The sequence below is a fragment of the Mesorhizobium onobrychidis genome (assembly GCF_024707545.1).
GTDB classification, from domain to species: Bacteria; Pseudomonadota; Alphaproteobacteria; order Rhizobiales; family Rhizobiaceae; genus Mesorhizobium; species Mesorhizobium onobrychidis.
Genome location: NZ_CP062229.1, coordinates 509819 through 565234 on the forward strand (window position 1 = coordinate 509819; position 55416 = coordinate 565234).

Annotated in this window: 55 protein-coding genes and 1 pseudogene (1 of these 56 running past the window's edge); 19 read left to right on the top strand and 37 right to left on the bottom strand. The window is 63.4% G+C overall.

Going from position 1 to position 55416, the window contains the following annotated elements; translation table 11 throughout:
• The first annotated feature begins 44 nt into the window (after positions 1 to 44).
• Positions 45 to 1319: a DNA recombination protein RmuC gene (locus IHQ72_RS02430; protein WP_258120984.1), complete on the top strand. Its 1275-nt coding sequence runs from the start codon at positions 45 to 47 to the stop codon at positions 1317 to 1319.
• A 4-nt stretch (positions 1320 to 1323) separates the two neighbouring features.
• Here IHQ72_RS02430 and IHQ72_RS02435 read toward each other — a convergent pair whose 3' ends face one another.
• Together IHQ72_RS02435 and IHQ72_RS02440 are read right to left on the bottom strand one after the other, a co-directional pair.
• Positions 1324 to 1728 carry a GFA family protein gene (locus IHQ72_RS02435; RefSeq protein ID WP_258120985.1) on the bottom strand — a complete coding sequence of 135 codons (405 nt, stop codon included), beginning with the start codon at positions 1726 to 1728 and terminating at the stop codon, positions 1324 to 1326.
• A gap of 101 nt (positions 1729 to 1829) precedes the next feature.
• The gene (locus IHQ72_RS02440; RefSeq protein ID WP_258120986.1) at positions 1830 to 2660 is read right to left on the bottom strand and encodes a transglutaminase-like domain-containing protein; all 831 of its coding nucleotides are present in this window, start codon (positions 2658 to 2660) and stop codon (positions 1830 to 1832) included.
• On the opposite strand from IHQ72_RS02440, the gene IHQ72_RS02445 reads away from it, so the two are divergent.
• Together IHQ72_RS02445 and sugE are read left to right on the top strand one after the other, a co-directional pair.
• The gene (locus IHQ72_RS02445; RefSeq protein WP_258124086.1) at positions 2590 to 3000 is read left to right on the top strand and encodes a hypothetical protein; all 411 of its coding nucleotides are present in this window, start codon (positions 2590 to 2592) and stop codon (positions 2998 to 3000) included. The two genes, IHQ72_RS02440 and IHQ72_RS02445, sit on opposite strands and share 71 nt — an antisense overlap.
• Positions 3001 to 3188: 188 nt before the next feature.
• The gene (gene sugE / locus IHQ72_RS02450) at positions 3189 to 3503 is read left to right on the top strand and encodes a quaternary ammonium compound efflux SMR transporter SugE (RefSeq protein ID WP_258120988.1); all 315 of its coding nucleotides are present in this window, start codon (positions 3189 to 3191) and stop codon (positions 3501 to 3503) included.
• Positions 3504 to 3694: 191 nt separating this feature from the next.
• Here sugE and IHQ72_RS02455 read toward each other — a convergent pair whose 3' ends face one another.
• Positions 3695 to 4123, bottom strand: a complete 429-nt coding sequence (locus IHQ72_RS02455; protein ID WP_023801556.1) for a DUF6481 family protein — start codon at positions 4121 to 4123, stop codon at positions 3695 to 3697.
• Between the two features lie 231 nt (positions 4124 to 4354).
• Between IHQ72_RS02455 and IHQ72_RS02460 the strand changes: the two genes are divergently transcribed.
• The 3 genes and pseudogenes from IHQ72_RS02460 to IHQ72_RS02470 all read left to right on the top strand — a co-directional run bounded on the left by IHQ72_RS02460 (position 4355) and on the right by IHQ72_RS02470 (position 7954).
• Positions 4355 to 5416 (top strand): LLM class flavin-dependent oxidoreductase, encoded by a 1062-nt coding sequence (locus IHQ72_RS02460; RefSeq protein WP_258123708.1) that lies wholly within the window; start codon positions 4355 to 4357, stop codon positions 5414 to 5416.
• A gap of 216 nt (positions 5417 to 5632) precedes the next feature.
• Positions 5633 to 6797: pseudogene (locus IHQ72_RS02465) on the top strand (AI-2E family transporter).
• 155 nt (positions 6798 to 6952) lie between these two features.
• Positions 6953 to 7954, top strand: a complete 1002-nt coding sequence (locus tag IHQ72_RS02470) for an LLM class flavin-dependent oxidoreductase (protein WP_258120990.1) — start codon at positions 6953 to 6955, stop codon at positions 7952 to 7954.
• A 27-nt stretch (positions 7955 to 7981) separates the two neighbouring features.
• On the opposite strand, the gene IHQ72_RS02475 is transcribed toward IHQ72_RS02470, so the two are convergent.
• Positions 7982 to 9013, bottom strand: coding sequence for a LacI family DNA-binding transcriptional regulator (locus tag IHQ72_RS02475; protein ID WP_258120991.1), 1032 nt, complete (start codon positions 9011 to 9013; stop codon positions 7982 to 7984).
• A gap of 219 nt (positions 9014 to 9232) precedes the next feature.
• Between IHQ72_RS02475 and IHQ72_RS02480 the strand changes: the two genes are divergently transcribed.
• From IHQ72_RS02480 to IHQ72_RS02490, 3 genes are read left to right on the top strand one after another with little or no spacing between them, the layout of a single operon-like run.
• A complete protein-coding gene (locus tag IHQ72_RS02480) occupies positions 9233 to 10819 on the top strand; it encodes a sugar ABC transporter ATP-binding protein (protein WP_258120992.1) in 1587 nt (528 codons plus the stop codon).
• Positions 10816 to 12144: an ABC transporter permease gene (locus tag IHQ72_RS02485; protein ID WP_258120993.1), complete on the top strand. Its 1329-nt coding sequence runs from the start codon at positions 10816 to 10818 to the stop codon at positions 12142 to 12144. The genes IHQ72_RS02480 and IHQ72_RS02485 overlap by 4 nt, the downstream gene beginning before the upstream one ends.
• Positions 12141 to 13109 (top strand): substrate-binding domain-containing protein, encoded by a 969-nt coding sequence (locus tag IHQ72_RS02490; RefSeq protein ID WP_258120994.1) that lies wholly within the window; start codon positions 12141 to 12143, stop codon positions 13107 to 13109. Before IHQ72_RS02485 ends, IHQ72_RS02490 begins: the two co-directional genes overlap by 4 nt.
• A 69-nt stretch (positions 13110 to 13178) precedes the next feature.
• Here the strand turns inward: IHQ72_RS02490 and IHQ72_RS02495 are convergent, their stop codons facing one another.
• The 6 genes from IHQ72_RS02495 to IHQ72_RS02520 form a co-directional block, all read right to left on the bottom strand.
• Positions 13179 to 13640 (bottom strand): MarR family winged helix-turn-helix transcriptional regulator, encoded by a 462-nt coding sequence (locus IHQ72_RS02495; RefSeq protein WP_258120996.1) that lies wholly within the window; start codon positions 13638 to 13640, stop codon positions 13179 to 13181.
• Positions 13637 to 14221, bottom strand: a complete 585-nt coding sequence (locus tag IHQ72_RS02500) for an amino acid synthesis family protein (protein WP_258120997.1) — start codon at positions 14219 to 14221, stop codon at positions 13637 to 13639. Before IHQ72_RS02500 ends, IHQ72_RS02495 begins: the two co-directional genes overlap by 4 nt.
• Positions 14214 to 15095 carry a UPF0280 family protein gene (locus tag IHQ72_RS02505; protein WP_258120998.1) on the bottom strand — a complete coding sequence of 294 codons (882 nt, stop codon included), beginning with the start codon at positions 15093 to 15095 and terminating at the stop codon, positions 14214 to 14216. Before IHQ72_RS02505 ends, IHQ72_RS02500 begins: the two co-directional genes overlap by 8 nt.
• The gene (locus IHQ72_RS02510) at positions 15095 to 16636 is read right to left on the bottom strand and encodes a 6-hydroxynicotinate reductase (RefSeq protein ID WP_258120999.1); all 1542 of its coding nucleotides are present in this window, start codon (positions 16634 to 16636) and stop codon (positions 15095 to 15097) included. Before IHQ72_RS02510 ends, IHQ72_RS02505 begins: the two co-directional genes overlap by 1 nt.
• Positions 16633 to 19407: a molybdopterin-dependent oxidoreductase gene (locus IHQ72_RS02515; RefSeq protein WP_258121000.1), complete on the bottom strand. Its 2775-nt coding sequence runs from the start codon at positions 19405 to 19407 to the stop codon at positions 16633 to 16635. Before IHQ72_RS02515 ends, IHQ72_RS02510 begins: the two co-directional genes overlap by 4 nt.
• Before the next feature lie 101 nt (positions 19408 to 19508).
• The gene (locus IHQ72_RS02520) at positions 19509 to 20372 is read right to left on the bottom strand and encodes an FAD binding domain-containing protein (RefSeq protein WP_258121001.1); all 864 of its coding nucleotides are present in this window, start codon (positions 20370 to 20372) and stop codon (positions 19509 to 19511) included.
• Between the two features lie 332 nt (positions 20373 to 20704).
• Between IHQ72_RS02520 and pncA the strand changes: the two genes are divergently transcribed.
• Positions 20705 to 21304 carry a bifunctional nicotinamidase/pyrazinamidase gene (pncA, locus tag IHQ72_RS02525; protein WP_123146144.1) on the top strand — a complete coding sequence of 200 codons (600 nt, stop codon included), beginning with the start codon at positions 20705 to 20707 and terminating at the stop codon, positions 21302 to 21304.
• A gap of 77 nt (positions 21305 to 21381) precedes the next feature.
• A complete protein-coding gene (locus IHQ72_RS02530) occupies positions 21382 to 22776 on the top strand; it encodes a sodium:proton antiporter (protein WP_258121002.1) in 1395 nt (464 codons plus the stop codon).
• On the opposite strand, the gene IHQ72_RS02535 is transcribed toward IHQ72_RS02530, so the two are convergent.
• The 8 genes from IHQ72_RS02535 to gcvA (IHQ72_RS02570) all read right to left on the bottom strand — a co-directional run bounded on the left by IHQ72_RS02535 (position 22777) and on the right by gcvA (IHQ72_RS02570) (position 31626).
• Complete coding sequence (locus IHQ72_RS02535; RefSeq protein ID WP_258121003.1) at positions 22777 to 23496, bottom strand: ABC transporter ATP-binding protein; 720 nt, start codon at positions 23494 to 23496, stop codon at positions 22777 to 22779.
• Positions 23493 to 24218: an ABC transporter ATP-binding protein gene (locus IHQ72_RS02540; RefSeq protein ID WP_258121004.1), complete on the bottom strand. Its 726-nt coding sequence runs from the start codon at positions 24216 to 24218 to the stop codon at positions 23493 to 23495. The genes IHQ72_RS02535 and IHQ72_RS02540 overlap by 4 nt, the downstream gene beginning before the upstream one ends.
• Complete coding sequence (locus tag IHQ72_RS02545; protein ID WP_258121005.1) at positions 24215 to 25177, bottom strand: branched-chain amino acid ABC transporter permease; 963 nt, start codon at positions 25175 to 25177, stop codon at positions 24215 to 24217. Before IHQ72_RS02545 ends, IHQ72_RS02540 begins: the two co-directional genes overlap by 4 nt.
• A complete protein-coding gene (locus IHQ72_RS02550) occupies positions 25174 to 26055 on the bottom strand; it encodes a branched-chain amino acid ABC transporter permease (protein WP_258121006.1) in 882 nt (293 codons plus the stop codon). Before IHQ72_RS02550 ends, IHQ72_RS02545 begins: the two co-directional genes overlap by 4 nt.
• A gap of 217 nt (positions 26056 to 26272) precedes the next feature.
• Positions 26273 to 27577 (bottom strand): ABC transporter substrate-binding protein, encoded by a 1305-nt coding sequence (locus IHQ72_RS02555; RefSeq protein ID WP_258121007.1) that lies wholly within the window; start codon positions 27575 to 27577, stop codon positions 26273 to 26275.
• A gap of 167 nt (positions 27578 to 27744) precedes the next feature.
• Positions 27745 to 29142, bottom strand: a complete 1398-nt coding sequence (locus IHQ72_RS02560; protein WP_258121008.1) for a hypothetical protein — start codon at positions 29140 to 29142, stop codon at positions 27745 to 27747.
• A gap of 66 nt (positions 29143 to 29208) precedes the next feature.
• The gene (gene pncB, locus IHQ72_RS02565) at positions 29209 to 30513 is read right to left on the bottom strand and encodes a nicotinate phosphoribosyltransferase (RefSeq protein WP_258121009.1); all 1305 of its coding nucleotides are present in this window, start codon (positions 30511 to 30513) and stop codon (positions 29209 to 29211) included.
• Between the two features lie 138 nt (positions 30514 to 30651).
• Positions 30652 to 31626 carry a transcriptional regulator GcvA gene (gene gcvA, locus IHQ72_RS02570; protein ID WP_258121010.1) on the bottom strand — a complete coding sequence of 325 codons (975 nt, stop codon included), beginning with the start codon at positions 31624 to 31626 and terminating at the stop codon, positions 30652 to 30654.
• A gap of 233 nt (positions 31627 to 31859) precedes the next feature.
• Here gcvA (IHQ72_RS02570) and speB point away from each other — a divergent pair, with 233 nt between their 5' ends.
• The 5 genes from speB to IHQ72_RS02595 all read left to right on the top strand — a co-directional run bounded on the left by speB (position 31860) and on the right by IHQ72_RS02595 (position 35704).
• Entirely contained in the window at positions 31860 to 32906 is a 1047-nt protein-coding gene (gene speB / locus IHQ72_RS02575; protein ID WP_258121011.1) for an agmatinase, read from the top strand.
• A gap of 104 nt (positions 32907 to 33010) precedes the next feature.
• Positions 33011 to 33814, top strand: a complete 804-nt coding sequence (locus tag IHQ72_RS02580) for a transporter substrate-binding domain-containing protein (RefSeq protein ID WP_258121012.1) — start codon at positions 33011 to 33013, stop codon at positions 33812 to 33814.
• A gap of 21 nt (positions 33815 to 33835) precedes the next feature.
• Positions 33836 to 34504: an amino acid ABC transporter permease gene (locus tag IHQ72_RS02585; RefSeq protein ID WP_065011639.1), complete on the top strand. Its 669-nt coding sequence runs from the start codon at positions 33836 to 33838 to the stop codon at positions 34502 to 34504.
• Positions 34501 to 35148, top strand: a complete 648-nt coding sequence (locus tag IHQ72_RS02590; RefSeq protein ID WP_258121014.1) for an amino acid ABC transporter permease — start codon at positions 34501 to 34503, stop codon at positions 35146 to 35148. The genes IHQ72_RS02585 and IHQ72_RS02590 overlap by 4 nt, the downstream gene beginning before the upstream one ends.
• 190 nt (positions 35149 to 35338) lie before the next feature.
• Positions 35339 to 35704 carry a hypothetical protein gene (locus tag IHQ72_RS02595; protein WP_246805391.1) on the top strand — a complete coding sequence of 122 codons (366 nt, stop codon included), beginning with the start codon at positions 35339 to 35341 and terminating at the stop codon, positions 35702 to 35704.
• A 40-nt stretch (positions 35705 to 35744) separates the two neighbouring features.
• Here the strand turns inward: IHQ72_RS02595 and IHQ72_RS02600 are convergent, their stop codons facing one another.
• Positions 35745 to 37148 carry an MATE family efflux transporter gene (locus IHQ72_RS02600; RefSeq protein WP_258121015.1) on the bottom strand — a complete coding sequence of 468 codons (1404 nt, stop codon included), beginning with the start codon at positions 37146 to 37148 and terminating at the stop codon, positions 35745 to 35747.
• A 301-nt stretch (positions 37149 to 37449) separates the two neighbouring features.
• On the opposite strand from IHQ72_RS02600, the gene IHQ72_RS02605 reads away from it, so the two are divergent.
• Complete coding sequence (locus tag IHQ72_RS02605) at positions 37450 to 38028, top strand: histidine phosphatase family protein (RefSeq protein WP_258123709.1); 579 nt, start codon at positions 37450 to 37452, stop codon at positions 38026 to 38028.
• A 20-nt stretch (positions 38029 to 38048) separates the two neighbouring features.
• On the opposite strand, the gene IHQ72_RS02610 is transcribed toward IHQ72_RS02605, so the two are convergent.
• From IHQ72_RS02610 to gcvA (IHQ72_RS02650), 9 genes are all read right to left on the bottom strand, one after another.
• Entirely contained in the window at positions 38049 to 39635 is a 1587-nt protein-coding gene (locus IHQ72_RS02610; RefSeq protein ID WP_258121016.1) for an FGGY-family carbohydrate kinase, read from the bottom strand.
• A complete protein-coding gene (locus IHQ72_RS02615; RefSeq protein WP_258121017.1) occupies positions 39632 to 40315 on the bottom strand; it encodes an HAD-IA family hydrolase in 684 nt (227 codons plus the stop codon). Before IHQ72_RS02615 ends, IHQ72_RS02610 begins: the two co-directional genes overlap by 4 nt.
• A gap of 43 nt (positions 40316 to 40358) precedes the next feature.
• Positions 40359 to 41837, bottom strand: coding sequence for a mannitol dehydrogenase family protein (locus IHQ72_RS02620; RefSeq protein WP_258121018.1), 1479 nt, complete (start codon positions 41835 to 41837; stop codon positions 40359 to 40361).
• Positions 41838 to 41908: 71 nt separating this feature from the next.
• Positions 41909 to 42679, bottom strand: a complete 771-nt coding sequence (locus tag IHQ72_RS02625) for an L-iditol 2-dehydrogenase (RefSeq protein ID WP_258121019.1) — start codon at positions 42677 to 42679, stop codon at positions 41909 to 41911.
• On the bottom strand, positions 42676 to 43680 hold the full coding sequence (locus tag IHQ72_RS02630; RefSeq protein ID WP_258121020.1) for an ABC transporter ATP-binding protein: 1005 nt from the start codon (positions 43678 to 43680) through the stop codon (positions 42676 to 42678). Before IHQ72_RS02630 ends, IHQ72_RS02625 begins: the two co-directional genes overlap by 4 nt.
• A gap of 50 nt (positions 43681 to 43730) precedes the next feature.
• The gene (locus IHQ72_RS02635; protein ID WP_258121021.1) at positions 43731 to 44555 is read right to left on the bottom strand and encodes a carbohydrate ABC transporter permease; all 825 of its coding nucleotides are present in this window, start codon (positions 44553 to 44555) and stop codon (positions 43731 to 43733) included.
• Between the two features lie 11 nt (positions 44556 to 44566).
• Positions 44567 to 45439 carry a carbohydrate ABC transporter permease gene (locus IHQ72_RS02640; RefSeq protein WP_258121022.1) on the bottom strand — a complete coding sequence of 291 codons (873 nt, stop codon included), beginning with the start codon at positions 45437 to 45439 and terminating at the stop codon, positions 44567 to 44569.
• Positions 45440 to 45559: 120 nt separating this feature from the next.
• Entirely contained in the window at positions 45560 to 46870 is a 1311-nt protein-coding gene (locus IHQ72_RS02645) for an ABC transporter substrate-binding protein (protein ID WP_258121023.1), read from the bottom strand.
• Between the two features lie 225 nt (positions 46871 to 47095).
• A complete protein-coding gene (gcvA, locus tag IHQ72_RS02650) occupies positions 47096 to 48004 on the bottom strand; it encodes a transcriptional regulator GcvA (RefSeq protein ID WP_258121024.1) in 909 nt (302 codons plus the stop codon).
• A 215-nt stretch (positions 48005 to 48219) separates the two neighbouring features.
• Between gcvA (IHQ72_RS02650) and IHQ72_RS02655 the strand changes: the two genes are divergently transcribed.
• Entirely contained in the window at positions 48220 to 48405 is a 186-nt protein-coding gene (locus tag IHQ72_RS02655; protein ID WP_258121025.1) for a hypothetical protein, read from the top strand.
• 21 nt (positions 48406 to 48426) lie between these two features.
• Here the strand turns inward: IHQ72_RS02655 and IHQ72_RS02660 are convergent, their stop codons facing one another.
• Complete coding sequence (locus tag IHQ72_RS02660; protein ID WP_258121026.1) at positions 48427 to 49383, bottom strand: sugar-binding transcriptional regulator; 957 nt, start codon at positions 49381 to 49383, stop codon at positions 48427 to 48429.
• A gap of 260 nt (positions 49384 to 49643) precedes the next feature.
• On the opposite strand from IHQ72_RS02660, the gene IHQ72_RS02665 reads away from it, so the two are divergent.
• Entirely contained in the window at positions 49644 to 50282 is a 639-nt protein-coding gene (locus tag IHQ72_RS02665; RefSeq protein WP_258121027.1) for an HAD family hydrolase, read from the top strand.
• 51 nt (positions 50283 to 50333) lie between these two features.
• Here the strand turns inward: IHQ72_RS02665 and IHQ72_RS02670 are convergent, their stop codons facing one another.
• The 8 genes from IHQ72_RS02670 to ureC form a co-directional block, all read right to left on the bottom strand.
• Positions 50334 to 51101, bottom strand: coding sequence for a class II aldolase and adducin N-terminal domain-containing protein (locus IHQ72_RS02670; RefSeq protein ID WP_258121028.1), 768 nt, complete (start codon positions 51099 to 51101; stop codon positions 50334 to 50336).
• Between the two features lie 85 nt (positions 51102 to 51186).
• The gene (ureG, locus tag IHQ72_RS02675; RefSeq protein WP_258121029.1) at positions 51187 to 51828 is read right to left on the bottom strand and encodes an urease accessory protein UreG; all 642 of its coding nucleotides are present in this window, start codon (positions 51826 to 51828) and stop codon (positions 51187 to 51189) included.
• Complete coding sequence (locus IHQ72_RS02680; protein ID WP_258121030.1) at positions 51825 to 52265, bottom strand: DUF3995 domain-containing protein; 441 nt, start codon at positions 52263 to 52265, stop codon at positions 51825 to 51827. Before IHQ72_RS02680 ends, ureG begins: the two co-directional genes overlap by 4 nt.
• Positions 52262 to 52933 (bottom strand): urease accessory protein UreF, encoded by a 672-nt coding sequence (locus IHQ72_RS02685; RefSeq protein ID WP_258121031.1) that lies wholly within the window; start codon positions 52931 to 52933, stop codon positions 52262 to 52264. Before IHQ72_RS02685 ends, IHQ72_RS02680 begins: the two co-directional genes overlap by 4 nt.
• Positions 52926 to 53504 (bottom strand): urease accessory protein UreE, encoded by a 579-nt coding sequence (locus tag IHQ72_RS02690; RefSeq protein WP_258121032.1) that lies wholly within the window; start codon positions 53502 to 53504, stop codon positions 52926 to 52928. The genes IHQ72_RS02685 and IHQ72_RS02690 overlap by 8 nt, the downstream gene beginning before the upstream one ends.
• 151 nt (positions 53505 to 53655) lie before the next feature.
• Positions 53656 to 54249 (bottom strand): hypothetical protein, encoded by a 594-nt coding sequence (locus IHQ72_RS02695; RefSeq protein WP_258121033.1) that lies wholly within the window; start codon positions 54247 to 54249, stop codon positions 53656 to 53658.
• A 41-nt stretch (positions 54250 to 54290) separates the two neighbouring features.
• Positions 54291 to 54779 (bottom strand): DUF29 domain-containing protein, encoded by a 489-nt coding sequence (locus IHQ72_RS02700; protein WP_258121034.1) that lies wholly within the window; start codon positions 54777 to 54779, stop codon positions 54291 to 54293.
• Positions 54780 to 54887: 108 nt separating this feature from the next.
• On the bottom strand, positions 54888 to 55416 hold the end of the coding sequence (ureC, locus tag IHQ72_RS02705) for an urease subunit alpha (protein ID WP_374120327.1). 1184 nt of this gene lie beyond the right edge of the window; only the last 529 of its 1713 coding nucleotides appear in the window; its start codon lies beyond the right edge, outside the window; the stop codon is at positions 54888 to 54890.

A 55416-nucleotide genomic window follows, 5' to 3' on the forward strand; every position in this document is an offset into this window, starting at 1 on the left:
GTTTTGATCTGTGCCGTCAGTCCGAATCATCTATGCTGTCCCATATGAACGACTTGACCACCATCCTGTCCGAACCGGTCGCCCGCTTCGGCGCCACCACGATCACGCTCGGCCACGCACTGGCATTCGGCGCGATCCTGTTCATGGGCCTGTTCGTGACGCTGGTCGTCGCGCTCTGGCGGTCGGCCAAGGCGCGTGCGGTGGCTGCCGCGGAAGCCGCCGACCACGCCCGCGACGCCGAGGCGCGGATGGCCGGCATCTTGGCAAGCCAGGCCGAGATGCAGGGCCGCATGGGCGCCATCGCCGAAGTGTTCGGGGCGCGGCAGGCCGAACTCACGCAGTCGATCGGCCAACGCCTCGACGCGATGACCGGCCGTCTCGGCCAGACTATGACCGAGCAGACAAAATCGACGCATGACAGCCTCGCCAAACTGCAGGAGCGGCTGGCGGTCATCGATACCGCGCAGGGCAACATCCAGTCGCTCGCCGGCCAGGTCGTTCAGCTTCAGGCGATCCTCTCCAACAAGCAGACGCGCGGCGCCTTCGGCCAGTCGCGCATGGAGGCGATCGTAGCCGACGGCCTGCCCCACGGTGCCTACGAATTCCAGGCGACCTTGTCGAACGGCAGCCGGCCCGACTGCCTGGTGAAGATGCCGAACGGCGCGCCCGCACTTGCCATAGACGCCAAGTTTCCGCTGGAAGCCTGGAACGCCATCCGTGCCGCCGAAGGTGTCGATTTGCAGAAGGTCGCCGCACAAGCGTTTCGGCGCGACATCGAGGTGCATGTCCGCGATATTTCCGAAAAATATCTGATCCAAGGCGAGACGCAGGATACCGCCTTCATGTTCGTGCCGTCGGAATCGGTGTTCGCCGAGATCCACGAGAATTTCGAGGGGATTGTCCACAAGGCGCACCGCGCCCGCATCGTCATCGTCTCGCCGTCGCTGCTGATGCTGTCGATCCAGGTCATCCAGGCGATCCTCAAGGACGCCCGCATGCGCGAGCAGGCGCATTTGATCCAGGGCGAAGTCATCCGGCTGATGGAGGATGTCTCGCGCCTCGACGAGCGGGTGCGCAAGCTGCAGAGCCATTTCGGCCAGTCGGCCAAGGATATCGACGATATCCTCGTCTCGACGTCGAAGGTGACCAAGCGCGGCCAGAAGATCGAGGCGCTGGAATTCGGCGCGCAGCCGACGGAGGGCGACGCCGGATCGGTCGAGACGACACATGGGGCCGGCGCGAAGGTCGAAGCGGGTGCGCGCGTCGCCGACTCCAAGACCGGTCAGCTGAGACTAAGGGTCGTCGAAGGCGACGACTGAGAGGCTACTGCCCCTCGACGATCGTCGTGCCTTCGAACTCCGGCAGCCAGTGCAGCGCCGAGCGGTGCCAGATCTGTTTTCTCGGGATCAGTTGTTCGCGCTGCCGCGCCGTGCCGACCCTGATGCCGTAGACTTTCGGCCCGTCGCCAACCGACGTGGCATAGAGATGCGAACCGCACTCGCCGCAAAAAGCCTGGGCGCGCCTGGCGCCGCTCGATGCGGTCTTGATGTAGATCTTCGGCGTGCCCTTGGTGATCCGGTAGTGGTCCTCCGGCGCCGGCACGGTCACCCGAAACGCCGTTCCGGTCAGCTGCTGACAATCGATGCAGTGACAAATACTGGTCTTGTCCGGATCGACTTCCGCCTCGTAGGTGATAGCGCCGCAATGGCACCCGCCGTCGATTTTCATCTTCGCTCCTCCCTTCCAGCCCGCGCCTCTATGCGTTCGAGCTTAGCGGCGCACCGGTCGAAGCTCCACAGGCATTCACAACGCGCGAAGCATCCGGCGGTTCAATACTGCTGCGCCGACGCCTGTTCGATAACCTCTTCCGTCCAGACCTTAAAGCCGGCCAGCGTGCCCGGTCCGAAAATATGGGTGAGCGGCACATCGGCTGCGTCGCGGCCGGAGGCGATCAGGATACGGCCGATGCGCGGCGCATTGTTGCGCGGATCGAAGGCATGCCAGCGGCCGCCGAGATAGACCTCCATCCAGGCGGCGAAATCCATGTCCGACCACGGTTTCGGCAGGCCGATGTCGCTGATGTAGCCGGTGCAGTAGCGCGTCGGGATGTTCAAGGCGCGGCAGAAGGCGACGGCGAGATGGGCGAAGTCGCGGCAGACGCCGCTTTGCTCACGATAGGCCTCGGCCGCGGTGCGCGTCGGCCGCGCATTGCCGTAATTGAAGATGATGTGGTTGTGGACGAAATCGCAGACCGCCTGCACGCGTGGAATGCCGAGCGGTGTGTGGCCGAACAGCCGCCATGCCTCGCTCGCCAGCACGTCGCTCTCGCAATAGCGGCTCGGCAGCAGGAACAGCAATGTCTCCGACGGCAGGTCGCGCACCTCGTGCTGCCACGCCATCAGGTCGCCCATCTCGAAGGTGCCGGGATCGCGGATCACCGCGTCCGTGCCGAAGGTAAAGCGCCCGGGCGGGGCGACAAGACGGTTGCACCAGTTGCCGAAACTGTCGCGGTAGCTCTCGATCGGCACCGGTGGGTTCGAGGTCAGGAAATCCGGCCGCTCGAGATCGGACGCGCGGGAATAGTGAACGTTGAGCATCGCGATCAGCGGCGTTTCCTGCGGAAAGTCGAAGCTCATCTCGCAGCCGATATGGATTCGCATTGTCGTCCTGACCGGCCTGCCGGATCATCACCCGGCGAAGGCACGGGCTGTTGCTGCAGTGCAAAAAAAGATCATCGCACGGACCAACGCGGTTTACGAGCGAATTAGAAACCGGTTGACGGCCGCCGGCTGGCGCCGGCGCCAGATTATGCCTCTTGCGGTCGGGCGTTTCTCTTGGTTCATTTCGCTTTACCACAATCGGAGGAAACGAATCATGGCTAAAGGTGCGATGAAGGCGGGCAAAGAAGCCCGCAAGCCGAAGAAGGACGCGAAGAAACCCGCCCCTGCCCCGACCCTGAAAGCGCCGCCCGTTAAGGCGATCAAACTCAAGGACAGGTAGGCCTCGGCGTTTCGGCGCAAGGTCATGACCGGCGGCACTTCAGGGCCAATCGACATTGAGCGATTGGTCCTGAAATGCCGTCGGCGCTGCTATTGATTGGGCCCCGAAATTTCTATAGCAATGCAGCGAAGACGACTTCGCGCTTTCAGAAAAGACCGGGACGACCCGCAATCCAATGGAGCGTTCCGATGTCGTGGATTCTTCTCTTCTTCGCTGGCCTGTTCGAGATCGGCTGGGCGATCGGCCTCAAACACACTGACGGTTTTTCAAAGCCGCTGCCGACGGTCCTGACGGTTGTCTCGATGGTCGTCAGTCTCGCCTTGCTCGGACTGGCGCTGAAGAACCTGCCGGTCGGCACGGCCTATGCGGTGTGGACCGGCATCGGCACCGTCGGCACGGCGCTGCTTGGCATCTGGCTGCTCGGCGAGCCTGCGACCGCGATCAGGCTGGCCTGCATCGCACTCATCGTCTGCGGCATCATGGGATTGAAACTTGCGGCCTAAAGCGCGTCGCGTTCGGACGGATTCAAGCGACGCGCTTTAAACTCTTGTTTTTATGCATGTCGTTATCGCAAAACCGCTGCGCACTTTTGCGCGACATGCATTAGTTTTGCTGCAAGGCCGCAGCACAAACGCGTTCAGGGCCGTTGCAAGGCGGCCCTGAATTTGATTGGTGAAATCGCGCTGTAGGAGCGCTAGCGAGCGGAAAAGCCCGGAGGCGTCCTGCCGGTGCGCTGCTTGCGCGCCGCGTAGCGCGCGTCGCGCTTGGCCTTGCGCTCGGCCTCGTCGGCAAGCAAACGAGCGATGCGCTCGTTCTCTTCGGCTTCCCGGATCTTCGCTTCCGCCTGCGCCGCTTCTTCCGCAGCAATACGCGCTGCTTCGGCAGCAGCTTCGCGCTCGGCCTTTTCGGCAGCTTCGCGCGCCAGCTTTTCCTGCTTCAGCCTGGCCTTTTCGGCCTCGCGTATCGCACGAGCTTCGAGGATTGCCTTGCGTTCGGCCTGTCGTGCCAGCACCGCTGGATCGTCTGCTGCCGGCTTTGCCTTGAAGCGCTCGAGAAGCGCCTTCTTTGCCTCGTTTGCGGCATTGCGCCGCTCGAAAACGTCTTTTTCCCTATAGATAGCCAAGTCCACTTCCCTGGAGTCAATTTGCGAGGCTTACATACGCGTGAAAACCCAGAGTTCAAGCGCCAAAACGGTATGCCAGCCATGAAATTCTGAGCTGTTGCAGCCGGGAGACGCCTTTTCGGCTGAATTCGGCTGAAACGGACATGCATTGTTCACCATCCGGCCCTCTGGCGGCGCGGCGAACTGGTCGCTAACTCTAGCGCGAGAAACAAAACGCCAGGATGACAGATGATGGAACTCGGTCTCTATACCTTCGCGGACGTCAGCCCGGAACCGGGCCTAGGCGCCATCGGTGCGCATGAGCGGCTGCGCAACCTGATCGAGGAGATCGAACTGGCCGACCAGGTCGGCCTCGACGTGTTTGGGCTGGGCGAGCATCACCGTCCCGATTATGCGGCTTCAGCGCCGGTTGTAGCCCTGGCCGCGGCGGCCGAACGCACCAGGCGCATAAAGCTGACCAGCGCGGTCACCGTGCTTTCCTCCGACGATCCGGTTCGTGTCTTCCAGCAGTTTGCGACCCTTGACCTTCTATCCAGCGGCCGGGCCGAGATCATGGCTGGACGCGGCTCGTTCATCGAATCCTTTCCGCTGTTCGGCTACAATCTCGAAGACTATGACGAGCTCTTTGCCGAAAAGCTCGACCTGCTGCTTGCCATTCGCGATCATGTCAAGGTGACCTGGTCGGGCAGGCTGCGCGCTCCGATCAACGATCGCGGCGTCTACCCCCGCCCGTTCCAGGACAGATTGCCGATCTGGATCGCGATTGGCGGCACGCCGCAATCCGCCGCGCGGGCCGGCGCGCTCGGCCTGCCGCTGGCGCTGGCCATCATCGGCGGCGAGCCGGTGCGGTTCGCGCCGCTGTTCGATATTTATAGGGAAGCGGCCAAACGGGCGGGCAACGATCCGGCTGATCTGGCCACCAGCCTCAACGTCCACGGCTTCATCGCCGAGACCACCGACCAGGCGGCTGACGATTTTTATGGGCCGCAGGCCGAGGTGATGAACCGCATCGGCCGCGAGCGCGGCTGGGGTCCGACGTCGAGAGCACATTTCGACCAGTCGCGCGGCCCGAGCGGCGCGCTGTTCGTCGGCAATCCAGAACAGGTGGCCGAAAAGATCGTTGCCCAGCACAGGATATTCGGCAACGACCGCTTCCTGCTGCAAATGGCGATCGGCACCATGGCGCACGCCAAAATCATGAAGGCGATCGAACTCTACGGCACCACGGTGGCGCCGATCGTGCGCAAGGAAACGGTGAAGGCCATCCCTGCCGTGGCCGCGCCGGCCGCCTGATTCGCCGGCAAGATCGTAGGGCTAAGGTCATCGTCAGCGCCGGCTAACGCATCGGCCCGCAAATTGGACTCGATTTTCGGGCCGATGCGTAGATTCAAAGCGTTAGAGCGTACTTGTGCGTCCAAGTGGACGCACGTCGCTCTAACGGAACCTTGAAGCCGCAAAGGCGTTTCCGCCAACAGCGTACACCAATCGCAGTGTGCCGCCGAGGCCAGAATGAAAGCCGAACCCGCCGCTTCGGGCGCTGCCGATAGCCCGGATTCGCGCGTCGAGGGGCGTGCGGACATGCATCTGATGCGTTCGCTGCTCCTTGGCATCTTCATCTTGATGACGATCTACGCGCTCTCCTTCGCTCGTGCCTTCTTCATGCCGGTCATTCTGGCTTTCCTGCTGGCGCTGACGCTGACGCCGATCGTCCGTTTCCTGCGCAAACACGGCATGCCCGATGTGATATCGGCGACACTGCTGGTGGTGCTGTCGGTCAGCATCCTTGCCGTGACCGGCTATCTGCTCAGCGGTCCGGTCATCGACCTCATCAACAACACTTCGGTGATCGGCCAGCAGCTGACCGAACGTCTCGCGCAACTGCGGCGTCCTTTCGAAAGGATCATGGAGATTTCGCGGCAGATAGAGGGACTGACGCAGACATCCCAGGAGCCGGGCGTTCAGAGGGTTGCCATGGCGCAATCCGGCCTTCTGTCGCAAGCTGCCAGCAATTTGCTGTCGGCGGGCACCAGCCTCATCATCGTCTTCGTCCTGTCGCTGTTCCTGCTCGCCTCCGGCACGATGTTCTATGAGAAGATCGTCGAATCCTTCCCCAGTCTCAGCGAAAAGAAGCGGGCACTGCGCGTCGTCTATGGCGTCGAACGTGAAATCTCGCACTACCTGCTTACCGTCGCCGTCATCAACACATGCTTGGGCGTGGTCATCGGACTCGGCCTCTGGGCACTCGGCGTGCCCAACCCGCAGGTCTGGGGCGCAGCAGCGGCTCTGCTTCAATTTCCTGCCCTATATCGGGGCGCTGATTACGATCACGCTTGTCACGATCATCGCGCTGATTAGCTTCGACAGCATCTCCTACGCGCTGCTGGCGCCAGCCTTTGTGCTGTTGTGCGATACCGTCGAAGGCCAATTCGTGACGCCGACGGTGGTCGGCCGGCGCCTAGAGATCAACGCCGTGTCGATCCTCATCGCCATTGCCTTCTGGTCCTGGCTGTGGGGTTTCGTCGGCGCGCTGATGGCGGTGCCGCTGCTGGTCGTCATCAAGGTGTTCTGCGATCATTTCGACGGCCTCAGCCATGTCGGCAATTTCCTGGCGGCGCAGCATGCAGCGGTTGAGGACGAAGAGATTTCCGACACCGAGAAAGCGGCGGGCGCATGATCCGGGAACCGGAGTAAGTTCCAGAAGGGATCCTCGAATTCAAAATGCCAGGACGTCCTTGCGCCTGCCTGGACGCGCGGCGTCTGTTCAATTTTTTGAATTTGCGGCCGTAGCGGTCGCTTCCTACATCCCTCCCGTCCACAGGATTCCCGCCCATGACCGCTCTTTCCGTTCTCGACCTGTCGCCGATCGTCGAAGGCAGCAACGCTTCGCAATCACTCGCCAATTCGCTCGATCTTGCCCGCCATGCCGAGCGGCTGGGCTACAAGCGCTACTGGCTGGCCGAGCATCACAACATGCCGGGCATCGCCAGCGCCGCCACCTCCGTCGTCATTGCCCATGTCGCCGGCGGTACCAGGACGATACGCGTCGGCGCCGGCGGCATCATGCTGCCTAACCATTCGCCGCTGGTCATCGCCGAGCAGTTCGGGACGCTGGCGGCATTGCATCCCGGCCGCATCGACCTCGGCCTCGGCCGGGCGCCGGGCACGGACATGGGCACGGCCCGCGCACTGCGCCGCAACCTCGAGGCCGGCGCCGACAGTTTCCCGCAGGATGTCGTCGAGCTGATGGGCTATTTCCGGCCGGCCGAAGACGGTCAGCGCATCCGCGCCGTGCCCGGCGAGGGCGAGCAGGTGCCGATCTGGATTCTGGGCTCGAGCCTCTATGGCGCACAGCTCGCAGCCATGCTCGGCCTGCCCTACGCCTTCGCCTCGCATTTCGCACCGGCCGAACTCGACCACGCACTGGAGATCTATCACTCGCGCTTCCAGCCGTCGAAACAGCTCGACAAGCCCTATGTCATGCTCGGTCTCAACGTGTTCGCGGCGCCCTCCGACGCCGAGGCGCGGCTGTTGTTCACTTCGTTGCAGCAGGCCTTCGTCAATCTGCGCACCGGCCGACCCGGCCGACTGCCGCCGCCGGTCGAGGGATATGAGCGCGACCTCGACCCGATGGCCAAAACCATGCTTGGCCAGGCGCTGTCCTGCGCCGTCGTCGGCGCCCCGGAAACGGTCAGGCAAGGCATCGAGGCGTTCGTGCAGCGCACCGGCGCCGACGAGCTGATGGTCACCGCGCAGATTTTCGACCACGCAGCGCGGGTGCGATCGTTCGAGATCCTGGCCGACGTCCACAAATCGCTGTCGGAAGCGGCCTGATGGTCTTTCCGAGACTGCGAAGGCGCGTCACGCGCTGATGCTCTGTGCGATCGCCCCCAAGGGCGCCCCGAGTGGCCGGCATGAACTGCGGATCATCAGGCGTCCCTTGAGCGCCAGCTTGCGCGGCGGCGCGTCCCTGTTTCCGGCGAGCCGGTCGAGCAGCAGATTGGCCGCCTGCTCGCCGATCGCCTTGACCGGTTGTGCGACCGTAGTCAGTTGCGGCTGGAACACGTCCGACCATGGAAAATCGTCGAAGCAGGCGACCGAAATATCCTCGGGGCAGGACAGCCCGATATCGCGGATCGCCTTCATGGTGCCGATCACCATCGGGTTGTTGGCCGAGAAGATCGCGCTCGGGCGGTCGTGCAGCGAAAGCAGCTGCATCGTCGCGTTGTAGCCGTCGACCTCGTGGAAATTGCCGAAGCGGACGAGCTCATTCTCAAACGGCAGACCGGCGGCCTGGAGTGCCTCGCGATACCCTGTCATGCGGTCATGCATGGGCGAGATGTCGAACGAGCCGGAGATGTAGCCGATCCGCCGGTGGCCGAGATCGATCAGATAGCTGATGGCGTCGAACACCGCGCGCTGGTTGTCGAGAACGACGGTGTCGGTATCGACGCCTTCGCAAACGCGGTCGAGCAGCACCACCGGCACGTTGGCGTCGTCGACAATTCTCTTCAGGATCGCGCCGTCGCCAACGCGCGCGACGATCAGCCCGTCGACCATCCGGTCGAGCAGCAGCCTGATCTGGTCATCCTGCGTGTTCAGATCCTCGTCCGTGCAGCACAGCATAACCGCATAGCCGGCGCGGTCGAATGCCTGCTGGATAACCGAAACGACATCGGTAAAGAACGGATTGGTGATGTGGGGAACGGTAAGCCCGATGGTGCGGGTCGTACCCATCTTCAGGCTGCGGGCAATCGCGTTGCGCTTATAGCCGATGTCGCGGATCGCCTGTTCGATGCGCTGGCTGAGCTCGGGACTGACGGTCGCGGTGCCGTTGATCAGCGCCGAGACGGTGGCGACCGAAACACGCGCCACTTCAGCCACGTGCAGCATGGTCGGGGCCGTGGACTTTCGCTGCTTTTTTCGCCCTGACGCCATCATTTTCGAAACGTTTCACCGCCCTCTGGCTGCAATACCTACGGAATCTCGCAGATTTGCGCAAGAATTGAAATGCGTCAATTCCGTCTCACCAGATACCGGCTTGACATGATCGAAACGTTTAGATTAGCGTTTGGGACATTCGACGACGACGGAAGGGAGGCCGTTCTTGTCATGGAGCCTGGCAATTCCAGCACGTCCGGAGATGTTGCAGCTGCCGCCGACCCGGCCGTCGTTCTGAGCGCCGAGCACATCTCCAAGACCTTCGGCGGCATCGCCGCACTTGTCGATGTCGGCTTCGACCTGCGGCGCGGCGAGGTCCATGCGCTGATGGGGGAAAACGGCGCCGGCAAGTCGACGCTGATGAAAATCCTCTCCGGCATCTATACGGATTACGACGGAACGGTGAACGTCGATGCCCATCCGGTCCGTTTCGCCGGGGTCCGCGACGCCGAGCATGCCGGCATCGCCATCATCCACCAGGAGCTCAATCTCGTCCCCGAGCTCAGCGTTGCGGATAATATCTTTCTGGGGCGCGAGAAGCTGATCGCCGGACTTATCGTCGACCGCAAGGCAAGCAGCCATGCCGCCGGCGCGCTGCTGCAGAGGCTCGGTATCGAGCTCAACCCGGAAGCGCGGGTCGGCAGCTTGCGCGTCGGCGAGCAGCAGCTGGTCGAGATCGCCAAGGCACTGTCGATGTCGGCGCGCATCCTGATCATGGACGAGCCGACTTCCGCGCTTTCGCCGGCCGAATGCCAAAGGCTGTTTCGGATCATCCGCCAGCTCGCCGACAACGGGGTGGCGATCGTCTACATCTCCCACCGCATCGACGAGGTCATGCATCTGGCCGGCCGGGTCACCGTGTTTCGCGATGGACGCCACGTGCTGACCGAGGCGATGGCAAAGCTCGACGAAAACACCATCATTTCGGCGATGGTCGGGCGAAACCTGCTTGCCTCTTCCCAGGAAGAGCGTGGCCCCAGCGGCAAGGTCGTCCTCTCCGTAAGCGGCCTATCGCTGTCGAAACCAGACCGCCACGGCTGGCGCACCGCGCTCGACGGCGTCGGCTTCGATCTTGCCGCCGGGGAAATTCTGGGGATAGGCGGACTGCTGGGCTCGGGACGCACCGAAATCCTGGAGACCATCTTCGGCTCCAGCGGCGGACGTGCCGGCGGCGAAATCCGGCTCGACGGCGAGCCGGTGGAAATCCGTTCGCCGCGCGACGCCCGCCGGCTCGGCATCGCCATGGTGACAGAGGACCGCAAGACGCAAGGCCTGCATCTTCAGGCCTCGATCACCGACAATGTGGCGCTGCCTCTGGTCGGCGCGCTGGCACGGTTCGGCCTTCGCTCGCTGGCCGGCGAGCAAGGCTTGGCGCGGCACGCCGTCAAAGCGCTAGGCATTCGCTGCGGGACCATCGAGCAGCCGGCCGGCACACTGTCCGGCGGCAACCAGCAGAAGGTCGTCATCGGCAAGTGGCTGGCGACGCGGCCACGGGTGCTGTTGCTGGACGAGCCGACACGCGGCATCGATGTCGGCGCCAAGCGCGAGATTTACGATCTCATCTTCAAGCTGGCGCGAGACGGGCTCGCCATCGCCGTCATCAGCTCGGAATTGCCGGAGCTGCTGCATCTTTCCGACCGCATCCTGGTCATGGCCGATGGTCGCCAGACGGGGACCCTCTCGCGCGGGCAAGCCAGCGAGGAGGCTATCATGCGGCTTGCGGCGCCGCGCCGGACCATGACGAGACCCGCAGCATGAGCATCTTGAACATCCTGTCCCGGACGAAGCTCTATTGGGGCCTGATCGCCATCTTCCTGATCGGCGTGCTGGGCTCGCCGATCAGCTCCAAGGGCAACAACATCTTCCTGTCCTACGGCAATCTGCTCGATGTCCTGCGCCAGGTGTCGACCACCGGCCTGATCGCCACCGGCATGACCGCGGTGATCATCACTGGCGGCATCGACCTTTCCGTCGGCTCGCTGATGGCGATCTGCACCGTGGTCTGCGCCATGCTGCTGACGGTTCCGGGTGTCACGCCGGCGGTGGTGCTGGGGGTGCCAACAGTTGCCGTAGTCGCCCTTTGCCTCGGCATCCTGGTCACCCGTTTCATTTTCCTGAACATCGAAAAATCCCGCGCCGGCTCCCAGGCCACGCACGACATCAGGCTGGATAGTGTTCGTGGACTGGTCACGCCCGGTATTGTCGGAGTGGTCCTCTGCTCCCTCGTGCTGTGGTTCCTGCTGCCGCAGGTAGGCTCAAAATTCGGCGTGCTCGGCGTGTTGCTGGTGGCGCCTTGCGTCGGACTGCTGTTCGGCGCGCTCAACGGCTTCATCATCGTTGCCGGGCGGCTGCAGCCCTTCATCGTCACGCTGGCGATGATGGTGACGGCGCTCGGCATCGCCCGGCTGACGGCCGGCCAGAACAATGCGGTGCTGCCGGTCTACACCGGCTCGAACGCCACCGCGGATTTCGAGATCCTGCGCTCGCTGGTCTTCGGCGTGATCCCTATGCCGGGCCTGTTCTTCCTCGGAGCGATCCTGATCTACGGCGCCGTGCTGCGCTTCACGCCGTTCGGCCGCTATGTCTACGCCATCGGCGGCAATGAAGAGGCGGCACGGCTGTCCGGCATCGCCGCCGGCCGCGTCAAGATTGCGACCTACGCCGTATCCGGACTGCTGGCCGGCGTGGCGGCAGTGCTTTATGTTGCGCAATACAGGCAAGGCAAGCCGGATGCCGGCGCCGGACTGGAGCTCGATGCCATCGCCGCCGTGGTCATCGGCGGCACCAGCCTGATGGGCGGACGCGGCAGCCTCATCGGCACATTCTGCGGCGTGCTGATCTTCGGACTGCTCTCGAATATCCTGCAATTGCACAACATCAATTCGAACCTTCAGCTCGTACTGAAGGGGATGATCATCATCGGCACCGTGCTCGTCCAGGAGCGCAATGCCGTTGATTTTCTCTTCTATCTGCGCCTGGTATTTGCGCCTCTCTGGGGCGGGCAGGCGCACAAGGAAACGACCGCAGCAAAGCGGCCGTCAAAAGAGACCCCGTCTCTAAATCTTGGAGGAAACAAGAAATGAAACGACGTGAATTGTTGAAGCTCGCCGCTGTCACCGCGGCACTGCTGACCACGACCGCGCTTTTGGCCAGCGGCAACGCCTACGCGCAGGACAAGAAGTGGAAGATCGGCTTCTCGCAGGTGACGACCATCGAGCCCTGGCGCGCCCAGTTCAACAAGGACATTCTGGCTGAGGCCGCCAAGCATCCGGAAGTCGAGCTGATCGTCACCGACGGCGAGGACAAGACGGAAAAGCAGGTCGCCGATGTCGAAAACCTGATCCGCCAGGAAGTCGACGCGCTGCTGGTGTCACCGAAGGAATCCGCTGGGTTGACCGGCGTCGTGCAGCAGGCGATCGACGCCAAGATCCCGGTCTTCGTGCTCGACCGCAACGTCGAGACCAAGGACTACACGCAGTTCGTCGGCGGCGACAACAAGCTGATCGGCCGGGCTGCCGGTGAATACGCCGTCGAATTGCTCGGCGGCAAGGGCAAGGCCGCCGGCAATGTCGTCGAGATCTGGGGCGGCATGGGCACCCAGCCAGCACATGACCGCCATGACGGCTTCCATGAATTCACCGGCAAGGAGCCGGGCATCAAATATCTGCTCGACCAGCAGTCGGGCGACTGGAAACAGGACCAGGCCTACAACATCATGGCCACGGCACTGCGCAACAACGAGAAGATCGACCTCGTCTACGGTCATAACGACCCGATGGCATACGGCGCGTATCTTGCCGCCAAGGATGCCGGACGCGAGAAGGACATCAAGTTCATCGGCATCGATGGCCTGCCCAATGAAGGCGTGACGCTGGTCAACAATGGTGAACTGACGGCGACCTTCACCTATGTGACGCCCGGCGCCGAAGGACTGCGGCAGGCGATCAAGTTCCTGAACGGCGAGAAGGTCGAAAAGACCATCACTCTGCCGACGGAGAAGATTACCAAGGAAAATGCCGCTCAGATCCTGAAGGACAACGGGCTCTGAGTTGAGACTTCCCTGCCGGGCGGACATCGCCCGGCAGGGAAAAAATTCAAGCTTCGACAGGCAAACCGCTCAGGCCAGCTTGGCCAAAAGCCTCATGAAGGTGGCGGCCTCCTTGGCCGAAAGCGGCGCCAGCGTTTCCTGAGTGATGTCGCGGGCGATCGGGATCAGCCGCTCGATGGCATCGCGGCCTTCAGCGGTCAGATTGACCAGCAGGCGCCTTTTGTCGACCTCATGCTTGGAAAGCTCGACCAGGCCGCGCGCCTTGAGCCGGTCGATGACACCTTTCACCGTCGCCGCATCCATGGCGATCAGGCTGCCAAGCTGGTTCTGCGAGGTCTCGCCGACGTCGTGCAATTTGGCCAGGGCGGCAAATTGCGGCGGTGTCAGGTCGGCGATATGCGCCGCGAAGATCGAGACATGGCGCTGGTGCGCCTTGCGCAGAATGAAGCCGACCTGCTCCTGCAAGCGGTAATCGTTTTCGTCAGGCTCTTCGGCCTCGACGAGCTTGAGCAGATTGTCCTCGCCGCTCACCGCAGCCCGTCCCAAGCCTTGATGTCTTTCGCCGCGAGGCCGCCCATACGGTCGTGCACGCGCGGGCCGCAGGTCATGGCGAGGCAGAACAGTATCTCGTCGGGACGAGGCCCGTCGCTGATGCCGACCTCCATGGCGTCGAAATGGCTGCGCACATAGGCGGCGTTGATGTGACCGAGCGGCACGTCGAGCCGCGAGCCGAAGGCGCCGACCTTCTTTGCCGATGGCACGATCGCCTTGGCGTCGCCGAGCCGCTCGCGCATGGCATAGCCGCCAGGCACATGCCACAGCGCGCCATGCTCCAGCTCGCCGGCGATACCGACGATGGCGCCCTTGCCGTAGCCGTCGATCTGCTTCACGTCGCCGCCCAATGCGGCGATCAGCTTGTCGGAGAGCAGCAGCCCCAGCGGCTTCAGATCGTCCATGGCGCTCTGCAGCTCCTCCACGTAGCGGCCGGCGAACGGGTTGTTCACCACCGCCATGGCGGCGGCACGGCGGCGCGGCACCTTCGCCACCGGCCCGCCCTCGTGAAATATCTCTTCGGTCAGCACGACAACCTTGCGGATCGCAAACTCAGGCATGGGCAATTTCCTTACTTGATTTCTCGTTGGGCGCAGTGAGCGCCATGGGACCGGCGATCCGTGCCTGACCGGCAAGGAAAAGCGCTGAAGCGGCAATCAGGCCGTGTCGCCGAAAATCTTCGGCGACGGCGATCCCGCTGTCCAGCGCGGCGGCTATTTCGCTGGCAGAAAGCGCGCCGACGGCTTGGGTGACCAGGCGAGCGCCAAGGTCGCTGTCGGGCGCCAGATCGCACGCCGGCACGCGCTCGATGGCAGAATGACCGGGCAGGTCGACGGCGTTGGCGATCAGGGTCGCCGCGGCGTCGGCTTCAGCACCCGTCCGCGCCAGCACGGTGACGGCGTCGGCGATGCCGAGCGAAAAGGAACGGCCGCGCCAGCCGCTTGTCGCGACGCCGCGGATCCCGTCTTCGGCACGGATCGTGATCCGGTCTGCGAGTCCATGGCCCGTACCGGCAATGGCTACGGTCATGGACCGGCCGTTGCCGAGATGGATCGCGCTGTCGCCGCCATTATTGACGTAGGCGCGATCGAGCCGGCGGCCGGCCAGCAGCGCACCAAGCATTTCGTCGGCTACCGAACCGGCGACCGCAGCCATCGGCGTGATGAATTGTTTCGCCAGCGGAACAACCGCCGCTTCCATGCGTCGCGCCGTCGGGCCAGCGAAAGCACGTGGTCGCGACGAGGCCGGGCGGCGCAGTTCTGGCAGTTCGTCGACGAGCTCCTGCAGGATTGTTTGAAACCGCGCCACCGCCTGGCCATAGGCGGCGCGGCACTCGTCCGCATCGCCAAATGCCTCGATGATCAGGTCGATCGGGCCATGATTGAGATGCAGCCGCCTGCCGGCCTCAAGCCAATGTACCTGCGGGCCGTTCATCACCCGGCCCCGGTGCCCGCTGCGCGCCGCAACTGCGCCAGCGGCGGCCACGGATTGCTGGCCGGCGCGCCCGTGCCATGACGCGGATTGAGGTACTCGCCGCCTTTGGCAAGGATATCCTCGACGCTGCGGATCTCGGCTTCGTAGCCGCCGAGCCTGACATAGTCGTCGCGGCGCAGGGTGAATTCGATCGGCGCCACCAGCGCCGGCGTCGGCACATAGCCGAAGGCGTTCTCCGGCACGCGGGTGACGTCGACCATCAGCGTGATGCCGCCGCCCGGCCAGACATAGACCGGCGCGCCGCCAACGGTCACATAGGTCGTCAGGCCCTGCACCGAGCGGGTCAGATTGACCGGGTTCTCGGTGACGCCGGCACGCAGCGAACCGCCGGCGCCGCCGACGAACAGCACGGTGCACAGCGCCGGTTCACAATTGTCCTCGATCAGGCCGACGGACTTCTGCAGCCGCTCCGGGAACGGTTTTTGCACCGGCTTCAATTCGTCGTCGAGCTCGTAATAGGCGAACTGCTCGCCGGTGGTCGAGACCATCAGCAGCGACAGGCCGGGACGCGAGCCTTTCTTCGCATTCCACTCGCCCAGGATCGACAGCGGGTCGGAAATGCTGGTGCCGCCCCAGCCAAGGCCCGGCTCGGAGACCTTGAAATAGCGGCCCGGCGTCGAACGGCGGCCGATGATTTTTATCCCCGTATCCTGCCAGCCGAGCACCTTGCCCGCCTGATGCTCGGAGACGACGCCGGTGATGTGGTCGTCGACCACCACCACCTCGTCGACCAGGCCGCGCCACTGGGTGGCGAACATGCCGATGGTGGCCGAGCCGCAGCCGACGCGCATACGATGTTCGAGCTTGCCGTCGATGACCGGCGGCTTGCCGGCTTCGACGATGACCGCAGCACCGCCGTCGATGGTGAGTTCGACCGGCTTGCGGTTGCACAGATTGAGCATCGCATCGCAGGTGGCACGACCTTCGGCTTTCGAACCGCCGGTCAGATGGTGCACGCCGCCCAGCGACAGCATCTGCGAGCCGTATTCGCCTGTCGTGACATGGCCGATCGCCTCACCCGCCGCGCGGACCGTCGCCGTTTCGGGGCCGATATGACGGTCGGTATCGATCTTCACCTTGACGCCGCAGTAGGAGAAGATGCCCTCGGTGACGACGGTGACGAGATCGACGCCTTCGACCTCCTGGCTGACAATGAACGGGGCCGGCTTGTAGTCGGGATAGGTGGTGCCGGCGCCGATCGCGGTGACGAAGCGGCGGCCGGTGTTGACCAGTTCGCCGTCCCAGGCCTCGCCTTCGGCGACAAACGGCACGACCGCGCCACCGGTCTCGGCCGCATGGTCGAGGATGGTCAGCGGATCCACCCGCACGATCCTGCCGCCGACATTGCCGTAGCGATCACAGGCGCCGGTGCGGCCGTCGGCGATGTAGCACATCACCGGGCAGGCATCGCAGCGGATCTTTTCCGCCACCTGCTTCTCGCCGGGATCATGCGTCTCAAAGCGTTCGGCAAGCTCGCTCATCGGCATGCCTCCTTGTCGCGGATCGCGGCACGGATGCGGCTCGGCGTCGCCGGAATTTTGGTGACCAGGACACCGGTGGCATGACGGATGGCATTGAGGATCGCCGGTGACGTCGGGATCAGCACATGCTCGCCCAAGCCCTTGGCGCCAAAGGGCCCTTCCGGATCCGGAACTTCGATCAGGATGGTCTCGATCGGCGGTACGTCGCCGATGGTCGGGATAAGATAGTCGTGCAAATTCTCGGTGCGGCCGGGGATGTACTCTTCCATCAATGCCATGCCGATGCCTTGCGCGATGCCGCCCTCGATCTGGCCTTCGGCGAGCAGAGGGTTGATCGCCTTGCCGACATCATGCGCGGCGGTGATCTTGATCAGCTTCACCGTACCGAGCTTGAGGTCGACCTCCAACTCGGCAATCTGCGCGCCGTAGCCATAGACGGCATAGGGCTTGCCCTGGCCCTTGGCGTCGAGCGGCAGCGTCGGCGGATCATAGCTTTCCTCGGCGCGGAAGACGAAACCGTCGGCATCGGCCTTCAGCGTGGACAAATCGATATGCCGTGTCGCTTCGCCCTCGCGGATGATCAGGCTTGTGCCATCCAGAGCGATCGCCGCCTTCTCCGACACATTGGCAAAACGCAGCATGGTTTCGCGCAAGGCGCGGCCGGCCTTTTCGGCGGCCTTGCCGGTCACGAAGGTCTGGCGCGAAGCCGATGTCTTGCCGGCGTCCGGCGTGATCGCCGTGTCAGCGCTTTTCAGCCGGAATTTTTCCAGCGGCAGGCCGAGGGCGTCGGCGCAGATCTGGGCGATGACCGTGTTCGAGCCTTGCCCGATATCGACGGCACCCTGATGCAGGACGACATCGCCAGAGGCGGAGATGCCGACCCTGATGGTCGACGGATTTGGCAGCGAGGTGTTGCCGCAGCCGTACCAGCAGGAGGCGACGCCGACGCCACGTTTTTTTGTGCTGCTGCCGGCGTTGAACAACTCGGCATCGACAAGCGCACGCGCCCAATGCGACCGCAGCGCTTCGAGGCACTCGGCGATGCCGACGCCCGCTTCCAATCTCTGACCAGTAACCGTTTCGGAGCCGTTACGAAGGCAGTTTTTCAAGCGAAAGTCGAGCCGATCCAGCCGAAGCTTTTCGGCCAGCTCGTCATAGAGCGTCTCCTGCATGATCGTCGCCTGCGGCACGCCGAAACCGCGGAACGCGCCGGAGATCGGGCCATTTGTGTGGATGGCGCGGCCTTCGGCACGATAGTTCGGCGTGGCATAGGGACCGGAGGCGTGCACCGGCACGCGGTTGGCGACGGTCGGACCCCAGCTTGCATAGGCGCCGGTGTTGAAATCGCCTGCAAAGACCATACCGGTGACGCGGCCATCGGCATCGGCGCCGATGGTCGCCTTCATCTCGGCGGGATGACGCTTGGTGGTCGAGATCATCGATTCATTGCGGGTGTAGACGAGTGCCGCCGGCCGCCCGGTTTTCATCGCGACCAGACCGATCAGCGGCTGCAACGAAACGTCGAGCTTGGAGCCAAAACCGCCGCCGGTGGCGGTCGGCACGATACGCACCTTGTCGACGGCAAGGCCAAGCACTTTTGCGGTGTCGTCGCGGTCCATGTAGGGCGCCTGCGTGCAGGCGACGACGACGAGCGTGTCGCCGTCCATATAGGCATAGCCGGCTTCCGGCTCGATATAGGCGTGCTCGACATAGGATGTGTCGATGGCGCCCGAAACGATGAAGGCAGCGCCGGCAAGGGCGGCCTCCGGGTCACCGCGCTCGACAAAGCCGGTGGTGAGCAGGTTTGCCGGTCGGTTCTCGTGGATCAGTTGCACGCCGCCGGCCTGCGCCTCGCAAGGCTGCAGAAGGTGCGGCAACTCGGTCCAACGAACAGGAAAATCCGAAAGATCGAGATCGAGGATGGCCTCGCGCTCGCCGGCAACCAGCGCCACCGCCTCGCCGCGAAAGCGCGAAAAACCTTCAGCCAGCGCCGGCTGGTCGGCAAAAGGCGCAATGACGCCGAAGCAGTTCTTTCCCGGAATGTCGGCAGCGGTGAAGACGCCGACGATGCCGGGATGGACTTTCACCCAGGCGTCGAGATCGCCGAAGGCGAAGCGGGCGTGATAATGCGGCGAGCGAACCACCAGCACCGCCAGCGCATCGAGTGGGAAGGAATCGCCGCCGAATTTTTCGCCGCCAGTGACTTTCGGCAGGCCGTCGAGCCTGATCGGAGAGGAACCGACGGCGTGGCCGGCCTGCGGCATGCGATGGTCAAGGCCATTGGCATGGCGCGACGCATCCATCACCGCCGCAACGATCTTTCGATAGCCGGTGCAGCGGCAGAGGACGCCGCCCAGCGCATCCTGGGTTTCGGCCTCGGTTGGGTTGGGCGTCCTTTCCAGAAGTGCGGTTGCCGCGACCAGCAGGCCGGGTGTGCAGATGCCACACTGCGCTGCGCCATGATCGAGGAACGACGCCTGCAGCGCCGACAATCTGCCGTTGGCGAGACCCTCGACGGTCGTCACCACGGTGCCAGCGGCAGAAGCCGCTGACATGAGGCAGGCGCAGACCGGTTCGCCATCGACGAGCACGGTGCAGGCGCCGCAGTCGCCGGCGTCGCAGCCGACTTTGGTGCCGGTCAGGTGCAATTCGTCGCGCAGCACCGAAGAGAGACGGCGAACCGGCGGTACGCAGACAGAAACGGCGACGCCGTTGACCTCGAAGGCGATGTCAGCGCGCTCCATGCTCATGCCAGGCTGAGCCATGCTCATGCCAGGCTGAGCCATGCTCATGCCAGGCTGAGCCATGCTCATGCCAGGCTGAGCCATGCTCATGCCAGGCTGAGCTTTGGTCATGCCAGGCGGAGCTTTGCTCATGCGGCCACCGCCTTGTCATTCGACGCGTGACCCGCGGCACCGAGCACGGCGCGGGCGACGATCTCGCGCGCGGCGTCCAGCCGGTATTCGGCGCTGCCGCGCACATCGCCGATCGGCGACAACTCGTCCATCGGTGCAGACTGGATCGCAGTGGCGAGGGCGTGGTCAACCGGGAGGCCGCGCAAGGCTGCTTCGACGCCCGAGAGACGCTTGGCGACAACCGAACAGGAGCCGACGGCGACGGCAGCGTTGCCGACGATGCCATCCTCAATGGTCAAGCGGGCCGCCGCCATGGCTATCGAAATGACGAGATAGCGACGCGCGCCGAGCTTCACGAAAGCTGACGTGCCGGTGGCCGCGTTTTTCGGCACGCGGATGGCGGTCACCATTTCGCCCGGCTGCAGTTCCGTGCGGCGGTTTCCCAGGATGAATTTTTCCAGCGGCAGATGGCGGACCATCGCAACCGTGCGCAGTTCGACCTCGGCGTCGAGGACGAGCAGCGCCGGCACGCCGTCGGCGGCCGGAGAGGCATTGCAGAGATTGCCGGCGATGGAGGCGACGTTCTGGATCTGCACGGAGCCGACTTCTCGCGCCGCCTGCTTCAGCGCATCGAAAGCCGCCGGCAGCGGATGACGGATAAGATCGGTCCAGGTCGTGCGCGCACCGATGATCCAATGGTCCTCGGTCTGGGCGATACCACGCAGCGCCGCCAGACCGTTGATGTCGAGGACATTTTCATGGAAAGGCGTGGCTCCTTGCGTCGGATAGAAATCGGTGCCGCCGGCAAGGATGCGCCACGGAGCCTCGCCAAGCAAAGCGAGCGCCTCGTCTATGGTGGTGGGTTTCGCGTAACGGATCACGCTTTGCCTTCCCAGAAAAATGGGCCTCCTCGAGAGGGGCTTCCCAACAGAACCTGCCGGCGTCCGAGCCGGTCAAATTCATTCGTATGCAAATGATATCAAGCCGGCAGGAATTGTCAAAGCCAGAGTTTCGAGCCGCTATCCGCATCGGCACGGCGGCACGCATTTGTTATGCCATTGGAGGTTGACGCAGCCGGCCATCTGGTCAAATTTCTGCATCCGGTCGCGTCAGCGGCATTTTTTCGGTGGAGCCTGGGTTCGGACACCGGATTCCACGTTTCGGCCGACTTCCGGTTCGGGTCATGCCTCCGGGACAAACAAGAGGAGGCTCCATGGCCGACGAAGCGCTTGTCATCATCGATCTGCAGAACGATTTCTGCCCGGGCGGCGCGCTGGCGGTGGCCGGCGGCGACGAGATCGTGCCTCTGGTCAACGACCTGATCCGGCGGACCGAACATGTCGTGCTGACGCAGGACTGGCATCCCGCCGGCCATTCGAGCTTTGCCTCCAGTCATCCCGGCAAGCAGCCGTTCGAAACGATTGACATGCCTTACGGCCAGCAGACGCTGTGGCCGGACCACTGCATCCAGGGCAGCCTGGGTTCGGATTTCCATTCGGGCCTTGCCTGGACCAAGGCCGAACTGGTGATCCGCAAGGGCTTCCGCCCGGAGATCGACAGCTATTCGGCTTTCTTCGAAAACGACCATGCGACGCCGACTGGCCTTGCCGGCTATCTCCAGGAGCGCGGCATCGACACGCTGACCCTGGTCGGCCTGGCGACCGATTATTGCGTCGCCTTCTCGGCGCTCGACGCGGTCAAGCACGGCTTTCACACAACAGTGCGGCTCGACGCCTGCCGCGGCATCGACCTCAATGGCTCCGTCGAGACGATGCTGAACCGAATGCGTGATGCCGGCGTGACGCTGGCTTGAACATCACCAATCGCATTCGACACAATTCCAGAGGGGGCATTATGGGGTTTGCGGCGGCTTTGACGGCGGGCGCTGTGATGGCAGTCGCAACGTTGTCTCCGGGAATGGCGCTTGCAGCCGAGGCCCACGAGCTGCCGGGCGAAACAATGTCGCTGTGGTGGGCGCTGCCCTTTGCCGGCCTGCTTCTGTCGATCGCCACGGGGCCATTGCTCTTCCACCATCTCTGGGAGCATCACTACGGCAAGATCACCCTCTTCTGGGCCGCGCTTGTGGTCGTGCCGCTGGCGGTTGCGTTCGGCATGGCTTCGGCCACAGAAGCGGTATTGCATGCGCTGCTCACCGAATACATGTCGTTCATCATTCTTCTGTTTGCGCTGTTCACCATTTCGGGCGGTATCCTCGTCGCCGGCAACATCCATGGCACGCCGCTGGTGAACGCCGGACTGCTGCTGATCGGGGCGTTGCTCGCCTCGGTCATTGGGACGACCGGCGCCTCGATGATCCTGATCCGGCCGATCCTGCGCGCCAACGACAACCGGCCGTTCAACGCCCATGTCGTCATCTTCTTCATTTTCCTGGTGTCCAACATCGGCGGCTCGCTGACGCCGCTCGGCGACCCGCCGCTGTTCGTCGGCTTCCTGCGCGGCGTCGATTTCTTCTGGACCACCACCAACCTCTATCAGGAGACACTGTTCGTCGGCAGCTTGGTGCTGGCCGTCTTCCTGGCCATGGACATCATCCTGCATCACCGCGAGGCCGGCGCGCCGAAGATCAAGGATCCGACACCGGACACGACGGTGCGCATCCGAGGCCTGCCAAACGTCCCGCTGCTGGCCGGGGTGATCGGCGCGATCCTGCTTTCCGCGACCTGGAAGCCAGGCGTGGCTTTCTCTGTCCAGGGCGTGAGCCTTGAATTGCAGAACCTCGTGCGCGACGCCATCATCCTGGCGCTTGCCTTCCTTTCGCTCGGCGTCTCGCGCAAGAGCCACAGGCAGGCGAACAACTTCCACTGGGAGCCGATCGCCGAGGTGGCGAAACTGTTCGCCGGCATCTTCATCTGCATCGTGCCGGTCATCGCCATTCTCAGGGCGGGCCCCGACGGCGCGCTGGCACCGCTGGTCTCGCTTGTCACCTCGCCCACGGGCGAGCCCAACGAGCTTGCCTATTTCTGGCTGGCCGGGGCGCTGTCATCCTTCCTCGACAATGCGCCGACCTATCTGGTGTTCTTCGAGCTCGCCGGCGGCGATCCGCAGCATCTGATGACCACCTTCGCCTCGACGCTGGCAGCGATCTCAGCGGGCGCAGTGTTCATGGGCGCCAACACCTATATCGGCAATGCACCGAACTTCATGGTTTACGCCATTGCCAGACATCGCGGCGTGAAGATGCCGGGCTTCTTCGGCTACATGGCATGGTCGGGCGCGGTGCTGATCCCGATATTCCTGATCGCGGGTTTTCTGTTCTTTCGCTGATCAGCCAACGCCGACATAGCGGCGGACCGCCGACGGATCGGCGCGGAGCTCCTCGACATCGACGGTCTCGCGGTTGCGGCCGTTCTCGATGAACGAGACCCGGTCGGCGACGGACAGCACGGCATCGACCCGCTGCTCGACCAGGATCGTCGAGACGCCAAGGTCGCGCAGTTTCGACACCGTCTCACGGATCCTGGCGATCATCGACGGCATCAACCCTTCGGTCGGCTCATCGAGCAGAAGCACCTGCGGTTCGAGGCACAGTGCCCGTGCCATGGCCAGCATCTGCTGCTCGCCGCCCGACAGCGTCCCGGAGCGCTGCCTGAGCCGCTGGCGCAGCAGCGGGAAAAGGTCGAGCACGTTTTCGCGCGTTGCTTTGCCCTTGCCGCGCGCCATCAGGCCGATCTCGATGTTTTCCGCCACCGTCATCTCGGCGAACAGCCGCCGGCCCTGTGGCACATAGGCGACGCCGGCCTTCGGCACATCGTGCGCCGGCAGGCCGGTCAGCTCCTTGCCGTCGAGCCTGATCGAGCCGGCGCGTGAGGGAACGAGGCCCATGACCGCCTTCAGCGTCGTCGTCTTGCCGGCGCCGTTGCGGCCGAACAGGCAAAGCACCTCGCCCTTGTTCAACACGAGGTCGAGGCCGTAGAGCACCTGGACCTCGCCGTAGAAGCAGTCGAGCCCGGAGATGGTCAGTGCTTCAGACCGTGTTTCAGTCATGGGGCGGTCCCCAGGTAGGCGTCCTGCACTTCGGCATTGGCACGGACCTGCTCGGGCGTGCCTTCGGCCAGGATCTTGCCGGCGTTGAAGACGGTGATGCGGTCGGCAAGCTGCATGACCACCGGCATGTTGTGTTCGATCAGAAGCACAGTGGCGCTTTTGGCGATCTCGCGCACCAGCCCGATGAAATTGTCGATCTCGCTGTCGGCCAGCCCCTGCGTCGGCTCGTCGAGGATCAGCAGGCGCGGTTTTAGCGCCAACCCCATCGCCACTTCGAGCAGGCGCTGATGGCCATAGGACAATTGCCCGGCCGGCATGTGGGCGCGGTCGGCAAGGCCGGTGCGCTCAAGCGCCGCCATGACGCCGACATGCACGGCACCTTTCGAGCGGCCATCGGTCAGCGTGCGCTGCACCGGCAGCGCGACGTTGTCGTAGGCGGTGAGATTGGCAAAGACGCTGGTGATCTGGAAGGTGTAGGCGACGCCAAGGCGGACCCTGGCGTAGGCCGGCAGGTTGGTAATGTCGGCGCCGTCGAAGACGATCATGCCCGACGACGGCTGGATGCGGCCGCTGACCAGACTGACGAAGGTGGTCTTGCCGGCGCCATTGGGGCCGATGACGGCGCGAATCTCGCCCGGCATGAGGGCGAAGTCGACGCCGTCGACGGCGCGCAGGCCGCCGAAATTGCGGGACAGGCCTTTGGTCGTCAGCAGCGGCATCATGGCAGCCATCCAAGCCAACGCTGGCGGATGGTGCCGAGGATGCCCTTGGGAAAGAACAGCACCAGCAGGATGAGGGCGATGCCGACGATCAGCAGGTAGGCCGAGGTATAGCCGCTGGTGACATCGACGACATAGTACATGAACAGCGTGCCGATCGACGGACCGAGCGTGGTGGCAGCACCGCCGAGCAGCACCCAGAGCAGCGGCAGGATGGAATACTGCACCGACGCGAAAGTCGAGCCGACATAACCGAACAGCAGCGCGTAGGCCGCGCCCGAGGCCGCACAGATGGTGCCGGAGACGACGACCGCGGCGAGCTTGTTGGAAAACGTGTCGTAGCCGAGCATTTTGGTCCGCTCCTCGTTCTCGCGTATGGCGACCAGCACACGGCCATACCTGGAGCGGACGACAGCGAGCGTCACCAGCAGCACGATCGAGAACAGGGCGAGCGCGCTCATGTAGCGCACGGTCGGATTGGTGAGGCCGAGCGACGTGCCGCCCAAGACGAGCACACGCGCCGACTGCGGCACGACCAGGCCCTGGTCACCGCCGGTCCAGGACGCGAAATAGAGGATTATGAGATAGAACACCTGCGCGAACATCATGGTGACGATCATGAAGGCGACGCCAGAAGTGCGCAGCGCCAGCACCCCGATCACCAGCGCGAGAAGCGCGCCGCAGGCAAGGCCGGCGGCGAAGGCGGCCGGCACGCTCCAGCCGAGATGGATGACGGCAAGGCCTGCGCCATAGAGCCCGGCCGAAAAGAACATCGCATGGCCGAGGCTGAGCAGCCCGACATAGCCGAACAGCATGTTGTAGCCCATGGCGAAAACCGCCAGCACCATGATGCGGGCGAGCAGTCCGTGGTGATATTCCGGCAGGACGAAGCTTATGGCGAAAAGCAGGCCGATGATGCCCAGATGCAGCGCATAGGCTTTTGCCGGTGAAGCCTCCTTCATCGCGATGCCGTCCCGAACAGACCTTGCGGCCGGAACACCAGCACCATGGCAACCAGCAGCGTGGCGATGATCTTGGCCAGCGTCGGCGAGAAGAACACCGAGATGATGCCGTCCGACAGGCCGATGAGCACGGCGGCGACGACGGTGCCGCGCAGCGAGCCGAGCCCGCCGATGATGACGACGATGAAGGATAGCAGCAGCGGGTCCTGCCCCATCAGGTAGTGCGCCTGGCTGATCGGCACGATCAGCACGGCGGCCACCGCCGCCAGCATGGCGCCGAGCGCGAAGACGCCGGCATAGACGCGGTCGACCGGGATGCCGAAGGCCTGCGCCGTCTCGCTGTCATATTGCGTGGCGCGCATGACGAGGCCGATTTTCGTACGCGTCAGCACGAACCACGTCGCAATAAGCAGAAGCGTGGATGCGGCGATGATCGACAGCTTGTAGCCGGAGTAGCCGAACCACGGCAAAAGGATGCGGTAGCTGAAGGGCGGCTCCACCGGCCGTGCGTCCGGACCATAAAAGGTCAGCGCCAGTTGCTGGATGATGTAGAGCATGCCGATCGTGGCGACGATGGTGGCTTCCGGATTGTAATTCAGCCGGCGCAACACCAGCCGTTCGGCGACCAGGGCGATCAGGCCGACGATCAGTGGCGCCAGCATCAGGGCGGCCAGGAAGCCGAGCGCCGGATGGCCCGATATCGCCGTGGAGATCGCCCAGGCAAGCACCGCGCCCAGCATGAAGAACTCGCCATGGGCGACATTGACGACGCGCATGACGCCGAACACCAGCGACAGGCCAAGCGCCGTCAGCGCCAGCACGGCGGAGGTGACGAGGCCTTCGAGGGCAGCGAGGAGAAGATGAGGTCCGAACGCCATCGGCTAATCACCGGCGGATGCGCGAAGCACCCCCCTCTGGCCTGCCGGCCATCTCCCCCTCAAGGGGGGAGATTGGCAGTTCCCACGAAGGCGGCCATCTACCAACCTTGGCGATTGGCGAAAGTGGTGATGACAGCCAATCTCCCCCCTTGAGGGGGAGATGTCCGGCAGGACAGAGGGGGGTGGGGCGAAGCGCACTGTGCTTAAAGAACCAAGCTCACAGCGGCTGGGTCGTGTAATCCCCTTCCGGCTCGTAGAGGCCGTCCTCGATCTTGGTCTTGTGGACGACGTTCAGCCGGCCGCCTTCGACCTTGGAGATGTTCTGGATGCCAAAACACTGGTGGATCTTGCCGTTGAAGGTCTTCGGCCCCTGCGGATGCTCGGGGCCTTCGGCGAACTCGGTCAAGGCCTCGGTCGCCTCGACCAGCTTGGCGCGGTCTTCCGGACCCTTGTAGCCGGCATCCTCCATCGCCTTCTTGACGACATAGAGCGTTTCCCAGCAGCCGAACATGTGGGCGGCGGTGGAGACGTCCTTCGGATCGCCGACGGCAGCACCATTGTCGTCGATGCCGACGGCGGCGCGATAGGCCTTCTGCGCGGCGGAATCATCGGGCTGCGCGTAGCGCGGCGAGCCTTCCCAGAAATGGCTGCCATCGAGGAATTCGAGGCCGGGGCTGTTGATGTCGGTGGCTTCGAGCGAATCGATGAAGCCGAACAGCTGCGGCCGGTTGGAGCCGTAGAATTCGCCGAGTTCCTTGACGAAGGTGAGCACCGCCGGGCCGACCATAACGTGGTAGATCACCTCGGTTTCGGCCGGGATCTGCGGAAAGTATTTGGTGAAGGACGATTCCGTCGGCGGGATGGCGATCTGGGCGATGACCTCGGCGCCTTGCGCCTTCAGCGCCGGCGGCAGGTAGTCGCGATGGTCGTAGCCGAAGGCGAAATCTGGGAATATCTGCGTCACCTTCTTGCCGGCATTCGCCGCGATCCATGGCGCCATCGCCTGGATCTGGCTCTTCACGTCGGTGATGCCGGGCTGGAAGACGTAGCGGTTGAGCTTGGTCGACGCGACGTGGTGGCCTTCGCTGACGACAAAATAGGGCATCTTGGCCTCGCCGGCGGCCGGCGCCGACCCGATGACGACATGCGAAAACAGCGTGCCGTAGACGATGTCGGTCTTGTGCTGGGTGGCGAATTTGCCGACCACTTCGGCGCCTCGGCCGGGATCGGTGCCATCATCCTCGATGATCACCTCGACCGGCCGGCCGTTGATGCCGCCGGCTTCGTTGATCGCCTTGACCGCGGCGGCGGTAGTCCTCTCGTACCAGCGGCCATAGGCAGCGCCAATGCCGGTGCGGTGGCACTGGAAGCCGATCTTTATCGGCGCCGAGCTCTGCGCCTGGCTGTAGCGCACGAACCCGGGCGCGACGGCGAGACCGGCGCCCGCGGCCAACCCCTTGAGCGCCGTGCGGCGGGTGAGACCGGTGTTGGAGAGATCGAAAAACCCATTCTTGTCAGTCACGGCGGTTCCCCTTGTTTTTTGAGTTTTGACCAATGGCTGTAGCGAGACGGGCCACTCTTGGTAAGAGCGCCGAAATTGCATGTGTACAAACTAAATCACCAAAGCCCTGATGTGGCAAGCTGGCTTTCCCCAACGGTCAATCGACGCCGTCGAAGTGGGCTTTTGTCTCATCCGGCAGCCGGCGTGGCAAGCAGCCACAGGCCGAAGACCGTATAGGCGATCATCAGCACGGTGAGCGGAAACTGGCTGAGCGCGGCGCGGGCGGGAACCGGATGCAATCGCCAGGCGAGGCCATGCGCGACGAGCACGGCGAGCATGTGGCCTATGATGATGACGCCGGCCTGAAAATTCCACAGCCACCATACCGAGCCGGCGCCGGCGGCCGCGCCAGCTTCGATCCGCATGTCGGCGGTGCCGAACAGGTTCCAGCCCAGCGCAAACGGGTCGGAAAGCGCAGCCATGGCGTATTGGCCGTCGACGAGCAGCGCCGTCAGATAGTGCGCAACATGATAGGCGAGCGCGATCGGCACGATCGACCAGACCAGCAGCCCTGCAGCCTGACCGAGGGAATGCGGGCTGCCGGCAAGACGCTGGCCGAGGACAATTGCAAGGATGAACACGGCCGCAAGCAGGACGAACGTCAGCACGAGCCCGAAGGTGCCGATGCCGATCGTCGCCGTGCGGCCTGGAAATTCCAGCGGATTGAGCCCGAACAGGCCGAGCCAGAAGAAGGTTTTGGACAGACCGTCGAAGGAGACCGACGACAGCGCAAGCAGCAGGAAAGCAATGCCGCTGAGCGACAGCGGCGCGGCATCGCTGAGCTTGGCGCCCGGCCAGCACAGACTGAGTCGCCCGCCTTCATTGCGCTCGACTTCATTGCGCTCAAGGAGGGCGAATCGCGCCACCATGGCGAGGAAGACGGTCAGGAACTCGCCGCGCCGGCCCCAGTCGCGGTAGCCGAACACCAGCATGGCGGCAAAACTCAGCAGCCAATAGAGGCCGGCAGCCCAGGCGAGCCGCGCCGGGTCGTCGGGCGCCGGGTCGATCAGCTCGAACCAGGCGAAGGCGAAGAACAGCACGACGGCCGGCCAGCAGCCGAGCCACGGAGGCGGGCGCCATGTTTCGCGTTTGCCGAACAGGTTCGAAATGATACGCCAAGGCCCGTACCAGGGATTCAGCCATGACCAAAGATTGCCGAGCAGCCCCTGCAGCAGAACCAGCCCAACCCAGAGCAGCGTCCATATCGCTAGGGGCAGCGGGTTGGAGAGCGGATCGCGGCTGCCGAACAGGCCAGCCGCAATAAGGATTGCGAAGCCGGCAAAGGATATCAGGCTGACGGTTGCCCGTGCGCCGTCGCCGAATGCGAACAGCGGCAGACGCCGCCGCCAGAAGCGGGCAGGAAAGTCTGAGGGCAGCAGTGCCAGGACAAGGAAACTGGCGGCGACCGCGAGCGCACCGCCGGCGACGTAGTAGCCGGTGGGCAGAAGCAGGACGTGGCCGCGATCGGAGGCATGGGCGGAGGCGGGGGTGGGCAACAGGAGGGCCAACGAAGCCGCAAAGGGCATTGCTATTGCCAAGCGACAGCGCTCTACGGCGAAGGAACTCATGCTATCCAAGAGTTCCCTCGCCCCTCACACCTTGACCAGCTGCTCCACACGGTCTTTCTCGCCGAAGATGCGCAAATAGCGTTCGATCTCTTTCTCGTCGCCGGTGGCCTTGGCGGGATTGTCGGAGAGCTTGACCGCCGGGCGGCCATTGGCCTCGGTGACCTTGCAGACCAGCGAGATGGCGTCGAGCCGGTTGGTGTCGGTCGGCGCGCAGCCTTCGAAATCATTGGTCAGATTGGTGCCCCAGCCGAAGGACATGCGCACCTTGCCGCAGAAGTGGCGGTAGGTTTCCTCGATGGTCTCGACCTCGAGCCCGTCGGAGAAGATAAGCAGCTTCTGCCTGGGGTCCTTGCCCTTTTCACGCCACCAGGAAAGGATCTTCTCACCGCCCTCGATCGGCGGCGCGCTGTCGGGGCGGAAACCGGTCCAGTCGGCGACCCAGTCCGGCACGTCACGCAGGAATGCCGCGGTGCCGAAGGTGTCCGGCAGCACGATCAGCAAATTGCCGCCATAGTAGCGCTGCCAGTCCTGCAGCACCTTGTAGGGCGACTGTTTCAATTCCTTTTCCGAATTGGCGAGCGCGGCGAACACCATCGGCAGTTCATGCGCGTTGGTGCCGAGCGCCTCGAGGTCGTTGTCCATGGCCAAAAGCACGTTGGAGGTGCCGGTGAAAGCCTCGCCGATGCCTTCCTTCAGCGCTTCGACGCACCAGCGCTGCCACAGGAAGGAATGGCGTCGGCGGGTGCCAAAATCCGAAATGCGGATATCGGGCAGCGCTTTCAGCCGTTCGGTCTTGGCCCAGATCTTGGCCTTGGCGCGTGCATAGAGCACGTCGAGCGCGAAGGGCCCGAACGCCCGCATTGCGGCGCGCGACCGCAACTCGTTGATGATGGCGAGCGCCGGGATCTCCCACAGCGTCGTGTACATCCACGGGCCGCTGAAGCTCAATTCGTACTGGCCATCGCGCTTGGAAAGCTCGTATTCGGGCAGCTGGAAATTCTCGAGCCAGGCGAGGAATTCCGGTTCGAAGATCTGCTTGCGGCCATAGAAGGTATTGCCGCCGAGCCAGATCATCTCTTTCTTCGAGAAGCGCAAGGTGCGGGCATGGTCGAGCTGATCGCGCAGTTCTGCTTCGTCGATCTCCTCGGCAAGACGGACCGAGGTGGTGCGGTTGATCAGCGAGAAGGTGGCATCGACCTTGGGATACATGCCCCAGATCATCTGCAGCATCAGCAGCTTGTAGAAATCGGTGTCGAGCAGGCTGCGGACGATCGGGTCGAGCTTCCAGGTGTGGTTGTAGACGCGCCGCGCTATATCGGTCTTAGTCATGTCTCGATGCCGCCTTCACTGCTCGCTCCCTGCGGAATGCCTCTTAGCATTGTATTTTTGAAAACGCCTCCCGCTTTGCGGGCTGGCCCGACAAAAAGAAAATCCTGCGGCAAGCGCGCGGCTCCGGCAATTGCAGCCTCAGGACGCGGTCTTGGCGCCGATCACTCGCAGCGCCGGGCGCTTCCTGCGGATGCCGATGCGGCCCGCCACCGGCGCATCGGCGCGGCCGTCGGCCTGTTCTTTCTCGGCAAACAACCAGTCGATGAACAGCTGCACGATCGGCGCCGACCTCATCTCGTTGCGGCAGACGACGTAGAAATCGTCGACCGCCGGCACCGACAGGCTGAACGGCGCTACAAGCAGTCCCCTGGCGAGCAGTCCGCTTGCGGTCACCGTATCGCCAAGCGCCACGCCGTGGCCATGAACCGCCGCCTCGGTCGCCATGCGAGCATCGCCGAGATGGTGGCGGCGGCCGCGCTCCAGATCCAGCGCATCGGCGGCCGCCAGCCAGGTGTGCCATTCACGGCCGTCGTCGCCATGCAGGAAGACGTGGTCGGCGAGATCGCGCACGGTGCGGATCGGACGGTTGTTGATCAGCGTCGGGCTGACCACCGGGAACAGTTCGAGACCCGACCATTTGCGCATCCAGCAATCGGTCCAGCTGCCGTCGCCATAGTGCACGCAGACGTCGATATGCGGCGCGCGGATGTCCTTGGCGTCGTTGGACGGGATCAGCGTCAGCCTGATGTCGGGATATTGCGAGGTGAAGCTGCCGAGCCGCGGGATCATCCACAGCAACAGCAGCGCCGGCACGCAAGACACGGACAAGGCACCGGTGCTCGCCGGCCTCGTCATGCGCTGCGTGGCGGCGGCGATGCCGTCGAAGGCGGTCGACACCGCCGGCAGCAATTCGGCGCCGTGCGGCGTCAGCTTCACCCGCTGACCGGCGCGCTCGAACAGCTTGACGCCAAGCGACTGTTCGAGCGCCTTGATCTGATGGCTGATGGCGCCATGGGTGACGTTCAGTTCAGCCGCCGCCTTGGTCAGCGAGGCGTGGCGCGCCGTCGCCTCGAAGGCCCGCAATGGATTCAGGGGAGGGAGACGCTTGGCCATCGGAGCCTCAAAGGAGCACGACCCCAGAAGTGGAACCCGGTTTTCGGATAAGATCACGCTCAACATTAATGTGAGATTTTCTCACAGCAGAGACCCTAACAATATCAATTGATTTTTCAATACAGCTGCAAGACACTTTGGGTCGAACAGCATCAAGACGTGAAATCCGCAGGCAGCCGGCAGGATGGCGACCGTCATTGATGGCCGCTCCGCACCAGCCATGGAGGACCGACATGGGTTATGATCGCGGCAAGCTCGAAGCGTTGCGCCGCAAATATGGCGAGAGCCATGGCGGCGAGATGTTCGACCCGAAATTCCGGCGCGTCGCCGACAAGATCTTCTCCAAGAGCGGCACGCGGCTGGCGCCCTATTCCGGCATCCCGACCTTCCTCGCCGCGCCCTACCGGGAAATTGCCGCCGACAATCCTGATTTCGGCGACCTGCAGGTGGCGATGATCGGCGTGCCGATGGACCTCGGCGTCACCAACCGGCCCGGCGCCCGCTTCGGGCCAAGGGCGCTGCGCGCCATCGAGCGCATCGGCCCCTACAACCATGTGCTGGAATGTGCACCGACGCATGAGCTGAAGGTGGCCGACATCGGTGACGTGCCGTTCCAGAGCCGTTACCGGCTGGAGACCAGCCATGATGACATCGAGCGCCGCACCAACCAGATCGTCGATGCCGGCGTCATCCCGCTATCGGTCGGCGGCGATCACTCGATCAGCCACCCGATCCTGAAGGCTGTCGGCAAAAAGGCGCCGGTCGGCATGATCCATATCGACGCCCACTGCGACACCAGCGGCCTGTTCGACATGACCAAGTTCCACCATGGCGGTCCGTTCCGCAACGCGGTGCTGGACGGGGTGCTGGATCCGTCGCGCACAATCCAGATCGGCATCCGCGGTTCAGCCGAATATCTGTGGGAGTTCACCTACGAATCCGGCATGACCGTGGTCCATGCCGAAGAGGTGACCGGCCTCGGCATGCCCGCCATCATCGCGAAGGCGCGCCAGATCGTCGGCGATGGCCCGACCTATGTGTCTTTCGACATCGACAGCATCGATCCGGCCTTCGCGCCTGGCACCGGCACGCCGGAAGTCGGCGGATTGACGACGCGGGAAGTGCTTGAACTTCTGCGCGGCCTGAAGGGCCTCAACATCGTCGGCGGCGATGTCGTCGAGGTGGCGCCGCAATATGACGCGACCACCAACACCGCCCATGCCGGCGCGCAGGTGCTGTTCGAGATCCTCAGCCTGATGGTCTTCAGCCCGGCGATCTGAGGCAAGGGAGCCTGACGCGCCAGACCATGAAGTTCCAAGGCGACCGCCGCGCTGGAGCCGGCGGCCGCATTCAAACAAAACAAGCTTCCAGCAGGGGAACGACAATGACACTTCACATGAAGCTCAAATCATCCATCGCAGCCGTGCTGATGCTCGCCGGCCTTGGTCTTGCCACCCAGGCCGCCAATGCCGACGCGGTCGACGACATCACCAAGGCCGGCGCCATCAATGTCGGCATTTTCTCCGACTTTCCGCCCTTCTCCTCGGCCAGTGCCGACATGAGCATCAAGGGCTATGACATCGACGTGGCGCAGTTCATCGCCGACCAGCTCAAGGTCAAACTCAATTTGGTCAGCGTGACCGGCCAGAACCGCATTCCGTATCTTACCGACAAGCGCGTCGATATCCTGATGAGCGTCGGCTATTCCAAGGAGCGTGAGCAGGTGATCGATTTCGCCGCCGCCTACGCACCCTATTATATCGCCGTCATCGGCCCGGCCGCGCTCAAGGTCGAAGGCAAGGATGACCTCGCCGACAAGTCGATCGCCGTCAACCGCGGCACGCTGGAGGACACGTCGCTGACCGAGGCAGCACCCGCCTCGGCCGACATCCGCCGCTTCGACAACTATAATTCCGTCATCCAGGCCTTCATCTCGGGTCAGACCCAGCTGATGGTCGTCGGCAACGATGTCGGCGCCCAGGTGCTCGCCCGTCAGGAGGCACTGAAGCCGGAGCAGAAATTCCAGCTCCTCACCTCGCCGTCGCATATCGGCCTCAACAAGAACGAGGACCGCCTGAAGCAAGCGGTCAACGACGCGGTCGCCAAGATGCTGGCCGATGGCAAGCTGGACGAAAGCTCGAAAGCCTGGCTCAAGACGCCGCTCAATCCCGACAACCTCAAGGATTGATCTCCGGGGTAAAGACCTATCATGGGCTACAGCCTCGACTTCGGCTGGCTTGCCGATGCGACAGGCGCGATCGCGCGCGGGGCGGCCACGACGATCCTTTTGATCGCCGTGACCACGCTCGCGGGAACGTTCCTCAGCATCCTCGGTGCGGCCGGGCGGCGAAACGGCCCCTTGCTGCTCAAGCGGGCGATCGGCCTCTATGTCGAGGTGATCCGCAACACGCCGTTCCTGGTGCAGCTGTTCTTCATCTTCTTCGGGCTGCCCAGCATCGGCGTGAGGCTCGATCCGCTGCTGGCCGCCCTGCTGGCGATGACGCTCAACATGGCGGCCTACACGATCGAGATCGTCGGCGCCGGGCTCGACGCGGTGCCGCGTGGGCAGACGGAAGCAGCACTGGCGCTCGGGCTGCGGCCGCGCCAGGTGTTCGTCAAGATCGTGCTGCCGCAGGCACTCAAGGTGATCTATCCGGCGCTGACCAGCCAGATCATCATCATGATGCTGGAGTCCGCCGTCGTGTCGCAGATCGCAGTGCGCGAACTGACCTACGAGGCCGACATGCTGCAGGCGCGCACCTTCCGCGCTTTCGAGACCTATTTCGTGGTGACGATCGTCTATCTCGTCCTGTCGATGGGGCTGCGCCGGCTGCTGGTCAGCGGCGGGCGCCGCGCGCTGGGGGCCGGCGTGTCATGATCGAATTCACCTTCTGGGATATCGTCCGCAACCTTCTGCTCGCCGCGCGCTGGACGGTGCTTCTGTCACTGGCGGCCTTCGTCGGCGGCGGTGTGGTCGGCATGGTCGTGCTGTTCTTCAGGATCGCCAAGAATAAATGGGCGCGGCGCCTTGCGTCGGGGTACATCGCGCTTTTCCAGGGAACGCCGCTGCTCATGCAGCTCTTCCTGATGTTCTTTGGCCTGCCGATGCTGGGCTTGCGCATAGAACCTTGGACCGCCGCAGCACTTGGCCTCACCTTCTTCGCCAGCGCCTATCTCGCCGAAATCTGGCGCGGCGGCGTCGATGCGCTGCCACGTGGCCAGTGGGATGCCGGTGCCAGCCTCGGCCTCCACTACCTGCAGGAACTGAGGCTGATCATCCTGCCGCAGGCGTTTTCGATCACCCGCGCGCCGACCGTGGGTTTCCTGGTGCAGCTGATCAAGTCGACCGCACTGACCTCGATCATCGGTTTCGAGGAACTGGTCAGGACATCGAACGCGATCAACAATGCGACCTTCGAACCGTTTACCGTCTACGGGCTGGTGGCGCTGATCTTCTTCGTCATGTGCTTTCCGCTGACGCAATATGCGCGCTCGCTCGAACGGCAGGCGGCTACAAACTAGGAAGCTGCCTCTGCGGTCAGCGTTCGAATGCCTTCTTTTGGGTCAAAGCAGTCATTGGGGATTATCCGGTTCCGCGTTGTGAAAAACGATTGGTGACGATAACCGTGTTTCCGGCTGCCTCTTCGGAGCTATCTCCTTGTTGGAAGAAGAGTTCTGTGTACTCTCACAATGCTTTATCAAGGGCTTGGGGATGAGAATTGCAATGTTCGTCGCGTTGGCCGCGACAGCGGCTGGATGCGCGACCTCTCCGGTCGACTATGGAGCGTCGCTTTCGAAGCAAGACCGGAAATGGGCGTCGCCGGAATGCCAGCAAGCCCGCATGGAGGCTTCGGACTACGACGCTCGCGAAAAAAAGCAGCCGGGCTGGGGAACCGGCGTCTTTCTTGGCCCGTACGGATTAGGGCTCGCAGCAGCCATCAAGGAGCACCAGCAGAAGCAACGAAAATTGTTCGCTCGCGCGGTGCACTTGCGGTGCTCAAGCCTTCCACTGCCAAAGGAGTTGCAAAGCGACTTAAGCCCACAGGCCGCGAGTGCAAATCAGACGAAATATCCATAGACGTCACGACCCCGCCCTCCTCGTGACGAAGCCGCTTTCATCAATTCCCAAAGGAGAGCTGCGGCGCGATACGATCCCGCCGCAGCCAGCGCGCTAGAAGCAGCGCCGCCACCACCGCCAGCCCCAACGACAGGCCGATCCAGATGCCGACGCCGTCGAGCCCGGAATAGAAGGCGAGCAGCACGCCGAGCGGCAGGCCGATGCCCCAATAGCCGATTGCGGCATAGATCATCGGCATCTTGGTGTCGTGCAGGCCGCGCAGCATGCCGGCTGCCACGGCCTGTGCGCCGTCGAAAATCTGGAACAGCGCGGCAAAGGCCAGGAACGACACTGCAAGCCCGATCACTGTGGCATTGGCCGGGTCACCAAGATCGATGAAGGCGCTGATCAGCGGCTGCGGCCACAGGATCATCACCAGCCCCATCAGCGCCATGAACGAGACGCCGATGACAAAAGCGGTCCAGCCGGCGCGGGAAACACCTTCCGGATTGCCGGCGCCATGGGCGAGCCCGACGCGCACCGTCGCCGCCTGGTTGAGGCCGAGCGGAACCATGAAGCTGATCGAGGCGATCTGGATGGCGATGGCATGCGCGGCGAGCGAGGCCGCGTCGATCAGGCCCATGAGAAGGGCTGCCGCGTTGAAGATCGTCACCTCGAAAGCGAGGAGGCCGGCGATCGGCAGACCGAGCCGCAGCAAGCCCTTGAAGCGCGGCCAGTCGGCCCGCCAGAAACGCCCGAACAGGCGGTAGCGGCGAAACTTCGGCTCAAGCATCACCACAGCCGCCATGCCGGCGAACATCAGCGTGCTGGACAGCGTAGTGGCGAGGCCCGAGCCGGCGATGCCCATCGAAGGGGCGCCGAGATTGCCGAACATGAACACCCAGTTAAAGAAGACATTGCAGGCGACGGCAACGAAGACGATGACCAACGCCCAACCCGGCCGCTCCAGCGCCGAGATGAACGAGCGCAAGACGATATAGCCGTAGAAGGGCAGCACCGCCCATTCGAGCCAGCGCAGGTAGATGCCGGCCTGATGTGCCAGCGCCGGTTCCTGACCCATGGCCAGCAACACGGCCTCGCCGTACCAGAGAAGTATCCAGATCGGGATTGAGATGAGGATCGCCAGCCACAGGCCCTGCCGTACGGTGCGGCGCAGATCGCGCACGGAATGGCGACGGCGGCCGAGTTCCGTAGCGATCATCGGCGAGGTCGCCAGCATCAGGCCGAGCCCGAAGATCAGCGGCATGAAATAGAGGTTGGCGCCGAGCGCGCCGCTGGCCAGCGTGTCTGGACCCAGCCGCCCCATCATCATGACGTCGGTCGCGGTCATCGCAGTCTGGCCGAGATTGGTGAGCACCATCGGCCAGGCGAGCGCCAGCGTCGCCTTGATTTCCTGACGCCAAAGGTTTTCCGGCGCGCGAGCGCCGGCTTCGATCGCAGACATTTTGTCGCCTATCCGATTGCGGCGCGTCGGCCAACACCGGAAGCCGCGTCTCAGCGCGGAAAATGGCCGTGATCGGCCCGGATTCCGCATTAACCGCACGGCTTGTCTACGAAATGAGCGGCTATGGCAAGAGGCTGACTCAGTGAAGAGTTGATCCAGCAAGGGCGTACGGTCTCAAATCCCGCCTGTTTGGCCTGCCTGTTGGGCCCGCCTGTTGGAGAGAGCACAGAAGCCGCTATGATTGCGTCGTTGCTCGACCTGAAGAGCGGGCATGATATCAGGTTCCATCGAAAGACATGCGATGAGCGCGTTTCCCGAAATCTACCTGGTTCGGCATGGCGAGACGGAATGGAGCGCCTCCGGAAAGCATACCGGCCTGACCGACATACCGTTGACACCTGCGGGCGAGGAGGCCGCCGGGCGGGTCGCTGAGCGGTTGCAGGGCCTTTCGTTCCAGGCTGTCTGGTCGAGCCCGTCGCAGCGCGCCTCCAAGACTTGTACACTGGCCGGCTTCGGTTCGGCCGGCGTGAAGAAGGCCGATCTGGCGGAATGGGATTACGGCGCTTACGAGGGCCTGACCACGAAGCAGATCCTCGTCAAGCGTCCCGGCTGGCGTCTGTTTCGCGACGGCTGCCCTGACGGCGAGGCGGCAGAGGATGTCGGCGCGAGGGCGGATCGGATCGTCGACGAGCTGCGTAGCGTCAACGGCAATGTCCTGCTGTTCTCAAGCTCGCATTTCCTGCGAGTACTGGCGGCGCGCTGGCTCGGTCTGCCGCCGCAAGATGGCGCCCTCTTCGTGCTGGATACCGCCAGCACAAGCGTGCTCGGCTATGAGCACAACCTTGGCGAGACAATTATCCGGCGATGGAACCAGAGGTAGCATTACAGGCTTGTTCGAGCCTATCTGATCGCGTCCAGCGCCTGCCTCTGCCGGTGCATCTCCAAAAACACCCGGTAATCGCGATCGAACCGGCCGCCGGCCGCCGGATTCGACGCCCGCTTCCTGCCGCCTTGCTGCATCGCGACGCAAGCGGCGTTGAGATCAGGGAAAAGCCCGGCGGCGGTGGCCGCGATCATGCCGGTGCCGAGCAGCACCGCCTCGTCGGCCAGCGGCTCGACCACCGTGCAGCCGGTGGCGTCGGCATAAAGCTCCATCAGCAGCGGGTTTTTGGTGTGACCGCCGGTGACGTGCAGCGTGTCGATCAGATAGCCGTTCTCGTTCAGTGCTTCCAGCACATGGCGCACGCCTAGCGCGATGCTTACGGCGGTGCGCCAATAGAGCTTGCACAGGCTGTCGAAAGAGGAATCCAGCGTCAGTCCGCTGATGACGCCGACGGCATGCGGATCGGCGAGCGGCGAGCGGTTGCCGTGGAAATCCGGCAGCACATGCAGCCTTGCCGCAAGGTTCTCGCCCTCGATAGTGCGCAATTCGGCAACGCGCCGGGCGATCCTGGCGTGCATGGCTGCGTCCGGCTCACCGCCGGCGCCATGCCAACGGATGACGTGATCGAGCAGCGCGCCGGTGGCCGATTGGCCGCCTTCCGACAGCCAAAGCCGGGGAAGCGCCGCGCCATAATACGGGCCCCAGACGCCGGCAAAGGGTTGCGGGTCGGGCGACATCGCCATGACGCAGCTCGAGGTGCCGGCGATCAACGCCAGATGCCGGCCGATGTTGGTTTCGTCGCCTGCAAAACCGCCGAGCACGCCGAGCGCGCCGGCATAGGCGTCGATGACGCCGGCGCCGACCCGGCATTTTTCGGTCAGGCCGAGCTCAGCCGCAGCTTCCGCGCCCAGCCGGCCGATATCGGCGCCGACCGGGCTGGCCTTCTCCGGCAGATTGCCATGCTCGAAAAGATCGCCGAGCCCAACGGCTTGGAAGAAGTCGTGCCGCCAGCCGGTCTCTTCATGCGCCAGATAGGTCCATTTGGCGGTCAGCGTACATTGCGAGCGGGCGAGCGAACCGGTCGCCTTCCATGTCAGAAAGTCGGTGAGGTCGAATAGATAGCCGGCTTCGTTCCATGTTCCGGGCAGGTTGCGCTTCAGCCACATCAGCTTCGGCGTCTCCATTTCCGGCGACATGACGCCGCCGATATAGTCGAGCACGGCATGGCCGCTTTCGCCGCATTCATCGGCCTCGGCAATGGCGCGGTGATCGAGCCAGACGATGGTGTCCCAGCGCCGTTCGCCTGATACCGACACGCTGAGCTGGCCACCATCCCTGCCCCGCACCACCAGCGAGCAGGTGGCGTCGAAGGAGATGCCGACGATACCCTCCGCTGCCACCCCAGCCTTTTCGCGGGCGGTGCGCACCGCAATGCAGACCGCCGACCAGATATCCTGCGAATCGTGTTCGGCGTGGTCGGCCTTCGGCCGGTTCATGACGATCGGGTGCTCGGCGCGACCGAGCAAGGTGCCTCCGGTGTCAAGAATGCCCGCACGGGCGCTCCCGGTGCCGACATCGACCGCGCAAACGAAACTGTTCGTCAAGGTGTTCTTACTCTCGCTCCCAGGCCTGCAATCAAATCGGGCAATTGCAGCATGTCAGCGAATATAAAGTCCGGCTCACTCGACGCAAGCCGCGCTTTCAGTGCCGGGTTGCCGGCATGCGAGCCGCCGGTGAAGGCAAGGACGCGCATGCCCGCCGCCCGTGCCGCCGCGACGCCGGCGGGGCTGTCCTCGACGACGAGACAATTTTGCGGGATTGCCCCCATGTTGGCGGCTGCATGGAGAAAAAGGTCCGGCGCCGGCTTGCCCCGCGCCACCATGGCGGCGCTGAACAGATGCGGCTCGAGCAGCCCGAGCAGCCCGGTGACGTCGAGCGCATAGCGGATGCGGTCCAGTGTGCCGGAGGAGGCGACGCAGCATGGCATGGCGAGCCTCGGCAGAACCTGCCCGATGCCGGGGATCGGTTTCAGCTCCTCGCGAAATTTGCGCATCAGCCCGACGCGCATCTCGCTCAGGTGCTGGTCGGTAATATCAAGTCCGAAGTCGCGGCCGAGGATTTCGCGGACGCTTTTCATGCTCTTGCCGAGGAAATGCTCATAGGCGGCGTCCTCGCTGACACTGCCGCCGGCGAGCGCGATCATGCTAAGCAGCGCCGAAACGGACAGCCCTTCGCTGTCGACCAGCACGCCGTCGCAGTCGAAAATGACCAGGTCAGGCGTCATTGAGGGCCTTCATCGGCGGGGCTTCGTGGGCATTGAGCCGATCTTAGAGATTTCCGGCGAGGTAGCGCGTCAGAGTCGTACGCGCGCCATCGGCCCAGAGCGCCTTGAGCGCATTGGCAAAGGCCTCGACGAACGGCGCCGCGCGGCCAACATCGCCATAGATGTCTTCCATGGCTAGCCAGGCGGCAGGCGCATCCTTTGCCGCCCTGGCGGTCGTCTGCAGTCGGTCCCAGCCCGGATCATTGGGGTCGATGACGGCGCCGCTATCGGTGGTGCCGAAGCAGTAGCGGCACCAGAGAGCCGATTCCAGCGCCAGGCCGGTGACGCCCTTGCCGGCCTTCAGCCGGTCGGCGATGGTCGGGATGATGAATTTCGGCTGCCGGTTGGAGCCGTCGAGGCAAAGCCTGCGGATCGTGTCGCCAATCTTCGGATTGGAGAAGCGGTGCTCGATGAGTTGGTAATAGTCCTCCAGCACGGTGTCCGGCACCGGCGGCACGGTCGGGATGATCTCGTCGTGCTCCAGTCTGTCGAGAAAGCCGCGCACCAGCGGTTCCTGCATCGCCTCGTGGACGAAATGGATGTCCATCAGTCCCGCGGGATAGGCGATGGTCGCATGGCCGCCATTGAGGATGCGGATCTTCATCAGCTCGTAGGGCGCGACATCGCTGACGAACTGCACGCCGACCTTTTCCAGCGGCGGCCGGCCGCCGGTGAAATGATCCTCCAGCACCCATTGCTTGAACGGCTCGCAGAACACCGGCCAATTGTCGTCGAGACCGAATTCGCTCGACAGAATGCCGCGCTCACGGTCGGTGGTGGCCGGCGTAATGCGGTCGACCATGCCGTTGGGAAAGGCGACTTTCTCGCTCACCCAGGTCGCCAAATCCTCGTCGATCAGACGGGCGAGACCGATCACGCCATCGGCGGTGACATGGCCGTTGTGGGGGATGTTGTCGCAGGACATGATTGTGAAGGGCACAATGCCATCGTCGCGGCGGCGCAACAGCCCGGCAAGAATGATGCCGAACACGGTCTTCGGCATTGCTCCCGGCTGCGCATCGGCGACGATGTCGGGATGGGTCGGGTTGAACACGCCCGACGCTGGATCGATGAAGTAGCCGCCCTCGGTGATGGTCAGCGACACGATTTTGATCGCCGGATCGGCAAGGCGTTCAATGATCGCCTTTGCATCGCCCGGCATCAAGAAATCGATCATGACACCGGTGACGCGGGCGCTCATGTGGCCAGAATCCTGCTCGACCACGGTGGTCAGCCAGTCCTGTTCCTGCAGCTTGCCGCGGCCGACCTTTTCGCCGTCGAAGACACCGGCGCCGACAAGTGCCCAGTCGTGGCCGACGCCCGCATTGAACAGATCGTCGAGATAGACGGCCTGATGAGAGCGATGGAAATTGCCGACGCCGAAATGAACGATGCCGGCCTTGAGGGTGGCGCGATCGTATTTCGGGCCGGCGACCTCAGGCGGAAGCTTGGCGAGGATGGAAGAAGAGAGTTTCACGGTCATCTGCTTTTACCCTTTAGCGGGACGGCTCTTCCCCCCGTGGAGGAGACGGGGAGAAGAGCGCCTTCGCCCCCTCAACTCATCCACTGGCCGCCATCGACATTGTAGGTCTGGGCGACGATGTATTCGGCGTCGTCGCTGGCCAGGAACACCGCCATGCCGGTGAGGTCTTCCGCCGTGCCCATGCGGCCGTAAGGCACGGCTTCGCCGACCAGCCGCTTCTTCTCGCCTTTCGGCCGGTTCTCGTACTTGGCGAACAGGGCATCGACATGGTCCCAGTGCTCGCCGTCGACGACGCCCGGCGCGATGGCGTTGACGTTGATGCGGTGTTTGATCAGGTCGAGGCCGGCCGACTGGGTGAGCGAGATGACGGCAGCCTTGGTGGCGCAATAGACGGCAACCAGCGCCTCGCCGCGGCGCCCGGCCTGGCTCGCCATGTTGATGATCTTGCCGCCCTTGCCGCGTGCGATCATCGAGCGGGCGGCAGCCTGCAGCATGAACAGCGTGCCGGCGACATTGACGGAAAACAATCTGTCGTAGCTCGCCTTGCTGATCTCGACGATCGGCGCCAGGTCGAACAGAGCGGCGTTGTTGATCAGAATGTCCAGCCCGCCGGTCCTTGTCTCGACCGCCTTGACCGCCGCCTCGATCGAAGCGAGGTCGGTGACGTCGAGCTTGACCGCATAGGCTTTTGCGCCGATCTCCGAAGCCGTCCTTTCGGCGGCTTCGAGATTGACGTCGCCGATGGCGACCGTGGCGCCCTCGCGGACATAGGCTTCGGCGAACGCCCTGCCGATGCCGCGCGCCGATCCGGTGATCAGCGCCGATTTACCCTCGAGCCTCATTGCATCATCGCCTTTCCGTCGGCGCCGAAGCGGTGCAGCTTGGTCTTGTCCGGCGTCAGATAGATCGTGTCGCCGTGATGGGCGGCCAGTTCGCCGTCGGCGCGCACCGTCAGCGGCCCGACGCCGTCGGCTTGAACGTGCAAAAACGTGTCGGAGCCGAGATGCTCGGCAACACCGACCGTGGCCTTCCATTCGCCTGAAGTCGTCGAGATGTTCATATGCTCGGGACGGATGCCGACGGTCTTGGCGCCATGTTTGGCAGCCGGGGCGCCTTCGATCAGGTTCATCTTGGGCGAGCCGATGAAGCCGGCAACGAACAGGTTCTTCGGCGTCTTGTAGAGCTCCATCGGCGAGCCGACCTGTTCGATGTTGCCGGCGTTGAGCACGACGATCTTGTCGGCCATGGTCATCGCCTCGACCTGATCGTGGGTGACGTAGATCATCGTCGTCTTGAGCTGATGATGCAGCTCGCTGATCTCCAGCCGCATGGTGCCGCGCAGCGCAGCGTCAAGGTTGGACAAAGGTTCGTCGAACAGGAAAGCCGATGGCTGGCGCACGATGGCGCGGCCGATGGCGACGCGCTGACGCTGACCGCCGGAGAGCTGGCCGGGGCGGCGATCGAGATAATTGGTGAGGTTCAGGATGCGCGCCGCGTCCTTCACCTTCCGATCGATGGTCGCCTGGTCCTCTCCCGCCATCTTCAGCGGGAAGGCGATATTCTTGGCCACGGTCATATGAGGGTAGAGCGCATAGGACTGGAACACCATGGCCAGCTTGCGCTTGGCCGGGGCCTCACCGGTGACGTCGCGGCCGTCGATGTTGATGGTGCCGGCGGTGGTGTCCTCCAGCCCGGCGATCAGCCGCAGCAGCGTGGACTTGCCGCAGCCCGACGGGCCGACGAAGACGACGAACTCGCCGTTCTCGATGACCAGGTCGATGCCCGGAATGATGATAGTCGACCCGAACGACTTGGAGACGTGCTTGAGCGTGATGTTTCCCATGGTTTCCTCCCCGAGGGGTTATTGTCCGTCGTTCATCGCTTGCGGCGGTGTTACTTTACGGCGCCAAACGTCAGGCCGCGCACCAGCTGCTTCTGGCTGAACCAACCCATGATCAGGATCGGGGCGATCGCCAGCGTCGAGGCGGCGGAAAGCTTGGCCCAGAACAACCCTTGAGGGCTTGAGAAGGAACTGATGAAGGCGGTGAGCGGGGCGGCCTCGGTGGTTGTCAGCCGGATCGTCCAGAACGCCTCGTTCCATGCCAGGATGATGTTGAGCAGCATCGTAGAAGCGATGCCCGGTACCGCCATCGGCGTCAGCACATAGACGATCTCGTTCCAGAGCGATGCGCCATCCATGCGCGCCGCTTCCAGGATCTCGCCCGGAATTTCGCGGAAGTAGGTGTAGAGCATCCAAACCACGATCGGCAGGTTGATCAGCATCAGCATGAGCATCAGGCCGACGCGGCTGTCGAGCAATCCGGTATCGCGGAAGATCAGGTAGATCGGGAACAGCACGGCAACCGCCGGCATCATCTTGGTGGAAAGCATCCACATCAGGATGTCCTTGGTCCACTTGCCCGGCGAGAACGCCATCGACCAGGCCGCCGGTATGGCGACGAGCAGAGCCAGGATGGTCGAGCCGACCGACAGGAACACCGAGTTGAGGAAGAACTTGAAGTAGCCGCTCTGCGCCTCGACCGCGGTATAGCTCTCCGTGGTTCCCGACGGAAACAGGTTGAAGCCCTGGATGGCCTCCTGCTCCGACTTGAACGAGGTGATGATCGTGTAGAGGATCGGGAAGAAGATCAGCAGGGCGACGATCCAGGCGGCCGCGGTCGCGATCGTCTTGTGCTGAGTGCTGACTGCACGTGCCATCGTTTCCTCCCTTATTTGTCCAGGTTCTTGCCGACCGCGCGCATGGCGAAGAAGGCGACGATGTTGGCGAGAATGACGGCGATTATACCGCCGGCGGACGCCTGGCCGATTTTGAACTCCAGCAGTGCCTTCTGGTAGACGAGGAAGGGCAGGTTGGTAGAAGCGTAACCTGGGCCACCATTGGTGGTGACGAGGATCTCGGCATAGACCGACAGAAGGAAGATCGTCTGGATCAGAATGACGACGGTGATGGCGCGCGACATGTGCGGCAGCGTCAAATAGATGAAGCGGCTGACGAAGCCGGCGCCGTCCATCTCGGCGGCTTCCTTCTGCTCGCCGTCGAGCGACTGCAGTGAGGTTAAAAGGATCAGCGTCGCAAACGGCAGCCACTGCCAGGCGACGATGATGATGATCGCGGTGAGCGGATACTGCCCGAACCAGTCGATCGGCTGCCCGCCGAAGAAACGCGCAATATCGGCAAAGACGCCGTATTGCGGATGCATGATCATGTTCTTCCAGACAAGTGCGGCCACCGGCGGCATGACGAAGAACGGCGAGATGACGAGGATGCGGACTATGCCCTGTCCCCACATCGGCTGATCGATCAGGAGAGCCAGCAGGATGCCGCCGATCACCGTGATCAAAAGCACGCTGACCACGAGGGCAAGCGTGTTGAGGATCGACTGCAGGAAGGCCGGATTGGAGTAGAAAAGGGCGTAGTTCGAGAAGCCGACGAACCCGTCGCGGATCGGATTGAGCGGATTGTACTGCTGGAAGGAGAACCACAGGGTGAATGCCAGTGGCACGATCATCCAGACGAACAGCAGCACCACGGATGGCGCCATCATGAAGCGGGCAAGCGAACGGGTCTGCTGAGTAGCCATGACGGTCACCCTTCAAAGGTCAGCCAAATTTTCAGGGTTGTGAAGGCGGCCGCCCGAACTGGGATTCGGGCGGCCCTTGCCGGCCATGATGGGCAGCCGGCGTTCGGCACCGGGAGGAGCCTACTGGATATAACCGCCCTCGGTCATCGTTGCGGTGGCAGCGTCCTGGGCCTGCTTCAGGGCATCGTCGACGCTCGACTGGCCGGCGAGTGCGGCCGAGAACAGCTGGCCGACGGTGGTGCCAAGGCCCTGGAACTCAGGGATGGCGACGAACTGGACACCGACATAGGGCACCGGCTTGACGGTCGGATGCGTCGGATCGGCGGCGTTGATCGAGTCCAGCGTCATCTTGGCGAAGGGCGCTGCCTTCTGGTATTCGGGGTTGGCGTAGAGCGAAGAGCGTGTTCCGGGCGGAGCATTGGCCCAGCCTTCCTTCGAGGCAACGAGTTCGGCGTAAGCCTTGCTGGTCGCCCAGGACACGAACTTCTGTGCCGAATCTGCCTTCTGCGTGCCGGCGGGAATGGCCAGCGACCAGGCCCACAGCCAGTTGCCGCGCTTGCCCAAGCCATTGTCGGGCGCCAGCGCATAGCCGACCTTGTCGGCGACGGTTGAGGCCTTCGGGTCGGAAACGAAGGAGGCGGCGACGGTGGCATCGATCCACATGCCGCACTTGCCCTGCTGGAACAGCGCCAGGTTTTCATTGAAGCCGTTCGAAGATGCGCCCTCCGGGCCGTTGGCCTTCATCAGGTCGACATAGAACTGCAGCGTGTTCTTCCATTCGGGCTGGTCGAATTGCGGCTTCCAGTTCTCATCGAACCAGCGTGCGCCGAAGGAGTTCGACATGGCGGTCAGGAAAGCCATGTTCTCGCCCCAGCCGGCCTTGCCGCGCAGGCAGACGCCGTTCACGCCGCTGGCGCGATCGGTCATCTTCTCGGCGGCCTGCTTGATGAAGTCCCAGGTCGGCGCGTCGGGCATGGTCAGCCCGGCCTTCTCCATCAGGTCCTTGCGGTACATGACGAAGGAGCTTTCGCCGTAGAACGGTGCCGCATAAAGCTTGCCGTCGACCGAGAGGCCACCGGCGATGGCCGGGATGATGTCCTTGACGTCATAGTCGTCGCCGAGCTTGTCGAGCGGCAGCAGCCAGCTCTGCTTGGCCCAGATCGGAACCTCATAGGTGCCGATGGTCATCACGTCGTACTGGCCGCCCTTGGTGGCGATGTCGGTGGTGACGCGCTCGCGCAGCACGTTCTCCTCGAGCGTGACCCACTGGAGCTGGATGTCGGGATTCTTGGCGGTGAAGTCGTCGGTCAGCGTCTGCATGCGGACCATATCGCCATTGTTGACGGTGGCGATGGTGATGGATTCGGCCTGCGCGGCGAACGCAAATGCGCTGGCGGACAACAGACCCAGGGTGAGCGTGCGCAGTTTCATCAAATTCCTCCCATAAACCAAGCTGAGCATTTGCCTTGGATGTGAGCAATTACTCACCTTGCGTGATTTATGTCAAGCCGGATTCGATGCTGCAGCGCAGCACGCAGCCTCGTGCGGCGTCCGGTTCAGGAAGCTTACGGGGATATTTCAAGCCGGCTAGGATGGGTCGCGACCCCGCGAAATGTCGGATTTTTCGGCACACACTTGATTGGATAAATTGCCGACCTATTGACCGGCAATCTCGGCCAGGATCCATTCGCGAAAAGCGCGGATCTTCGGCACGTTGCGCCGCGCCTGGGGATAGACCAGCCAATAGGCATGGCCGTCGTCGCCGACCAGATCGAAAGGCTGGATCAGGCGACCGTCGGCAAGCTCGGCCTTGAAAAGAGCGGCTGTCACGATCGCCACGCCCTGCCCGGCAATCGCGGCGTTCGCCTCGTAGGCCTGCGCGCCCATGCTGGTGCCGGGGCGCTTGGCGAGTTCCTCGACCGGCAGGCCGGCGGCGATAAACCAGTCCCGCCACCAGATGTCGCCGGGGTCGAGGATCGGCAGGCGCAACAGATCGGCAGGCTCCTTCACCCCGCCGATGGTCGCCGCGAGTTTCGGGCTCAGCATCGGTGTGAAGTCCGCATTGAAAAGCTTGTGCACCTCGACGCCCGGCCAGTTTCCGCCGCCCGAGCGGATGGCGATATCGATATCCTCGCGGGCGAAATCGACGAGGCGGTTCGATGTATCGAGGCGCACCGCCAGCGATGGATGCGCGACCTGGAACGAGCCGAGATGCTGCGCCAGCCAGTTCGAGGCAAAGGTCAGCAGCGTCGAGACACAGAGCACGCCGTCGGCGCCGCTGCGCGCGGCAGCATAGGCTCCACCCAACAGGGCGAACGCCTCGCTGACCGCAGGCGCCATGCGCTGCCCCGCCTCGGTCAGCACGATCTGCCTTGGCCGGCGCAGGAACAGAGGCGCCCCGACGCGCTCCTCCAGCAGCTTGATCTGATAGCTCGCCGCCGCCTGCGTCATGCCGAGCTCGCCGGCGGCCTTGGTGAAGGAAAGGTGCCGCGCCACCGCCTCGAACACCCGGATCGCCTGGAGCGGAGGGAGCTGGGAGACCTGCCGTGGCTTGAGTTCAGGCATAAGCCCTCCTTATGGGCCGTGATCGACGTTTGATTGGCAGCAAGGGCCGATCCGACCGATATTTGAGGTCGACGATCATTCTCGTCTACAGCGACGCGCGTCCTTTTGGACGCGCAAAGGACGCTGTAGCACTTTTGATTTTGCGCATGATCCTTTCCGAAAATCGAATATCGATTTTCGGAGTCATGCGCCAGACATAACGAAGGCTGACGATCATGACCATTGTACAGGAAAAGCTATTTTCGACGCCCGGCCAAGGCTGGTTTTTGCGGCTGGCGCGTGGGTTGGCTCGGCACGGAGCCAGGAAACGGGCCTATCTCGACATCAGGGAATTGCCACCGCATCTACAGCGCGACATGGGTTTTCTCGATGGCAACGATCCTTGTGGCCGGCACAAATAGCCTTGCTGGACTTATCCCTGATCAGCTGGCCGCCAGCAAAGCGGCGGCGGTCCGCTCGTCGGTGATGAGGCCGTTGACCAGCCGCCGATTGACAGCCGCAAGGATGCCCGGCAGCTTCCGCTCGCCCATGGCGAGCGCGATCACCAGCGATTTTTCACGCGACGGCAACGATGCCGACGACACCCTGTCATTGGTGATGCCCTCGATCATCCGGCCCTCGCGATCGAACACCCAGCCGACGATCTCGGCGACACCGCCGGCCTTTTGCAGCGCTTTCAATTCACTCTCCGAAATGAAGCCATCCTCATAAAGCGGCGCCTTCGGGCCGAGATCGCCGATGCCGACGAAGGTGACGTCGGCTTCCGCGGCAAGCGCCAATGTCGGTTGGATCATCGGCTGGCTGAGCAGCATCTCGCGCTCCGCCGGCGAGGAGGCGATGACCGGCAGCGGCATTGGGAAGGACCGCGCCTTGACCCTGTCGGCCATGGTGAAGATGACGTTGTAGAAGGCCGCCGAACCGTCGGGCGAGATGTTGCCGGTCAACGACACAATTTTGTGCTGCGGGCATTCCATCGGCGGCAGCTGCTCGATCGCCGCCTTCAGCGTGCGGCCGGTGCCGATCGCCATGACGATCGGCGTCGGCGAGCGCAACCGTCTTTCGATCTCGGCAGCCGCCGCCACGGCGACGCCGATGGTGGAGGAGGAAGCGGGATCGCTCGGCACCACCTCGACCAGATCGAGCGCGAAGCGCGATTTCAGCCGGGCCGCGAGGTCGAGGCAATTGGCGATCGGGTGGTCGACACGGACCTTGATAAGCCCTTCCGACACCGCCAGCGACACCAGCCGCTGCGCCGTCTGCCGTGAGACGCCGAGCGTCGAGGCAATCTGGTCCTGCGTGTTGCCGGCGACATAATAGAGCCAGCCGGCGCGCGCCGCGTCGTCCAGCCTGTTGCCGCCGCTATCCTGCCGGGAATTCAACTTGCTGCCTCCCTGCCCCCGAGCATCGAGGCGGGAGCGCCTTACTTTTACGGCGAAATGCGCTTGTGCGCAATTGCCTACCGCCAGAGCAATTGCTTAGGTAAGCGCTCGATGTGCCTGTGGTGCTTCGAGTGGATAATTGTAGCCAAACAATTTTTGAAGGCGGCAATTTTTGAACTCCCGTAATGCCGGTGCAGGCAGGCGCGGCGGTTTATCTCCCGACGCAAACCCTTTAAGGGACTCGGACAAAGGAGCCTCGCATGACGCCGAAAGCGGTTTTCTGGGACATGGACGGCACGCTGGTCGACAGCGAGCCATTGCACGAGGCGGCGCTGATAGCAGCGCTGCACAGCGTCGGCATCGCGGCGCCGCCCAACCTGCATGAGCGGGTGCTCGGCATTGCCGCATGGCCGGTCTACGAAATGCTGCGCGACGAGTTCGGCCTCGACCTGCCCTTCGACGATTGGATCGTGCGTAAATACGACCACTATTTGCCGATGGCCGAGACGCTGAAGCCGCGCCCCGGCGCGATCGAGATCTATAACGAGCTGCGCGCGCTTGGCGTGGCGCAAGCGGTGGTCTCCAATTCCGACCGGCTGGTCGTCGACGCCAATCTGCGCATGGTCGGTCTTTTCTATCCCGGCATGAAGACGGTCAGCCGCAACGACGTGCGCGAAGGCAAGCCGCATGCCGAACCGTTCCTGCGCGCCGCATGGCTGGCCGGTGTCGATCCGGCCGATGCCGTGGCCGTCGACGATAGCGTGACCGGCGCCACGGCGGGGCTGGCGGCGGGAATGAGGACGATTTTCTGGCCGGAAGTGCCCATGGAAGGGCCGCCCGGTGCGATCGTCATCAACAGCGCCGACGAATTGCGGGCTGAGCTGGGGCTTCCATTTTAAGCATGATCCTACCCGAAAACCGGTTTCCACTTTTCGGGATCATGCTGGACATCAGTGCCGGTAGACCGGCTCCTGCTCGTCGAGGATCGCCTTCAATTCGGAAAGGTGCCGCTCGGCCTGGCCGGGATAGTCCTCCTGCTCCGTTGCTGCCTTCTCCGCGATTTCATCCGACAGGACCCGCAGCGGGCGGCCGGTCCACAGCGCTTTGATGTAGGTCTCGGCGGCGCGTTCGAAATAGAACATGCGGTTGAAGGTGTCGGCGACGCTATCGCCGATGACCAGCACGCCATGGTTGCCCATGACCATCACCTTGACCTTCGGATCGGTGAGCAGCTGCGAGCAGCGTTCGCCCTCTTCCTCGAAGGCGAGCCCGCCATAATGGCCGTCGACGACGTGACGGTTGAAGAAGATTGCCGAGTTCTGGTCGATCGGCGGCAGCGTCGAGTCGGCGAGCGAAGCGAGCACCGTGGCGTGGATCGAGTGGACATGCATGACGCAGCGCGCATGACGCACATTGCGATGGATGGCGCCATGCAGGCCCCATGCCGTCGGGTCGGGTGCATTCGGGCCGGAGAGCGTGCCGGGATCGTTGGCGTCGATCAGCAGCAGGTCGCTCGCCTTGATGCGTGAGAAATGCATCTGGTTGGGATTCATCAGGAATTGCGAGCCGTCATCGTTGACGGCCAGCGAGAAATGATTGGCCACCGCCTCGTGCATGTCGAGCCGTGCCGTCCAGCGGAAGGCGCAAGCCAGATCGACGCGCTCCTCGTAGAAGGGCAGGTTGGTCAGCATTTCCTTCTGCAGGCGGGCGATGCTCATCGAAAACCTCCGTGAAAGAAACAAGGATGCCGCGCGCCGCGGATGCGCGCAACCGGTTTCGGTTGGTGCAGACGAGCACTTTGCCTCACGCCGCAGTGCTTCTGGCGGCGTCGACCCTAAGCCCGCCATGCTCGACGATGAAATCGATCACCTCCTGCAGCCCCTTGCCGCGCGACAGATCGGTGAAGCCGAACGGCCGCTTGCCGCGCATGCGGGCGGCATCGCTCTCCATGACGTCGAGATTGACGTTCACATAAGGCGCGAGATCGCTCTTGTTGATGACCAGGAAGTCGGATCGCGTGATCGCCGGTCCGCCCTTGCGCGGGATCTCCTCGCCCTGGCAGACCGAGATGACGTAGAGCGTCAGATCGGCGAGGTCGGGGGAAAACGTGGCGGCAAGATTGTCGCCGCCCGATTCGATGAAGACGATATCGAGATCCGGGAATTTTTTGGTCATCTCGGCGATCGCCTGCAGATTGATCGAGGCGTCCTCGCGGATGGCGGTGTGCGGGCAGCCGCCGGTTTCGACGCCCATGATGCGATCCTCGGGCAGCGCCTGAAGCCGGGCCAGCATCATGGCATCTTCCTTGGTATAGATATCGTTGGTGACCACGGCGATGGAGAACTCGTCGCGCAGCGCCTTGCAGAGCTTTTCGGTGAGCGTTGTCTTGCCGGAGCCGACGGGGCCGCCGATGCCGATGCGAAGAGGACCGTTGGCTTGTGTCATCTGGGGAACTCCGTGATGGCAAGAATGGCAAAGCCGAGCCCGATCAACAGGCACAGCGGCGAATAATAGCTGACATCGAGCCGCGCGAAAGGCTGTTCGGGCGCCAGCCGACGCCACCAGGGCGTAAAACCGGCAATGCCGCGCGCCAGGAAGACCAGCGCGATGAGCATCGCTGTGGCGGCGAGCCCAGCCTTGGGAAAGGGCGTGGCAAACACGCCTTCGAGTGCCATCGGCCACAGCGTCGCCAGGCCGAGACAGGCAGCAACGGCAAAGCTGGCGAAGGGCGCCGGCATTTCGTCGACGCCACGGAAGCCGACCACCGCGCGGGCGCAGGAGGCAGCGTCCCTGCCTGGCCAGATCCCGCCAATACCCCAATAGACATGCAGCGTGGTGATCAGCAGCAGAACGAGCGAGAGCGCGAAGGCAAGGACGATCATGAGCGGAACAGCCGGGAATACTGGGTTTCGTGCTTCATCGCCATGATGTCGGAGACGAAGGCGCAGCCGCCGAGGTCGTCAAGCTCCGAATTGGAGGCACGGGACGCCGTCGCCAACGCCAGCGGCTCGAAGCCGGCGAGCAGCGCGGTGGCGCCGCTCTGGCCAACGACGCCAAGCCTGATCGCGGCCTGGACCAGATTGGAGAAGAGGGCCTGCAGGAAGGCGGAGAGCGCATCCTGCAGGGCAATGGCGTTGCCGCCAGAAACGGCGCCGACGGCGACGCAATAGGCGCACTCGGCCGGCAGACGGTCCAGCACCTGACACGGCCAGGCCGATGCCGCCTTCAGGAAGGCGGCACCCTGCAGCATGGTCTCGGCATGGCGCTCGCGCGAGCCGGCCAGGGCCTCGGCAAGTGCGGCGATTTCGGCGAGATTGCCAGCCTCGCGGGCGCGCCGCCAGCTTTCGGCAAACAGCACGGCATCGTTCCAGCCCGAGCCCATCTCGACCAGCGTCTCCAGCCATGCGGCAAGGTCTTTGCTGTCGGCAACCAGCCCGGCATGCACGGCTTGTTCGAGACCATGGCTGTAGGAAAAGCCGCCAACCGGGAAGGCAGGCGACAGCCACGCCATCAGCCGCAGCAAAGCGATGCTGGAAGGCTGGTCAGTCATGGTCGTGGGAATGGCTATGGGAATGCGATTCGCTATGGGTATGGGAATGCGCTTCGGCGTGGCTGTGTGCATGCGCCTCGGCATGAGCATGGCCATGGCCGCCATGCCCGGAATAGGCGCCGCGCACCGGCTTGAACGGCTCGGAAACGTCGCTCACGGTCGCACCCAGCCCTTCCAGCATCGCCTTGATGACATGGTCGCGCAGGATGAGGATGCGGTTAGCCTCGATGGCGGCGGCAAGATGCCGGTTGCCGATATGCCAGGCAAGCTCGGCCAGATGGACAGGGCCGCTGGCACGGATATCGTAGAGCGGTTCCTCGGCCGCAATGATCTCGATATGGCGGCCATCCTCCAGCACCAGCCGGTCGCCATCGTTCAAGGCAACCGGCTCGGGCAGGTCGACCAGCACCTTGTCGCCGCCTGAAGTTTCTATGGCGCGGCGGCGCAGATGCCGCTCGTCATGGGCAAGCACGGCACGATCATATGGCGTGACCGCTCCCGCTTGGCCGGCGGCGAGCACCGAGACGGCGCGCGGAAATTTGGTGAAGTCGGTGTGGATGTTGAGCTTCATGTAAAAACCTGCCTTTCCAAAAAGCCTAGACCATCCCGAACATCGGCCCAATGCCAGCGCATGCCCCGAATTCGATTTCGGAAAGGATCATGCGTCAAATCAAGTTTCTACAGCGTCCTTTACGCCTCCGAAAGGACGCGCGGCACTGTAGTCAGACGATCGTGTCGAAGAGCCGCAGGATAAACGATATCTGGTAGATGAGGGCGGCGGCGACAAAGGCGATGTGGAAGCGGCGATCGCGGACAAGCATCGCAATGACGCAAAGCGCCACGAAAACCGGCGTACGGAACAAATATTCAACGCCGAAGCGGGCGAAATGCTCGGGCCCTTTCAGCAGCGTATCGATCACGTCGAGCAGATAGGTCGCCGCCAGCAGGCCGAAGAACCAGGCGCGGCGCGAATAGAAAAAATCCTCGTAGCTGGTGTAGTCCAGCATCGAGTCCGGAAACAGCAGCGCGCAGAGCATGAACAGCGTGACCGCGTAGAAGATGATGAACAGGTACTTGCCGAAGGTCCAGGTCTCGATCTGGAACAGGCCGAACTCCCACCACCAGAAATGCACCAGCATCAAGAGCACCGACACAACCCAGGCCAGATGCACCGGATAGAGCCGGTATTGGCCCGGATGCTGGACGATGCGGGCCAGCCCCGACAGCAGCCGCGTGACGCCAAGGCCGATCACCATGCCCATGACGATGCGGATGTGCGGGAAGATGTCGTGGGCGTAAGGGAGTTGCTGGTTCATTAGCTACCCCTTGGCAAGGAACACGCTAAAGAAGAAGCCAGCTAATCCCGCAGGAAATCGCCCATCGAAAGTGGGTTGCCCGGCCAAAATCGTTCATCGAGCGCCTGCTTGGATGTGAATGGAGGTTCGCCTGGAAAGTGAGATTTCCTGAGACCCGTTTCCCTGACCGCGACAAGCACCGCATGCCCGTAAGCCTGGTCGAAAATCTGAGCCGGGTATCGGCGAAGACTCGGGCTGTCTTTGATGATGTTTCCGATCCAGATGCGCTGTTCGGAAATTGACGACTGCCAACTATGACTTCGATGGCCCGGTTGGAATTCCCATTTTAGGAGATGTGCAAGCAGCACCTCCATCCGACTGCGAATTTCTCTTTTGTCACTTCTCCCCAAACTCTCGATCTCCTCGGCAAGATTCTCACGATCGAGGTCGGAGAAACGACCTTCGCGCAACAACGCGCCTTGCTCGGCGCACCACTGGACGTAGTCCGCTTCGTAGGGAGTGAGGGCCCTGAGACGATCAATCCTGTTCATGAGCCCATCATGCCCCAATTTCGAGACAATCGCAAAACGGCACGTGAGAGCCTAGGACAACTGAGGCATCGATATTTGACGCTCAGCCGCCAAGGCGATGGTAAGGGATCAAAACAAAAAGTACCTTTGCGCCATCGGCAGCACCGTGGCCGGTTCGCAGGTGAGCAATTCGCCGTCGGCGCGCACCTCGTAGGTTTCGGGGTCGACTTCGACATGCGGGGTGGCGTCGTTGAGCACCATCGAATGCTTGCCGATGCCGCCGCGGGTGTTCTCGACGGCGACCATCTGCTTGTCGACGCCGAGCCGGCCGCGCAGGCCGGCATCGTGCGCCGCCCGTGAGACAAAAGTCACCGACGAATTGGTCATCGCCTTGCCATAGGCGCCGAACATCGGCCGGTAGTGCATGGGCTGCGGTGTCGGGATCGAGGCGTTGGGATCGCCCATCGGGGCGGCGGCGATCATGCCGCCGATCAGCACCATCTCAGGCTTGACGCCGAAGAAGGCCGGGTTCCACAGCACCAGATCGGCGCGCTTGCCGACCGCCACCGAGCCGATCTCGTTCGACAGGCCGTGGGCGATGGCCGGGTTGATCGTGTATTTGGCGATGTAGCGGCGGACGCGGAAATTGTCGTTGCCG

Coding starts and splice junctions, on each gene's coding strand:
- IHQ72_RS02430 (WP_258120984.1), top strand. CDS start 45: ATGAACGACTTGACCACCATCCTGTCCGAACCGGTCGCCCGCTTCGGC.
- IHQ72_RS02435 (WP_258120985.1), bottom strand. CDS start 1,728: ATGAAAATCGACGGCGGGTGCCATTGCGGCGCTATCACCTACGAGGCG.
- IHQ72_RS02440 (WP_258120986.1), bottom strand. CDS start 2,660: ATGCGAATCCATATCGGCTGCGAGATGAGCTTCGACTTTCCGCAGGAA.
- sugE (WP_258120988.1), top strand. CDS start 3,189: ATGTCGTGGATTCTTCTCTTCTTCGCTGGCCTGTTCGAGATCGGCTGG.
- IHQ72_RS02460 (WP_258123708.1), top strand. CDS start 4,355: ATGGAACTCGGTCTCTATACCTTCGCGGACGTCAGCCCGGAACCGGGC.
- IHQ72_RS02470 (WP_258120990.1), top strand. CDS start 6,953: ATGACCGCTCTTTCCGTTCTCGACCTGTCGCCGATCGTCGAAGGCAGC.
- IHQ72_RS02475 (WP_258120991.1), bottom strand. CDS start 9,013: ATGCTGCACGTGGCTGAAGTGGCGCGTGTTTCGGTCGCCACCGTCTCG.
- IHQ72_RS02480 (WP_258120992.1), top strand. CDS start 9,233: ATGGAGCCTGGCAATTCCAGCACGTCCGGAGATGTTGCAGCTGCCGCC.
- IHQ72_RS02485 (WP_258120993.1), top strand. CDS start 10,816: ATGAGCATCTTGAACATCCTGTCCCGGACGAAGCTCTATTGGGGCCTG.
- IHQ72_RS02490 (WP_258120994.1), top strand. CDS start 12,141: ATGAAACGACGTGAATTGTTGAAGCTCGCCGCTGTCACCGCGGCACTG.
- IHQ72_RS02500 (WP_258120997.1), bottom strand. CDS start 14,221: ATGCCTGAGTTTGCGATCCGCAAGGTTGTCGTGCTGACCGAAGAGATA.
- IHQ72_RS02505 (WP_258120998.1), bottom strand. CDS start 15,095: ATGAACGGCCCGCAGGTACATTGGCTTGAGGCCGGCAGGCGGCTGCAT.
- IHQ72_RS02510 (WP_258120999.1), bottom strand. CDS start 16,636: ATGAGCGAGCTTGCCGAACGCTTTGAGACGCATGATCCCGGCGAGAAG.
- IHQ72_RS02515 (WP_258121000.1), bottom strand. CDS start 19,407: ATGAGCATGGCTCAGCCTGGCATGAGCATGGAGCGCGCTGACATCGCC.
- pncA (WP_123146144.1), top strand. CDS start 20,705: ATGGCCGACGAAGCGCTTGTCATCATCGATCTGCAGAACGATTTCTGC.
- IHQ72_RS02530 (WP_258121002.1), top strand. CDS start 21,382: ATGGCAGTCGCAACGTTGTCTCCGGGAATGGCGCTTGCAGCCGAGGCC.
- IHQ72_RS02535 (WP_258121003.1), bottom strand. CDS start 23,496: ATGACTGAAACACGGTCTGAAGCACTGACCATCTCCGGGCTCGACTGC.
- IHQ72_RS02540 (WP_258121004.1), bottom strand. CDS start 24,218: ATGATGCCGCTGCTGACGACCAAAGGCCTGTCCCGCAATTTCGGCGGC.
- IHQ72_RS02545 (WP_258121005.1), bottom strand. CDS start 25,177: ATGAAGGAGGCTTCACCGGCAAAAGCCTATGCGCTGCATCTGGGCATC.
- IHQ72_RS02550 (WP_258121006.1), bottom strand. CDS start 26,055: ATGGCGTTCGGACCTCATCTTCTCCTCGCTGCCCTCGAAGGCCTCGTC.
- IHQ72_RS02560 (WP_258121008.1), bottom strand. CDS start 29,142: ATGCCCTTTGCGGCTTCGTTGGCCCTCCTGTTGCCCACCCCCGCCTCC.
- pncB (WP_258121009.1), bottom strand. CDS start 30,513: ATGACTAAGACCGATATAGCGCGGCGCGTCTACAACCACACCTGGAAG.
- gcvA (WP_258121010.1), bottom strand. CDS start 31,626: ATGGCCAAGCGTCTCCCTCCCCTGAATCCATTGCGGGCCTTCGAGGCG.
- speB (WP_258121011.1), top strand. CDS start 31,860: ATGGGTTATGATCGCGGCAAGCTCGAAGCGTTGCGCCGCAAATATGGC.
- IHQ72_RS02580 (WP_258121012.1), top strand. CDS start 33,011: ATGACACTTCACATGAAGCTCAAATCATCCATCGCAGCCGTGCTGATG.
- IHQ72_RS02585 (WP_065011639.1), top strand. CDS start 33,836: ATGGGCTACAGCCTCGACTTCGGCTGGCTTGCCGATGCGACAGGCGCG.
- IHQ72_RS02590 (WP_258121014.1), top strand. CDS start 34,501: ATGATCGAATTCACCTTCTGGGATATCGTCCGCAACCTTCTGCTCGCC.
- IHQ72_RS02595 (WP_246805391.1), top strand. CDS start 35,339: ATGAGAATTGCAATGTTCGTCGCGTTGGCCGCGACAGCGGCTGGATGC.
- IHQ72_RS02600 (WP_258121015.1), bottom strand. CDS start 37,148: ATGTCTGCGATCGAAGCCGGCGCTCGCGCGCCGGAAAACCTTTGGCGT.
- IHQ72_RS02605 (WP_258123709.1), top strand. CDS start 37,450: ATGAGCGCGTTTCCCGAAATCTACCTGGTTCGGCATGGCGAGACGGAA.
- IHQ72_RS02615 (WP_258121017.1), bottom strand. CDS start 40,315: ATGACGCCTGACCTGGTCATTTTCGACTGCGACGGCGTGCTGGTCGAC.
- IHQ72_RS02620 (WP_258121018.1), bottom strand. CDS start 41,837: ATGACCGTGAAACTCTCTTCTTCCATCCTCGCCAAGCTTCCGCCTGAG.
- IHQ72_RS02625 (WP_258121019.1), bottom strand. CDS start 42,679: ATGAGGCTCGAGGGTAAATCGGCGCTGATCACCGGATCGGCGCGCGGC.
- IHQ72_RS02630 (WP_258121020.1), bottom strand. CDS start 43,680: ATGGGAAACATCACGCTCAAGCACGTCTCCAAGTCGTTCGGGTCGACT.
- IHQ72_RS02635 (WP_258121021.1), bottom strand. CDS start 44,555: ATGGCACGTGCAGTCAGCACTCAGCACAAGACGATCGCGACCGCGGCC.
- IHQ72_RS02640 (WP_258121022.1), bottom strand. CDS start 45,439: ATGGCTACTCAGCAGACCCGTTCGCTTGCCCGCTTCATGATGGCGCCA.
- IHQ72_RS02645 (WP_258121023.1), bottom strand. CDS start 46,870: ATGAAACTGCGCACGCTCACCCTGGGTCTGTTGTCCGCCAGCGCATTT.
- gcvA (WP_258121024.1), bottom strand. CDS start 48,004: ATGCCTGAACTCAAGCCACGGCAGGTCTCCCAGCTCCCTCCGCTCCAG.
- IHQ72_RS02655 (WP_258121025.1), top strand. CDS start 48,220: ATGACCATTGTACAGGAAAAGCTATTTTCGACGCCCGGCCAAGGCTGG.
- IHQ72_RS02665 (WP_258121027.1), top strand. CDS start 49,644: ATGACGCCGAAAGCGGTTTTCTGGGACATGGACGGCACGCTGGTCGAC.
- IHQ72_RS02670 (WP_258121028.1), bottom strand. CDS start 51,101: ATGAGCATCGCCCGCCTGCAGAAGGAAATGCTGACCAACCTGCCCTTC.
- ureG (WP_258121029.1), bottom strand. CDS start 51,828: ATGACACAAGCCAACGGTCCTCTTCGCATCGGCATCGGCGGCCCCGTC.
- IHQ72_RS02680 (WP_258121030.1), bottom strand. CDS start 52,265: ATGATCGTCCTTGCCTTCGCGCTCTCGCTCGTTCTGCTGCTGATCACC.
- IHQ72_RS02685 (WP_258121031.1), bottom strand. CDS start 52,933: ATGACTGACCAGCCTTCCAGCATCGCTTTGCTGCGGCTGATGGCGTGG.
- IHQ72_RS02690 (WP_258121032.1), bottom strand. CDS start 53,504: ATGAAGCTCAACATCCACACCGACTTCACCAAATTTCCGCGCGCCGTC.
- IHQ72_RS02695 (WP_258121033.1), bottom strand. CDS start 54,249: ATGAACCAGCAACTCCCTTACGCCCACGACATCTTCCCGCACATCCGC.
- IHQ72_RS02700 (WP_258121034.1), bottom strand. CDS start 54,779: ATGAACAGGATTGATCGTCTCAGGGCCCTCACTCCCTACGAAGCGGAC.